Source organism: Pseudoalteromonas sp. NBT06-2, from assembly GCF_002276045.1.
Lineage (GTDB): Bacteria > Pseudomonadota > Gammaproteobacteria > Enterobacterales > Alteromonadaceae > Pseudoalteromonas.
On the sequence record NZ_NQMR01000031.1, the window covers coordinates 1 to 57,671 of the forward strand.

46 protein-coding genes, 2 pseudogenes and 1 riboswitch (1 of these 49 running past the window's edge) are annotated in these 57,671 nt (G+C 32.3%); of the genes and pseudogenes, 13 read left to right on the plus strand and 35 right to left on the minus strand.

Annotated features, from left to right (window positions below; translation table 11 throughout):
- Together CJF42_RS08615 and CJF42_RS08625 are read right to left on the minus strand one after the other, a co-directional pair.
- Window positions 1-191, minus strand: a 191-nt coding sequence (locus CJF42_RS08615; protein WP_141235515.1) for a hypothetical protein, incomplete at its 3' end; no start/stop codon positions are given.
- A 944-nt stretch (window positions 192-1,135) separates the two neighbouring features.
- On the minus strand, window positions 1,136-1,888 hold the full coding sequence (locus CJF42_RS08625; protein WP_095366294.1) for a substrate-binding periplasmic protein: 753 nt from the start codon (window positions 1,886-1,888) through the stop codon (window positions 1,136-1,138).
- A gap of 229 nt (window positions 1,889-2,117) precedes the next feature.
- On the opposite strand from CJF42_RS08625, the gene CJF42_RS08630 reads away from it, so the two are divergent.
- A complete protein-coding gene (locus CJF42_RS08630; protein ID WP_095366295.1) occupies window positions 2,118-3,644 on the plus strand; it encodes a hypothetical protein in 1,527 nt (508 codons plus the stop codon).
- Here CJF42_RS08630 and CJF42_RS29525 read toward each other — a convergent pair.
- The 13 genes and pseudogenes from CJF42_RS29525 to CJF42_RS29055 all read right to left on the minus strand — a co-directional run bounded on the left by CJF42_RS29525 (window position 3,627) and on the right by CJF42_RS29055 (window position 17,866).
- Window positions 3,627-4,676, minus strand: a pseudogene (locus CJF42_RS29525) (helix-turn-helix domain-containing protein). The gene CJF42_RS08630 and the pseudogene CJF42_RS29525 sit on opposite strands and share 18 nt — an antisense overlap.
- A gap of 325 nt (window positions 4,677-5,001) precedes the next feature.
- Window positions 5,002-5,352 (minus strand): 3-phosphoshikimate 1-carboxyvinyltransferase, encoded by a 351-nt coding sequence (locus tag CJF42_RS08640; RefSeq protein WP_252097566.1) that lies wholly within the window; start codon window positions 5,350-5,352, stop codon window positions 5,002-5,004.
- 372 nt (window positions 5,353-5,724) lie between these two features.
- Entirely contained in the window at window positions 5,725-7,926 is a 2,202-nt protein-coding gene (locus CJF42_RS08645; protein WP_095366296.1) for a GumC family protein, read from the minus strand.
- Window positions 7,926-8,444 carry a polysaccharide biosynthesis/export family protein gene (locus tag CJF42_RS08650; protein ID WP_095366297.1) on the minus strand — a complete coding sequence of 173 codons (519 nt, stop codon included), beginning with the start codon at window positions 8,442-8,444 and terminating at the stop codon, window positions 7,926-7,928. Before CJF42_RS08650 ends, CJF42_RS08645 begins: the two co-directional genes overlap by 1 nt.
- A gap of 8 nt (window positions 8,445-8,452) precedes the next feature.
- Window positions 8,453-9,637 carry an outer membrane beta-barrel protein gene (locus CJF42_RS08655; protein ID WP_095366298.1) on the minus strand — a complete coding sequence of 395 codons (1,185 nt, stop codon included), beginning with the start codon at window positions 9,635-9,637 and terminating at the stop codon, window positions 8,453-8,455.
- 15 nt (window positions 9,638-9,652) lie between these two features.
- Window positions 9,653-11,053, minus strand: a complete 1,401-nt coding sequence (locus CJF42_RS08660; protein ID WP_252097565.1) for an undecaprenyl-phosphate glucose phosphotransferase — start codon at window positions 11,051-11,053, stop codon at window positions 9,653-9,655.
- A 96-nt stretch (window positions 11,054-11,149) separates the two neighbouring features.
- Window positions 11,150-12,601, minus strand: coding sequence for a phosphohexomutase domain-containing protein (locus CJF42_RS08665; RefSeq protein ID WP_286203481.1), 1,452 nt, complete (start codon window positions 12,599-12,601; stop codon window positions 11,150-11,152).
- Between the two features lie 60 nt (window positions 12,602-12,661).
- The gene (locus CJF42_RS08670; protein WP_095366300.1) at window positions 12,662-14,122 is read right to left on the minus strand and encodes a mannose-1-phosphate guanylyltransferase/mannose-6-phosphate isomerase; all 1,461 of its coding nucleotides are present in this window, start codon (window positions 14,120-14,122) and stop codon (window positions 12,662-12,664) included.
- A gap of 2 nt (window positions 14,123-14,124) precedes the next feature.
- Window positions 14,125-14,988: a dTDP-4-dehydrorhamnose reductase gene (rfbD, locus tag CJF42_RS08675; protein WP_095366301.1), complete on the minus strand. Its 864-nt coding sequence runs from the start codon at window positions 14,986-14,988 to the stop codon at window positions 14,125-14,127.
- A gap of 64 nt (window positions 14,989-15,052) precedes the next feature.
- The gene (rfbB, locus tag CJF42_RS08680) at window positions 15,053-16,114 is read right to left on the minus strand and encodes a dTDP-glucose 4,6-dehydratase (protein ID WP_095366302.1); all 1,062 of its coding nucleotides are present in this window, start codon (window positions 16,112-16,114) and stop codon (window positions 15,053-15,055) included.
- A gap of 22 nt (window positions 16,115-16,136) precedes the next feature.
- Window positions 16,137-16,685: a dTDP-4-dehydrorhamnose 3,5-epimerase gene (rfbC, locus tag CJF42_RS08685; RefSeq protein ID WP_095366303.1), complete on the minus strand. Its 549-nt coding sequence runs from the start codon at window positions 16,683-16,685 to the stop codon at window positions 16,137-16,139.
- Entirely contained in the window at window positions 16,685-17,566 is an 882-nt protein-coding gene (gene rfbA / locus CJF42_RS08690; RefSeq protein WP_095366304.1) for a glucose-1-phosphate thymidylyltransferase RfbA, read from the minus strand. The genes rfbC and rfbA overlap by 1 nt, the downstream gene beginning before the upstream one ends.
- A gap of 168 nt (window positions 17,567-17,734) precedes the next feature.
- Window positions 17,735-17,866, minus strand: coding sequence for a hypothetical protein (locus tag CJF42_RS29055; protein WP_286203482.1), 132 nt, complete (start codon window positions 17,864-17,866; stop codon window positions 17,735-17,737).
- Window positions 17,867-18,197: 331 nt separating this feature from the next.
- Window positions 18,198-18,283, plus strand: a riboswitch (cyclic di-GMP riboswitch).
- Window positions 18,284-18,352: 69 nt separating this feature from the next.
- Here CJF42_RS29055 and CJF42_RS08695 point away from each other — a divergent pair.
- The 3 genes and pseudogenes from CJF42_RS08695 to CJF42_RS29530 form a co-directional block, all read left to right on the plus strand.
- Entirely contained in the window at window positions 18,353-20,932 is a 2,580-nt protein-coding gene (locus CJF42_RS08695) for a PKD domain-containing protein (protein ID WP_095366305.1), read from the plus strand.
- 147 nt (window positions 20,933-21,079) lie between these two features.
- Complete coding sequence (locus CJF42_RS08700; RefSeq protein WP_095366306.1) at window positions 21,080-23,095, plus strand: PKD domain-containing protein; 2,016 nt, start codon at window positions 21,080-21,082, stop codon at window positions 23,093-23,095.
- Window positions 23,096-23,201: 106 nt separating this feature from the next.
- Window positions 23,202-23,504: pseudogene (locus CJF42_RS29530) on the plus strand (transposase); the annotation flags it as partial.
- A gap of 228 nt (window positions 23,505-23,732) precedes the next feature.
- On the opposite strand, the gene CJF42_RS08710 reads toward CJF42_RS29530, so the two are convergent.
- From CJF42_RS08710 to CJF42_RS08775, 15 genes are all read right to left on the minus strand, one after another.
- Window positions 23,733-27,521: a type I polyketide synthase gene (locus tag CJF42_RS08710; RefSeq protein ID WP_095366308.1), complete on the minus strand. Its 3,789-nt coding sequence runs from the start codon at window positions 27,519-27,521 to the stop codon at window positions 23,733-23,735.
- 151 nt (window positions 27,522-27,672) lie between these two features.
- Entirely contained in the window at window positions 27,673-30,888 is a 3,216-nt protein-coding gene (locus CJF42_RS08715) for a non-ribosomal peptide synthetase (RefSeq protein ID WP_170940538.1), read from the minus strand.
- Window positions 30,872-31,927, minus strand: a complete 1,056-nt coding sequence (locus CJF42_RS08720) for a phosphoadenosine phosphosulfate reductase domain-containing protein (protein ID WP_095366310.1) — start codon at window positions 31,925-31,927, stop codon at window positions 30,872-30,874. Before CJF42_RS08720 ends, CJF42_RS08715 begins: the two co-directional genes overlap by 17 nt.
- Window positions 31,920-32,174, minus strand: a complete 255-nt coding sequence (locus tag CJF42_RS08725; RefSeq protein WP_095366311.1) for an acyl carrier protein — start codon at window positions 32,172-32,174, stop codon at window positions 31,920-31,922. The genes CJF42_RS08720 and CJF42_RS08725 overlap by 8 nt, the downstream gene beginning before the upstream one ends.
- 16 nt (window positions 32,175-32,190) lie before the next feature.
- A complete protein-coding gene (gene asnB / locus CJF42_RS08730; protein WP_095366312.1) occupies window positions 32,191-34,167 on the minus strand; it encodes an asparagine synthase (glutamine-hydrolyzing) in 1,977 nt (658 codons plus the stop codon).
- Between the two features lie 583 nt (window positions 34,168-34,750).
- Window positions 34,751-37,984, minus strand: coding sequence for a non-ribosomal peptide synthetase (locus CJF42_RS08735; protein WP_095366313.1), 3,234 nt, complete (start codon window positions 37,982-37,984; stop codon window positions 34,751-34,753).
- A 539-nt stretch (window positions 37,985-38,523) separates the two neighbouring features.
- Window positions 38,524-39,009 carry a serine O-acetyltransferase gene (locus tag CJF42_RS28080; protein WP_212668792.1) on the minus strand — a complete coding sequence of 162 codons (486 nt, stop codon included), beginning with the start codon at window positions 39,007-39,009 and terminating at the stop codon, window positions 38,524-38,526.
- Window positions 39,010-39,534, minus strand: a complete 525-nt coding sequence (locus CJF42_RS28085) for a serine acetyltransferase (protein WP_212668793.1) — start codon at window positions 39,532-39,534, stop codon at window positions 39,010-39,012. It abuts the gene before it with no gap.
- Window positions 39,535-39,559: 25 nt separating this feature from the next.
- Window positions 39,560-40,561, minus strand: coding sequence for a glycosyltransferase family 2 protein (locus tag CJF42_RS08745; protein WP_095366314.1), 1,002 nt, complete (start codon window positions 40,559-40,561; stop codon window positions 39,560-39,562).
- Window positions 40,562-40,647: 86 nt separating this feature from the next.
- The gene (locus CJF42_RS08750; RefSeq protein WP_095366315.1) at window positions 40,648-42,006 is read right to left on the minus strand and encodes an oligosaccharide flippase family protein; all 1,359 of its coding nucleotides are present in this window, start codon (window positions 42,004-42,006) and stop codon (window positions 40,648-40,650) included.
- Window positions 42,003-43,355: a hypothetical protein gene (locus tag CJF42_RS08755; RefSeq protein ID WP_095366316.1), complete on the minus strand. Its 1,353-nt coding sequence runs from the start codon at window positions 43,353-43,355 to the stop codon at window positions 42,003-42,005. Before CJF42_RS08755 ends, CJF42_RS08750 begins: the two co-directional genes overlap by 4 nt.
- Window positions 43,356-43,359: 4 nt before the next feature.
- Window positions 43,360-44,091 (minus strand): WecB/TagA/CpsF family glycosyltransferase, encoded by a 732-nt coding sequence (locus tag CJF42_RS08760; protein ID WP_095366317.1) that lies wholly within the window; start codon window positions 44,089-44,091, stop codon window positions 43,360-43,362.
- Window positions 44,084-45,304, minus strand: a complete 1,221-nt coding sequence (locus tag CJF42_RS08765; RefSeq protein WP_095366318.1) for a glycosyltransferase family 4 protein — start codon at window positions 45,302-45,304, stop codon at window positions 44,084-44,086. Before CJF42_RS08765 ends, CJF42_RS08760 begins: the two co-directional genes overlap by 8 nt.
- Entirely contained in the window at window positions 45,304-46,260 is a 957-nt protein-coding gene (locus tag CJF42_RS08770) for a glycosyltransferase family 2 protein (protein ID WP_095366319.1), read from the minus strand. Before CJF42_RS08770 ends, CJF42_RS08765 begins: the two co-directional genes overlap by 1 nt.
- Before the next feature lie 262 nt (window positions 46,261-46,522).
- Window positions 46,523-47,479: a glycosyltransferase family 2 protein gene (locus CJF42_RS08775; RefSeq protein WP_095366320.1), complete on the minus strand. Its 957-nt coding sequence runs from the start codon at window positions 47,477-47,479 to the stop codon at window positions 46,523-46,525.
- A gap of 525 nt (window positions 47,480-48,004) precedes the next feature.
- Between CJF42_RS08775 and CJF42_RS08780 the strand changes: the two genes are divergently transcribed.
- The 3 genes from CJF42_RS08780 to tnpA all read left to right on the plus strand — a co-directional run bounded on the left by CJF42_RS08780 (window position 48,005) and on the right by tnpA (window position 49,230).
- Complete coding sequence (locus tag CJF42_RS08780; RefSeq protein ID WP_170940539.1) at window positions 48,005-48,340, plus strand: IS4/Tn5 family transposase DNA-binding protein; 336 nt, start codon at window positions 48,005-48,007, stop codon at window positions 48,338-48,340.
- 433 nt (window positions 48,341-48,773) lie between these two features.
- Window positions 48,774-48,989 carry a hypothetical protein gene (locus CJF42_RS26710; protein WP_141235517.1) on the plus strand — a complete coding sequence of 72 codons (216 nt, stop codon included), beginning with the start codon at window positions 48,774-48,776 and terminating at the stop codon, window positions 48,987-48,989.
- On the plus strand, window positions 48,973-49,230 hold the full coding sequence (tnpA, locus tag CJF42_RS08785; RefSeq protein ID WP_252097567.1) for an IS200/IS605 family transposase: 258 nt from the start codon (window positions 48,973-48,975) through the stop codon (window positions 49,228-49,230). Before CJF42_RS26710 ends, tnpA begins: the two co-directional genes overlap by 17 nt.
- Window positions 49,231-49,308: 78 nt before the next feature.
- On the opposite strand, the gene CJF42_RS08790 is transcribed toward tnpA, so the two are convergent.
- Window positions 49,309-49,989: an SDR family oxidoreductase gene (locus CJF42_RS08790; RefSeq protein ID WP_095366322.1), complete on the minus strand. Its 681-nt coding sequence runs from the start codon at window positions 49,987-49,989 to the stop codon at window positions 49,309-49,311.
- 84 nt (window positions 49,990-50,073) lie between these two features.
- Window positions 50,074-50,901, minus strand: a complete 828-nt coding sequence (locus tag CJF42_RS08795) for a hypothetical protein (protein ID WP_095366323.1) — start codon at window positions 50,899-50,901, stop codon at window positions 50,074-50,076.
- 193 nt (window positions 50,902-51,094) lie between these two features.
- Here CJF42_RS08795 and CJF42_RS08800 point away from each other — a divergent pair, with 193 nt between their 5' ends.
- On the plus strand, window positions 51,095-52,003 hold the full coding sequence (locus CJF42_RS08800; protein ID WP_095366324.1) for a response regulator: 909 nt from the start codon (window positions 51,095-51,097) through the stop codon (window positions 52,001-52,003).
- A 48-nt stretch (window positions 52,004-52,051) separates the two neighbouring features.
- On the opposite strand, the gene CJF42_RS08805 is transcribed toward CJF42_RS08800, so the two are convergent.
- Window positions 52,052-52,690 (minus strand): hypothetical protein, encoded by a 639-nt coding sequence (locus tag CJF42_RS08805; protein ID WP_095366325.1) that lies wholly within the window; start codon window positions 52,688-52,690, stop codon window positions 52,052-52,054.
- A gap of 184 nt (window positions 52,691-52,874) precedes the next feature.
- Here CJF42_RS08805 and CJF42_RS08810 point away from each other — a divergent pair, with 184 nt between their 5' ends.
- The 4 genes from CJF42_RS08810 (at window position 52,875) to CJF42_RS08825 (ending at window position 54,611) form a co-directional block, all read left to right on the plus strand.
- Window positions 52,875-53,510 (plus strand): RNA polymerase sigma factor, encoded by a 636-nt coding sequence (locus CJF42_RS08810; protein ID WP_095366326.1) that lies wholly within the window; start codon window positions 52,875-52,877, stop codon window positions 53,508-53,510.
- Window positions 53,494-53,889, plus strand: coding sequence for a hypothetical protein (locus CJF42_RS08815; protein ID WP_095366327.1), 396 nt, complete (start codon window positions 53,494-53,496; stop codon window positions 53,887-53,889). The genes CJF42_RS08810 and CJF42_RS08815 overlap by 17 nt, the downstream gene beginning before the upstream one ends.
- 70 nt (window positions 53,890-53,959) lie before the next feature.
- Window positions 53,960-54,163, plus strand: a complete 204-nt coding sequence (locus tag CJF42_RS08820; RefSeq protein WP_141235518.1) for a hypothetical protein — start codon at window positions 53,960-53,962, stop codon at window positions 54,161-54,163.
- Complete coding sequence (locus tag CJF42_RS08825; RefSeq protein WP_095366329.1) at window positions 54,156-54,611, plus strand: DUF3106 domain-containing protein; 456 nt, start codon at window positions 54,156-54,158, stop codon at window positions 54,609-54,611. The genes CJF42_RS08820 and CJF42_RS08825 overlap by 8 nt, the downstream gene beginning before the upstream one ends.
- Window positions 54,612-54,912: 301 nt before the next feature.
- Here CJF42_RS08825 and CJF42_RS08835 read toward each other — a convergent pair whose 3' ends face one another.
- On the minus strand, window positions 54,913-55,857 hold the full coding sequence (locus CJF42_RS08835; RefSeq protein WP_095366330.1) for a hypothetical protein: 945 nt from the start codon (window positions 55,855-55,857) through the stop codon (window positions 54,913-54,915).
- 156 nt (window positions 55,858-56,013) lie between these two features.
- Window positions 56,014-56,643 (minus strand): EF-hand domain-containing protein, encoded by a 630-nt coding sequence (locus tag CJF42_RS08840; protein ID WP_095366331.1) that lies wholly within the window; start codon window positions 56,641-56,643, stop codon window positions 56,014-56,016.
- Window positions 56,644-57,028: 385 nt separating this feature from the next.
- Between CJF42_RS08840 and CJF42_RS08845 the strand changes: the two genes are divergently transcribed.
- Window positions 57,029-57,671 carry the 5' end (the start) of a M36 family metallopeptidase gene (locus CJF42_RS08845; RefSeq protein ID WP_170940540.1) on the plus strand. It continues 2,432 nt past the right edge of the window, so the window shows 643 of its 3,075 coding nt (coding positions 1-643); it begins with the start codon at window positions 57,029-57,031; its stop codon lies off the right edge, out of view.

A 57,671-nucleotide genomic window follows, 5' to 3' on the forward strand; every position in this document is an offset into this window, starting at 1 on the left:
TATATTGAGCGAGAATTGCTGTTTTCATTGCGTCTTAATTGTAAAAATGAAGATTCAATGTTAGCTATATTTTTAGTCTCTAAAATATCACCTTGAAAAGACGATGAAGCGATTGATGCAAGTATTAACATAGCAAGCATACTTACAACTAATATGACTGTATTTAAAATTAACTTATGCTTAATTAACATAGAATTCCTTGATTAAATGACGTACCGATTATACTCAAGCCACGAGTTTCAAGACTGCTGAGCAACTCATAAGTTAGGCACATCTTTGTATTAATGATTGCTCTCTTAAAAAAAGTGGACCGACAATATGCTCCTGCATTGCTCTAGTACTTACATCCATGTAGGCAAAAACGAGCATGATTTGATCAGAAGTCTCAGCTGGGTTGGTTTAGAAACGTTTTATGCTGCGTTATTGATCTTAAAAAGGGAATTTCTATGTAATCAATGTCTTGCCTAAAGCATTTCTAACTCCAACTGAATCCAGCATATTGAAGTTATTTTGGTATATATCTTTAAAAATAAAGGCGGAATTCTATAATATTTGTGATAATAAGTTTAATGTTTTTATAATATTTTTTTAATCTTATACCCAAGCCACTTCAAGATGTGAGGTTCAGGACTGCTGAGCAATTCATGATCTAGGCGCATCTTTGCATTAATGGTTACTAAGATGGAACAACGAGCATGATTTGCTCAGAAGTCCCTGTAAGGTTGGTTTATAAATACTTTATGTAGCGTTATTGATTTTGAAAAGGGAATAACCATGTTCTTCAATCAATGCCTTGCCTAAAGTATTTCTAATTCCAACTGAATCCTGCATCTTGAAGTGGTTTGGGTATATATGGTTAGTTAAATATTCTATTATTAGTGGCTAAGTCGATAAAGGTATTTAATGAAAACTATGATGGTTTGAATTATTTTCAAAAAGGAATCCCTATATTTTTAACACTAAAGGAGTAGTTGCTTATACCAGTTCAAATAAATATATGATCAATCTAAATGGTGTAAATATACAATAGCTGCGTTTCTTTCAATCCCAATAGCCCGTTATTGTTGAATCAAGCGCTTTACTATTGAAAATTTATCCTAATTTATATTAGATCACTTAGTTAATAGAATTGGTATTAATTATTATTTTTATTGAAAAAACCAAGTTTTTCGAGATAGTTTTGGTAAACAAGTTGGTACTTACCACTGTTTTTATATTTAATGAGTGCTTCATTAAATTCATCACATAGCTTTTGATCATTAAAACCCATTGAACTGGCAACTGATGGGAAAATATCATGGATCTCGAAATCATTAGGCTTTAAATTATCTTTTGTATAATTTTTTAGGCTATGTAAAAAAATATATTTGTCACCAATACTCACATCAACCATATCATTTGATAATAACTTTGCTTGCTCTAATGGCTGAGCGACTTCTTTGTAGTATTTACTGAGTAATACCGCTTGTTTATATTCACGGCCTAAAAGTAACATTGCTCTTTGATAAGAGACTACAGATTTCTCTTTCAAATCAGATACCGAGTTTATAGTGTAATGTTTTGATTTTAGTGAGATTGCAACATCTGAATATGTAAAAATGGGCAATGTTAAACACCCTTGTATTTCATTCTTTGAAAAAATATTTGCCGCGCCATCAATGGTCTGTGCATTGAGTTCTCGTACTAATCTGGCATTTGAAAACATGTAACGATAATTGATATTTCTATTTGGAATATATGTGTATACACCATCAATTAAATCTTTAAATAATGCGGGTTTATTTTTTTCTGAAAATAAAGGCTCAAAATTACCAAGCGCTATAGTTAAACTTTTTGCTTGAATATTAAATGTAAAGAAGAAGATTACAAGAACGATACAATATGCCAATTTAGTATTTTTTTTTATTTGATTATCCGCCCCGAATCTAATACTAAATACGTATTACATCTCTTTTTCACAATATGAAGTCATTGTTGATCATTTTATTATTAAAAGCTAAATATAAAAAGAATTAATTGCATTTCATGTTCGATAAGTTAAGGTTAAGATAATGTGATTTAATAGCGCTTACAGCTTATAAAATACGTAACTCCTAGGTAATAAACAAAATAATTAAATGAAAAATAAAAAAAGTAAATGGCAATTAGCGACATATCAAACTGAAAGGCTCTCAGCTATTCCTAGTATGGCTAGTGCTGTTTCTAAAAAAATATCGTCTTTTATGTTAGCTCATAGAAAAATGGTAGACGAGGCAAGTTTATTTTTTGAAACTTATAAGTGTGATTTGTTAAAATTAACAAAATTAAAAAAAAACCTAGTAAATTATACTGAACAGATAGATATAATTAATGACTATAAAAAAGAACATGGCAAACTACCACAAATTGTAAATCAGAGCTCTACAGATAAATACCTTACACAACTATATAAATTAGAACAACAGATTAAAAATGAATACACATCGCTTCACTCTTTATTGTTGCAACAAAAAATAAATCGTTTTGAAGCTTTAGATCATTTAACCGACAATATGCTTGATTTACTTAATAATCAACGTATTTTTAGCCAGTTTTTAGGTACAATTGTATTGTCTACTCCGTTACCTGATGAAGGAGTACGTTGCATTCGAAATGAAAAATTTAAACCAATTTATATTGCTGGCTTAGTTGTTGCTCTTTTTGAAGAAATCAGATTAACACGTGACTTTAAGAATGCATATTTAAATGAATGCATGAAAGATATGTTTGATAATAATACAGATAGTTTTATGGCATTAGAGCAAAATGCGTTGTCAAATGAAGTTATGGCACAATATAGAGAGGATGTATTAAAACCCATTGCTAAAGCCGCATTATTACAATCTATTGGCAGCTATGCCCCTGAAGCACAGGATGTTTTTTCGGGAGACCGATACCGCATGCTTACCGTAACAGAAAGAAAACAGTTACTTGAAATAGTCAGATTAAAATCTATTGATTATTTTAAATTTGGTATCGGTGTTCCAGAACGAAAAGCAAATACCCATGAAGAAAGGCTTGAACATACTCAATTTGAACAAAAGAAACAGTCTTTTATATTATCTTTTTTTGCAAAAGAAAATATTGATAATAGCGAGCTTCACAAGTTACTTCGGATCCCACTTATTTATTCTTCTTTTATGGTTTCAACTAAGCCTGAATTTAACTATAAAAAAATATATACAGCATATGATACATTAAAAGAAAGTGCGATGAATAAAGAAACAGATCCGCTTTTTACTAAGTTGTTTTTGTCTATGGTAGGATATTTTCCCCTTGGCAGTGGCATATATTTTATAAGCCAAGAAACACATGTGATTGAAAAAGGAATTGTATCCTCATTATATCCAGCTAATCCTTATGGGCCTATTTGCAAACAAATTACACGTCAGCAAATCAAATCACTGAGCCAAAAGGAAGTTATTGTATCATCTAATACTAATGTATTTTTTACAAATACACGATTGAAATCTGAATTTGAACCTGAATTTTATAATTTAAAATATAAAAATACCTATACGTGGAATGCAAATGAAGTTTGGGAAGTGCAAATTCCCGCTTTAGAATTTTGGCGAAAAGATGGTACGCGTAAGCGCAATGACTTTTTATTAACTAACCTGAAGTGATGTATTAGTGTGATTACCAAGCGACTTTGTCGTAAGTAACATAACAGCAAGTCTTAACCATACACTGTGAACTCCATTTGGGCTAATATCAATACCAAGCGCTTCTGTCAGCTTCATGGTTACTTTCTGCTCACCTTCGATTGCCATATCTACACAGTTTTCATGACGTATATTTGGTATTTCTTGCCGCTTCAATGCATCTTCACCGCCTTGTTTAAGCAGCTTCAGATGACGATAAGTAGTGTCAAGGGAGACGCCACTTTGGCGTGATGCCTCGCTTACATTACCCAGCTTTTCAACCAAGGCTAGTACCTCTAATTTCTTCTGTATTTCCAAGTCTTCTGCTACGAGCTTACTCGGCTCGTTGCCCTCTGACACCTTGAGTTTTCGTCCTGCAAAGTGAGCAGTAAAGCCCTTATTGCTGGTTTTTCTGATTTCAATTTTTTGATTGGCAATTGAATGCTTAAGCGGTGAATCGCTTAGATAAAACTTGTTACCATAACTGAATGTATGGTCGTTTCGTATTTTTCGGTGCTCTTTAATCACACAGATATCATCAAGGTTGGTGTGCTTGTTTAGTGCTGTGAACTCCGATGCTTGATGTTTTGATTTTACTTGAATCTGAGATTGCCAAAATTGCGGAATAAACACATGCTTGAGGTAAGCATTAGCGCTTGCTAAGTCTTTGATGTTATTAAGTCTTAGCTCTGGCATCAAGCGGTCTTGTAAGGTATCGAAAGCACGTTCAACGCGCGCTTTACATGATGAATATCATGGGCTCAACCACGTAGCGTCTCACGTTTTACACTAATGTTTTCATTTACTTCTAGCTGCTCAGCTAAGTGAAATAAATTCAAATCAAAATATTTCTCTTTGATTAAAGCCTGTACTTCAATTTTTAATTGAAGCAGGCGTTTTATTCGGTGGCGATTTACTGAATAGCTTAGCTGCATTACCAATTGTTATTCGGCCTTCAACCACTTTAGCAATAATATCAACGGTGAGTTGAGCTTTTGAATCCATCACTATCATCCTCAACATCCCCTTAGTATTAAAAAAAAACACTAACAGAGATGTATAAAAAGAGACCGACAGTCTCCCTTGGTAATCACACTAATACATTTTACTGCTTGTTCCATTTCTACGGTTAGTTGCAGGATCAGCTTCTAAGTGTTGATCTAATTCAGTTGTTAAAGCCGCTTCGGTAAGCTGTTTAACTAAAACGCTTATTACCAGTTAGTTTTTTTCCTGCTTGAAGTTCTTTAAGAGCTTGATCAAAATCAAATGTATTGCTCATGTGTAATTCCTTTTTAACGATTCTACTGAAATGACACAGATTTATGAACACTACCGATTTTTAATTCAATGTTGATTTAAACCAATCCCAAACTCCAAAAGAAAAGTCTGTAAATATATTTATTCCAAGTGCCGATTTAACTAAATATAGAATCAAAACTCCTAAAGCGGTACAAAAAGTTAAAAATACAGTACAAAATAATGCTTGAGCTAATAAACTTAACTGTTTTTCCCCTCTTGTTAACTCTCTTAAGTTTCGCCCTGCAACAAAAACATAATAATATCGATAACGAAAAAACTTAATCGTGCTTCGAAAGTCAATTGCATGCTTGCCCCAACTTCTCGCACTAACAGCTATTTTTAAATTTGCTAACTGCTCTTCAGTGAAACTATCTTGGACCTCTATGGGCATTTTTTCCAGTAATTTTTTTATATCACGATTACATTTTAGCTTTTCTCTAATTTCCTTATTTTTATCTTCGAAACTTTCTTTTTGCTTCTTTTGAGTCTTACGTTCACTATTTAAAATATTCATTTCTCGCCCAAGATGAAGATGATTTTTTATACTTTTGATTAAAGTTTATCTGAATACATACTATATCTACTAATCCATATTAATTTGTATATACCCAAGCCACTTCAAGATATGAGTTGCAGGATTGCTGAGCAGTTCATCATCTAGCCACATCTTTGTATTAATAGGTTACTCCCTCAAAAAAGGTAGTTCGGTAATATGATCCTGCATTGCTCTAGCATCTACATCCATGCAGGCAATAAAGAACTATCATACTTTACTAGTATTATTCGTATTGCCATATTCATAAAGAGCATATTGATCTTTACTAACTGTGTTCATATCTAATTGATTTAATACAACGCCACCTACTTTTGCATTTACTTGTAATAGCTTATCGATACCCGTTTTTACAATACCTATTTGTGTATCATCTGACTTAACAACATACAAAATAGAATCTGCGTATTTAGATATAATTAATGCATCACTCACTATCTGTAATGGTGCAGTATCTATCACAACCTTATCAAATTTAATTTTAACCATTTCTAAAATCAGACCAAACTTATCTAATGATAAAAGCTCTAGTGAGTTTGATTGCAAATGACCGCATGGCATAATTGAAACACCTGATTTTTCATCAATATATATACAATCTTCAAGCTTTTCAGTACCAGCGATTAAATTTGCTATTCCAGGATGATGTGCCGGAATACCATATTTTTTGTATAAACTTGGTTTTCGTATATCTGCATCAATCAAAATAACATTTTCAATTTGAGCTAAAGCTGTAGCTAAATTAACTGAAACTACACTTTTACCTTCATTTGGTAGTGAAGATGTCACTTCAATAACTTTATTACCGGAATCTAAATGTGTTAATAAAAAATTAGTCCTCAAAGTTCTTACCGATTCTGAAAAGTTTTTTTCTGAAGAATCAAAAAATTGATGCGTATTTAAATCTTGACCTTTTTCTAACTGCAGTAAAGGTAATGTGCCCAATAATCGTTGTGATAGAATCTCTTCCACATCAGAAGCACTTTTAAATGTATCGTTTAATAGCTCTCTAATAATTGCTAAACCAATTGCAAACGCTAAAGAAAAAATAAATGCAATTAATATCAATTTCTTTTTATTTGGTTTAATTGGATAGCGAGGTTCCATCGCTTTTTCGATAAATATGACTGGTTCCGAATTAAAATCCCCCGTTACTTGTGTTTCTTTTGAACGTCTTAAAAATTGATTAAATAAATTTGTATTCGCCTCAACATCACGTAATAACTGATGAAACTTGAGTTCTTTTTTGGTTATTTTTTGATATTTTGCTCTTGTAAAAGATAGCTCTTTTAGTAATCTTTTAAGCTTACCTTCTAAATTTAAAACAGATTGATCAACACTACCTATAAAACCTGTAATTTTATTATTTAAACGGCCTCTTAAAAGATTAACTTCTTCTAAAGCAGCTAACATTACGGGATGTTTTGGTCCATATATTCGAGACAACTCCGCACTTTTCAATTCTGAATTTAATAACTGCTCATTTGCATTTTTAATTGACTCATGATCTTTTAATTCAGAAATGAATTTTAACTTATCACTTATTTCTTGCTTGTTTATAAGTTGAGCGATTGTTTTAAATTTCATCAATTCACTTCTCGTCTCACTTAATTGTTCTGTCAATAATGTCACTTCATTATCAACCATAGTGACAGCACCTTCTATATCAACTAAATCTTCCTGTTCACGATATCTTTGTAACTTTTCTTCCGATTCGTCTAATCTAACTCTTAACTCATCTAATCGACCACCTAACCACTGAGAAGCTTTTTCAGTTATTCCTAACTTCGCTGCTATTTGTGTTTCAATATATATTTCACCAACAGCATTTGCTGCTGCAGCTGCAATTTCAGCATTTCCATGTTCAAAATATATGTCAACTAAATGACTCCAGCCTACGCGCTTTATGTTTAAACTTTTCTGAAAAATAATTATTTTTCTTTGTGTCTCATAAAGCGCGAGTTTTTCTTTAGGTAAATTGATTTTTTCTTTTTTTTGTAAAAATGGAATGCTATTTTGCAATCTTCCTAATAACCCTAATTTTTCTGAACTTTTTTGATCCGTTGATTTATACATATCAAGTTTTTCTATTACTTTTCTAGCGATGTCTCCTGACTTTAATAACTCTAATTGAGTGATTCCATACTCAAGCCTTTGTGTATTTACTGCATACACTTCTTTAACAGAAACAGCTTGAACTCTTGCTGAATTAAATAAAATTGTCGCTTTTGCTTGATATATTGACTTTTTCGTTGCCAAAATGATAGCTGCTACAAGAGTAACTAAAACTGCAAAACTAATTATTATAAATTTATATTTTAATACGGTTTTTAATAAACGCTTTACATCTAAACTTTTTGCTTTGTTAGCTGTGACGTACTCTTGAACATTTATGTTCGACTGAGTTCCCATTAGAAAAACCTTTGCTCTATTGTGATAGTATCGCCTGCATTAACTTTTGTATTAAGAGATGCTTGTATTCGTATGTTTTTATCCCCTTCTTTAAAAATAAATATTTTTTCTTTAGAAGCTCTTTCGGTCAATCCACTAGCAAGTGCAACAGCTTGATTAATAGTCATTCCTGGTTGATAAGAGTACCCTCCAGGAGTTCTCACCTCACCATGAATATAAAAAGCTCTATATTTTGTGATATGCACAAAAACACTCGGTTTAATTAAATAATCACCATTTAATCGGGCATAAATATTATTTTGTAGTTGCTTAGCGGTTAATCCTGAAATTATAATTTCCCCCAAGAATGGATAGTTGATTTTACCGCTATTTCCAATTCGGGTATTTAAAGTCAGATCATCTTGCCCATAGACTTTTATTTCAACATGATCTCCTGGACCTAAAATGTATTCGTTGTCAGCAAAAACTTTAAATTGAATCAGTAAAACTGAACACACTAAATATAAAAAAACTTTCATGATTTCCCTTATATTGAAATATTAAAATTTATGCCAATCAAATTTTTATCAAATGACATTTCTTCAGTAGTTGAGTCATTATTTTTAATCTCAATGAAAATTTCGGCTTCTAACCATCGTTGAATTAAATAAGAAAAACTAACGCTACCCATTATTATTCCATCTTCACGATAAACGCCCTTATAAACACCTTTGCTAAATGAAGCTCCAAGGTTAGACCTTAACTTTTCATTCCAACTATGATTCCAAGTTAAGCCATAAACACTTTTGTTTACGTAATCTCCCTGAGAATTAGGATCCTTCGCAGAACGAGAAGTTTCAAAAAGAATATTTGTATATGTTAATGGTTGCCATTGAACTTTCGCCTCCCAACTTTTCCCGCTAAAGCTTTGCCTAACAAAATCACCAAATACTTTATTTTGATAACCTATTTTAATGACTCCGGTTGTCATTGATGTCATTTCCCACTGTACACCGAGTAAAGCTTTATCATCTGTTGAATCACGACTTGAAGAGTTTTCTTCTATATGATCATATTTAATATCATCACGGCTAACAACAACAAATAAATCAGTCGACGAATCCATTTTATAAAATAGAGAAGTGCCTAACTTTGCTGAACGGTTATTCTTAAATTTTGTTACGTCTTTAAAATTATCATATTTTTTAGTAGTCGCTTCAATTTCAAATGCTATTCGAGATTTTGAGCTAAGTGCACCAAATTCATATATACCACCAATTACATTATTTTTGTAAACTAGTAACTCAGAGAATATCCTACTAATTCCTTCAGTTACCCCAGTACCTCTAGGCTCTGTAAGGTTATTAGCTGAAGCTAAAATATCAAATCTATGCCAAGATGAGGGGGAAAAATGGGCTAAGAAGTTCAAGCTATGATCTAAATAATTATCGTCAGAGTTTTTTAAGTATGTTCCAGAAACAAATCCCATATCTAACTTAAATTGATTCAAATCATCATTAAATAATAAATCAACCGATGGTGATACAACTAAAACAGAGTCGCCTTCTAGGTTTGAAGGTTGATGGTATATATTATCATCATATTTACTCGTTATATTTAAAAGAGGCTTGATTGAAATACCATTATCTAAATTAATTGAGGCTGCTTCAATAGCATGAGCATAATTTAAAAAACAAGCCAGTAATACAGCTGACTTTATAAAATAATTCACTTTTAAGACCTAAAGTTAGTATGCATTTTTTCCAGTAAACCCTTTAAATACAGTTATAACAATTATTTTAAGATCAAACCATAGTGACCAATGCTTAATATATTGCAAATCATGATCCACTCTATTTTCCATTTTCTCAAGGGTATCTGTTTCACCTCTCCAACCATTAATTTGTGCCCATCCAGTAATACCTGGCTTAACTTTATGTCGTAACATATAAAACTCGACTTTCTTTCTATACTCTTCATTATGTGAGACTGCGTGCGGACGCGGTCCTACTATTGACATATCTCCAGTTATTACATTAAAAAACTGTGGTAATTCATCTAAACTTGTACGACGAAGAAAGCTGCCTAAAGGTGTAATTCGGCTATCATTTTTTGTAGCTTGTTTAACTACATCACTATTTTCAGTTACAGTCATAGAGCGAAATTTCCACACTTTAATTTTTTGACCGGCTAGCCCATATCGATCTTGTTTAAATAAAATAGGTCCATTTGAAGTACACTTTATACAAAATGCGATTATTAATAAAACCGGAGATATTACAGCTAAAATAATCAGACCTAAGATGATATCTTCACTTCTTTTAACCCACTCCTTAATACCTAGATAAGGTGATTCAAAAACGCTTAATGTATCTATATCGCCAACATGATCTATTCGTGCATGAATTAAATTTGATAAAAAGAAATCTGGGATGAAATATACATCAACTGTAGTATCACCTAATCGACCTAAAATATCAGCAATACGCTTTTCAGCTTTTAATGGTAATGCTATAAATATAACATCTATTTCACCATTCCGAGCACGATTTACGGCATCATTTACTGAGCCTTCAATTATATAACTTTGATTTTTAAATACCCTTTTTGGAGAGCGATCTTCAAAAAAACCAACATTGTAATACCCTAATTCTTTATGAAACCCAATCTGCTGTGCAATTCGAACCCCTGTATCAGTGGCGCCTATAATAGCGGTTTTTTTAATATTAAAACCTAACTTTCTTCTATTTACTTTATAGCTTCGTAAAATTAATCGCCAAAGGAATAAGTTAACAAATGAAAAAGCAAACCAACACACAATAGTGACACGAGAAAGCATCTCAGAGAATTTAAAAATAAAAGCAAATATCACTAAAGCGGCAAAAGATATCGTTAAAGTAAGCCACGCATTTAAAACCATAGACCGAAGTGTTCCAGCTCTCCATGAACGATATAAATCGACACCTTCAGCCACATATAAAAAAGCAACCAATACAACAAGCAAGACAATGAGATACTCACGGCCTAAACTAACTTCATATACCTCTGCAGCTAAATATAATGATGCGATTAATATAATGAGATCAAAAAATCTACAAATTACTGAATTAGATTTTGTACCAGCTTTAAAGGTTGATGTCTTTTTCACTTTTAACTTCCTGATGATATGAGACTTCATTTGCCCCTTTGCATAAACTACATTCAGACGAAACATCTGAACTGTATAACTTAGTTTTCAAAAATATTATTCTAACAGTGCCAATATTTGTTCTGTTTTCTCTATCATTAACTTTTTATCACCTTTTGTTTCTAGATTTAACCTGAGTAAAGGTTCCGTATTTGATTTTCTTAAATTAAAGCGCCATTTACCCATATCAATACTTACTCCATCAGTAAAATCAATTTTAATCGCATCATTTTGGTATATACAAAGTACTTTTGCTATCACAGCATCGGCATCTGAGACTTTTCGATTAATTTCACCTGGAGAAGGGTATGCAGAAACTCTACTTTTGACTAAATTAGATAAATTAGTACCTTTAATACATAATAACTCAGCAACTAATAACCATGGAATCATACCAGAGTCACAATATGAGAAACTCCTAAAATAATGATGTGCACTCATTTCACCACCATAAATTGCATTTTCAGAGCGCATTCTTTCTTTGATAAAAGCATGACCCGTTTTACTTTGTATTGCCTTACCACCTGAATTATTTACAAGATCAATTGTATTCCAGCTTAAACGCGGATCATGAATAATTTTTTCACCTGGATTTTTGTGTAAAAAAAATTCAGCCAATAAACCTACAATATAATATCCTTCAATAAACAAACCTTTTTCATCAAAAAGGAAACACCTATCAAAGTCACCATCCCATGCAATACCCATATCTGCATTATGTTCAATAACTGCATCTATGGTGTCTTGACGATTTTCAGGAAGTAATGGGTTAGGAATACCGTTTGGAAAATTACCATCTGGATGATGATTTATTTTGATAAATTCAATTGGTACATTCAGTTTTACAAACTGCTCTTCTAGCGCATCAATAACATGTCCAGCAGCACCATTTCCCGAATTAACTACTAATTTAAGCGGTGTTATATTTTTAATATCAATATAGGTTAACAAATGTGAAATATATTCTTTTAAAGTTGATATGTTTTGTAATTCACCTTTTATAGGAGATTTTTCATTAAAATTTTTGGATTCTGCTAGTGCCTGAATATCAAATAAACCTGTATCTCCACTGATTGGTTTTGATAATGCTTTAACGAGTTTCATACCATTAAAATTCATTGGATTATGACTAGCAGTTACTTCTATGCCACCATCAAGGTTTAAATATGATGTAGCAAAGTAAATCTCTTCTGTTCCAGTCACACCAAGGTCAAATACATTTACACCAGCATCCATTAATCCATTAGCTAATGAAAGTTTTAAGGCATTAGAAGTTAATCTCACATCTCCACCTACAACCACTGACTTAGGCGATAAAATATCACCATATGCACGCCCAATACGATAAGCGATATCAGTATTTAATTCTTTACCTAACTCTCCTCTTATATCGTAGGCTTTAAAGCAAGTTAACTTTTCAATCTGTAAACCTGAAGCTAATTCAGTACTCTTTTCTTCTTCATTGACTACTACGTTGATAGAGTTTGTTGAATTTAATCCCTTTGACATTTTTAAACCTTTAAAAACTGAAAACCACTTTAAAATTAAATATTATTTGTTGAAGCAAAATTAACTACGACCGTATTTATCTTCAAATCTTACAATATCATCTTCACCTAAATATGAGCCTGATTGAACTTCAATTAACTCAAGCGGAATGACTCCTGGGTTTTCTAAAGCATGAACAACACCGATAGGAATATAAGTTGATTGATTTTCAGTTAATAATATCTCATTGTCATCATTGGTTATCTTCGCAGTTCCTGAAACAACAACCCAATGTTCGGCTCTATGGTGATGCATTTGCACTGATAATTTAGCACCTGGCTTAACCGTTATACGCTTTACTTGAAATCTTTCTCCACTATCTAATGAGTCATATTTGCCCCAAGGTCTATATACTTCACGATGAAATGTAGCTTCACTACGCTTTTCTTTTTTTAATTCATTTACAATTGATTTTACTTCTTGCGCTTTATCTTTATGAGCAACTAAAATAGCATCCTTTGTATTCACAATAACTAAATCATTAACACCAACCAATGCAACAAGCTTATCATCACTAATTACAAGTGAATTTTTTGTATCCGTAGCCTTAACATCACCATTAAATACATTGCCTTTGTTATCTTTTTCAGATACTTGCCATAAAGCAGAAAATCCGCCAATATCATTCCAACCTGCATTCATAGGTACAACAATCGCTTCAGCACGATCAATTTTTTGGCAAATAGGCTCCATTACTGCATAATCGATAGATTCATCTGGACAAGCTAAAAATGCTTCTTTATTGATTCGGATAAAATCATTATCAACTGTCTGTTGTTGCATTGATTTTTTACATGCTTCATATATATCTGGACGAAACTGCTTAAGTACAGCTAAATAACGACTTGCTTTAAACATAAACATTCCGCTATTCCAATAAAATTCTCCTGAATCAACATAAGATTGAGCCATTGCTAAATTTGGTTTTTCAACAAAATTACTCACTCTAAAAGATGTTAAATCATTATGGCTAAACTCTGATTTACTTTCTAAAGACTCTCCTCGCATCACATAGCCGTATCCCGTTTCAGGTTTATCGGCAAGAATGCCAAATGTAACAAGCTTTTCATCTTGAGCATGAACATAAGCGTGTTTAACAGATTTATGAAACTCATATTTATTTTCAATGACATGATCTGCAGCCAATACAAGTAAAATAGGTTCTTCTATATTTTTATTATTTTCTAACGCTTTAAATGCAGCCAGTGCAATAGCAGGAGCTGTATTTCTTCCTTCTGGTTCTAAAAGTATTCCACTATGTTCAACATCTAGCTGACGAATTTGCTCTGCAGCTATAAATCTATGTTCTTCATTGCAAATAAGCATACTTGGTTGATGATCTAATCCTTTTAAACGCGCTATAGTCTGCTGAAGCATTGTTTGCTCACCATTAAGTGATAAAAACTGTTTCGGATAATTCCCTCTTGATAACGGCCATAATCGAGTACCTGAACCACCAGTCATAATTACGGGTAAGATCATTATTAAAACTCCTTTTGATTACTAATCATTACTTTTAACTGCTCACGCCAATGATTTGCAGAATAAATTTGATGAGATTTTGTTGAATCAAGTAAACTAAATTGAGGTCGTTTAGCGGGAGTTAGGTACTCTTGGCTCGAAATTGCTTTTATTGGGATTTTTTTATTCAACACAGCACACTCGATTGCTATTTCCTGTATCGCAATAGCAAAGTCGTACCAAGAAGCAACACCTAAGTCACTCCAGTTATACAAAAAGTTTATAGTTTGTTGTGTCGTTAACTTCCATATAAAATAAGCTAACTCTTTTGCATATGTAGGACATCCTATCTGATCAGCGACTACACTCAGTGAGTCTTTCTCTTTCATTAGCTTAAGCATGGTTTTAACAAAGTTATTACCGTAACTAGAATAAAGCCAAGAAGTACGTACTATAGCCGAGTTATCAAGATGATTTTCAAGTATCGCTTTCTCACCAGCGAGCTTTGAAGCACCATAAACATTGATTGGGTTTGTTCTATCGGAGGTCTTATAAGCACTATTTTTTTCCCCATCAAAAATAAAGTCTGTTGATATATGAATAAAGCGAATATTATTTGCCTTACAAACCTTAGCTATGTTTGCCACTCCAACTGAATTAATAGCATAAGCTGCATCTATATCAGCTTCAGCTTTATCTACTGCTGTATAAGCGGATGCATTTAATATAACGGTTGGATTAAACTTTGTTACTTGCTCAAATATTGAATCAATTAAACCAATTTCGATATCTTCACGTCCCAGAGCAAGTGTTTCAATATCATTAGGTTTTGTATCAATTAGCTCTGATGCTAGCTGCCCACTCTTACCAATAATTAATACTTTCATCTGAATTCCATTAAATTTTTCTATTAATTCAAATTAACTAATAATAGTTAATATCATGCACTGTTTATTTACCTAAACGCTCTCTTTGGTAATTTCCATCTTGCACATGCTTACTCCAATTTAAATTAGCTAGGTACCATTGGACTGTTTTTTTAATACCAGATGCAAAATTTTCTTGCGGTTTCCATCCTAAATCATTATGTATTTTAGAAGCATTAATTGCATATCGTTCATCATGGCCTGGTCTATCTGCTACATAAGTAATTAGCTGATTAAAATCAGATATATTCTCAGGCTTATTTTTTACTAATTGATTTAGATGAGTGCAAATTGTTTTAACAACTTCTATATTTTGCTTTTCATTAAACCCACCTATATTGTAAGTTTCACCCAGCTTACCTTCCCTAACAACGAGATAAAGCGCACGAGCGTGATCTTCAACAAATAACCAATCTCTGATTTGTTTACCGCTACCATATATAGGTAAATCTTTCCCCTCTAAAGCATTTAATATTACTAAAGGTATTAATTTTTCAGGGAAGTGAAATGGACCATAATTATTTGAACAATTAGTAACTACAATCGGTAAATTATATGTTCGATGCCAAGCTCTCACTAAATGATCTGATGCCGCTTTTGAAGCTGAGTAGGGAGAGTTTGGTTCATACGATGTTTCTTCAGTAAATAAACCTGTCTCACCTAAATCTCCATATACCTCATCTGTAGAAATATGATGGAAACGAAAACCTGACTTTTTATTCCCGTTAAGATATGAATAGTAATTTCTAGCTGCTTCAAGCAAAGTATAAGTGCCAACAATATTGGTTTCAATAAACTCACCAGGGCCGTCAATTGAACGATCAACATGACTTTCCGCAGCTAAATGCATTATGTAATCAGGCTGATATTTTTCAAATAAATGACTAACACTTTGACGGTCACAAATATCACCTTGTACAAAATGGTAACGATTATTGTCTTCAATTGATTTTAGAGATTCAAGATTGCCTGCATAAGTCAACTTATCATAATTAATAACAACATTATTTGTTTCATTAATTAAATAACGCACTAACGCTGAACCTATAAAACCAGCCCCTCCAGTAATAAAAATCGTTTTACTCAATATTTACTCCTCTAAAATCAAGTTATGTAAAAAAAGGTGCATTTTTAAATAATAAACCGCTTTCGTCTTTGGGGGACAACGATACCATTCCATCTTTATTTATTGGCCATTTTATATCTAGAGTAAGGTCATTCCACAGAATACTTTGTTCAAATTTTGGTGCATAATAATCTGTACATTTATAAACAAACTCAGCTGACTCTGAAGTAACATAAAAGCCATGAGCGAAACCCGCTGGCACCCACAACTGTTGTTTATTATCAGACGATAGATAATGACCGTACCATTGACCAAAAGTATCACTGCTTTTTCGCAGATCAATCACAACATCAAACACTTCTCCTTGCATTACTCGTACTAGCTTACCTTGAGTTTGCTCTGTTTGATAATGCATGCCACGTAAAATTCCTTGAGAAGATTTACTATGGTTTTCTTGAACAAAGGTGACATCAGCTACATTTTCTCTAAACCAATCATCACGGAACGTTTCAAAAAAAAATCCTCTTTCATCACCAAAAACTTTAGGTTCTATAATTTTTAAATCTTGAATAAAAGTATCAATAACGCGCATTAAAATACTCTCTGAGTAAGGAGGTTTAAAAGGTATTCACCATAACCACTTTTGCGTAAAGGACCAGCTAAATCTCTCAATTGAGAATCTGAGATATATCCCATTCGATATGCTACTTCTTCAGGACAATTAACTTTAAGTCCTTGACGTTTTTCTATGGTTTCAATAAATTGAGCAGCTTGTAGTAAGCTATCGTGTGTACCAGTATCTAACCAGGCTGTACCACGACCCATTATTTCTACATTTAAAGTGCCTACTTTTAAATATTGCTCTATCACATCCGTAATTTCATATTCACCACGCGCTGAAGGTTTTACATTTTTAGCATATTCAATAACTTTATTATCAAAGAAATATAACCCTGGTACAGCATAATTAGATTTTGGAGTCATTGGCTTTTCTTCAATTGAGATTGCAACTCCACCTTTATCAAACTCTACAACACCATATGATTTGGGGTTTGCCACGTGATAACCAAACACGGTGCCACCTTCATTTTTCTTACTTGCAGCAAGTAAACTTTTGGTTAAATCATGACCGTAAAACAAATTATCACCAAGAATTAACGCGACATTTGCATTACCAATGAAATCTTCGCCAAGTAAGAATGCTTGAGCTAAACCATCTGGAGATGGCTGAATCTTATATTCAATTGAGATCCCCCAATCACTACCATTCTCCAGTAGAGCTTCAAATTTAGGCTGTTCCTCTTCGGTTGTAATAATAAGAATGTCTTTAATACCTGCATTCATCAATGTAGCAATAGGATAATAAATCATAGGTTTATCATATACAGGCATAAGTTGTTTGCTGACCACTTTTGTAAGCGGATAGAGACGAGTGCCGCTGCCACCGGAAAGGATAATTCCTTTTCTATTCATAAGCCTACTTTTTGATTATTACTAAAAAAGGTACATTCTAATGCTAAACCATTAAATATTCAATATTCAATATTCAATATTGAATAAAGTGATAAATAACAATTTTAACTCTTTCATAAGAAGGAATAAAAAATAAACCACAGTTATATTCGAAGATCAATATTAGTATTAAAGAAAATGGACAGATCTATACCCAAGCCACTTCAAGATGTGAGGTTCAGGACTGCTGAGCAATTCATGATCTAGGCGCATCTTTGCATTAATGGTTACTCCCTTAAAAAAAGATGGAACAACGAGCATGATTTGCTCAGAAGTCCCTGTAAGGTTGGTTTATAAATACTTTATGCAGCGTTATTGATTTTGAAAAGGGAATAACCATGTTCTTCAATCAATGCCTAGCCTAAAGTATTTCTACTTCCAACTGAATCCTGCATCTTGAAGTGGTTTGGGTATATATGAATATATGCATTTAAAACTTATTCGTGATGGCGAAATGAGAAGTGGTATTGAAAATAAAATTAACACTTATAAATTTGCCGTACTACTATTTAAATTCAATATCGGTACATTTTACTTAATGTTTTTAATTGTTCCACTACAGGGTAGAACACAGCCTTAATAAATATTATTCGCTTGAAAAGGGCAAACTTAAGGAAACTTAAGTACGCAAAGCCACCGGCCTAAAGGCTAACAACCTAAGGCAGCGGAGCTACCGAGGCTATGAAAATCAATACCTCCCCCTATTATTGAATCAATATTTAAATATGTGGACTTCGGAGGTTTTAAATGAATATCTTTTTTGGTCGATTCATTAAATATAAATTTAGTTTTCAACAGTTTTATCTCTCGTTTATATTAATTTTAAGTTTATGCATAAAAGTAGAAGCGCAGAACATCTCTCCCCACCCTTCAACTCTAGATATAGCTTCGCAATATAACGGTAATAAAGTTACTTTACCTTATGGAGAAACTGAGTTCTCCAATATTTTTACAATTAACAGTACAAAAATCACTCTTTCTAACATTGAATTTAATTTAAAAGAGTTTTCTAAAAATACAAAAAATACGCCACCTAGAGCGGATGCTGGTAATAAAAAGATTGGCTCTACCAAAGAGCTTATCACACTTGACGCTAGAAACTCTTTTGATGAAGAAAGTGAATTATCATACAGATGGAGACAAGTTGGAAATTCTAAAAATAAAATTAATTTAATTAATCCTACTACCTCACAGCCTCATTTTACAGTCCCTGACTTAACGTTTGCAGAAGTAATTAATTTTGAATTGACCGTGACGGACTCAGAAGGATTAAGTAACACTGATAATGTAAGTGTTATTATTTACCCACATAATGTTAGTAATATATTCTATCATCCTGCCACTGAAGATAAAGCATGGCTTTATAATGGTAATGAAACTTATATATCCACAGGAAAAAACGGAGAATCAGGCCTACGAATTTATAAGAAAGTTTATAAAGGAGATCAAATATTAGCTAAATTTAGTATCAGCTCACCTCATTCCACAGGGAGTTTATTTTCACGTATAGATAATCAAAAAGCTTACCTTTCCCATAACGAGACTGATTTTTATCATTTGTTCACGATAACTAGTGATCAAACAACTGATTTAACAATTGCAGCAGGTACATTTCCACATTCAGGGATTATTTTATCAGATATAGAGTTTATTTTAATTTCAGCGAACCCTGATCCCACTCTTAACTCAGAACCCATAGCTAATGCTGGACTAGAGCAAACAGTATCAAGTGGAGATAATGTTACGCTTGATGGTACGGGATCTGGTGACCTTGAAAGCTCGTTAACATACAAGTGGAAACAAATTGATAATTCAGGCATAACTGTGAACTTACGTAATAAAGAAACTGTAAACCCGACATTTATTGTTCCAGCATCAAGTGGAGTTAATACTATTTCTTTCGAATTAACAGTTACAGATGAAGAAGGGCTTTATGATAAAGCAACGGTTAATGTTTTGACATTACCTGGTTTGCTACAAAGATTCACTCCATCAAATGATACTAATATTATTTATGTCAGTAATAGAAAGGGTAACGATGAAGCAGCAACCCCTATTTCGGCTAGTGAAATTATCGATCCCACATCACCAGAAAAAAAAATAATACCATTTAAAACATTAAAAGCAGCAATGTCACAGTTGAGGGATGGGTATCCTGATTGGATTTTATTAAAAAGAGGAGAAACTTGGGTCAATGAAAGCTTTGGAATACTTAACAAATCAGGAAGAAATATCAAGGAACGAATATTATTCGCTTATTATGGTAATAAAGGTGATCGACCGGTCATTAAATCTGGACCCTTAAGTGGATTATTAGCAAACAATCAAATAACCTCAAACATAGCTATTGTTGGTTTAGATTTTTATGCTCATACTCGTGATCCTAAGTCTAAAGATTACGTAATTTCAGGCCAAGGAGAAACAGGTTTAGCTTTTGTTGGGGGGGGGAATAATATTCTAATAGAAGATACTCTTATTAGATATTTTAAAAATGGGGCTATTGTTCAAAGCTTTGATGGAAAAATATATAAAAACTTTACTTTCAAACAATCAATTATTTTACACAGTTATAGTATTCCTAGTTTAGGCCACAGCTCAGGGTTATATTTAGAAGGTATAGATGGGATCTTAATTGAAGATAACTTTTTTGACCATAATGGGTGGAATGAAGAGATAAAAGAAGCGACAGCCACTAAGTTCAATCACAATATATATATACAAACAAATAATATCGGTAAGAATATCATAGTAAAAAATAATATCATTTCTAGAGGTTCAAGCCATGGTATGCACGGTCGTGCAGGTGGATTATTTGAAAATAATCTATTTATTAGTAATTCGATTGGTTTACAACTAGGTTATAAAACAACCCCACTTAAGATTGGTACTCTAGCTCATGCAAAAAATAATGTCATTTTATCTGGTAAGTTAATGGCTCCAACAGGAGGCGATTCAAGTACAACTAAAGCTGTATGGGGATTATATACTGAAACCAATGCTCTTGATGAAGGTGGTGAAGTACTAGTTGAAAATAATATTGTTGCTAATGCAGTTTATCACGGTGACAGTAATTTAGATTATAAAATGGTATCTGGAGGAGTGTATGATAACAATCTCTCATATAACTGGAATTTTTATAATGATAATTTTGATCCTAGTTGGAAAAATCCAAATTCTAATATAGAAAACTACATGTCTAATATAGATAAAGAGCCTACATTAGAAGCATTTCTTAACATTCTAAGTTCAAGAAAATTAAACGACAGGAATAAATTATTCACAGCTACAGAAGTCAATAATTTCATACGTTCTTGCTTTAATAAATAACAGTGAGGTTTATTAAAAGCCTCACTGTTAAAAGTTCACTAATCTATCTCTGTACTTTATCAAAATAAAAGCTTGATTTTTTATTCAATACAATCATGATAAATCTCTATTTTTTAAGGTACAGTGTTATAAGTAAGGGTTAAAAGGATGTTTATACGTTTTTTTCTGGTTGCATCGATTATTTTTTCTATATCAATAGTGGGTTGTGGAGGAGATAGTAATACTGAACAACTCGATTTAAAGTTGTTTCCGATTTCTAACTCTGGAGCAAATCAGATTGTTACAGAATTAAATACCGTTATTTTGCATGGTTCCGGCACCGATAATGACGGTTCTATTATCAATTATCAATGGGTTCAAATTTCAGGTCCAGAAATATCATTCTCGAACTCAAATTCAGCTAATACAAGCTTTATTGCTCCAGAGGTTAGCCAAACAGAAGTCGTCAAACTTAAACTAATTGTTACAGATAACGATAATCAGAAAGGCGAAGATAATATCAGTATATCAGTATTAAATAATTTACCACCTATAGCTGATGCAGGCCCAAATCAACATAAAGTAAATAATGATGTAATAACACTTGATGCAAGTGCATCACAAGATATCGGCGACACACTTACTTACTCATGGAAACAGACGGATAGAAGCGGAATCATTGCAAATTTAGATGTTCAAACTTCGGCTACCCCTAAGTTTACAGCTCCAATATTATTAACAAAGCAAACTATCACATTTGAAGTAACTGTAACGGATACTGCTAATACGACAGATACTGCTGAAGTTAATATTACCATCAGCCCTAACTTCTCTAAAATTTATACTCCTTCAAATAATAGCAAAATTATATATGTAAGCAGTTTGAGTGGAAATGATGCTACGGCACTACCTGTAAACTCGAGTGATATAATAAGCCCAACTCATCCGAATATTACAATATATCCTTACAAAACTTTAGCTGTGGCTAAAGCACAATTAAGAGACGATTTAGGTGATTGGATATTATTAAAACGAGGTGAAGAATGGACAAATGAATCTTTTGGTATTTTGAATACCTCAGGATTAAATAAAGATTTTCCAACTATATTTAGTTTTTATGGCACATCTGGTGCTAGACCACTAATTAAAACAGGGGAACAAAGCGCTTTTCATGCAAATAATCAAGAAACATCTCACATAGCTATATTGGGACTAAATTTATACTCCCATACACGTGATCCAAATTCCCCTAGCTATATAGTAGGGGCTGATGGAAACACAGGGATTTCTTTTGTAGGCGGTGGCAGTAATATATTAATTGAAGATACCGTAGTAAGATATTTCAAAAATGGTATTACAGTAATTAGTTTTGATAATAAGCAATATCATGAATTTTCGCTTATCAACTCAATTATTGCTGATAATTATGCCATTTCAGACTTAGGGCACAGTTCAGGATTGTATATTGAAGGTGTAAATGGCATAAAAGTTAAAAATAATTTCTTTGATCACAATGGTTGGAATGAAACCATAAAAAATGCAAGTGCAACAAAATTCAATCACAATATATACTTAAAAGCTAACAATAATGGTAACAGAATAAATATTGCCGATAACATAATTTCCAGAGGATCTAGCCATGGTATTCATGGACGAGCAGGTGGAGTATTTACTAATAATTTTTTAATTGAAAACTCAATAGGCCTACAGTTAGGTTATAAAACAACTCCAATTAAAAATGGTACTAGAGCTTACGCATATAATAATGTTATCTATTCAGGCAAGTTGATGGATCCTAAGGAGAAGAATACAAATACATCTAAAGCTGTATGGGGAATTTATACGGAAAACAATGCCTTAGACAGTGGTGGTACTGTCGAACTTGTAGATAATATAGTTACGAGTGCTAAAGACTTCAATGCTAGTAATGTCGATATAAACGATGTTATAGGGGTCAGCTCAAATAGAAATGTTACTTATAATTGGAATTTTATGGGAGATAATTTAGATGATTCATGGCCTAATCCAGATGTTACTATATCACAATATATGAACAACATTGGATACCCAGCTTCAATGGATGAATTTATTAAAAACCTAAAAACAAGAAAGCTTTCATTTTCAGATCAAAACTTTACAACTCTAAATATTAATAATTATTTTAGAAACGGTTTTAATAAATAACGGTATTATACCCATGTTACATGAAAATTCGTGATTTCAGCAAGTCGAGAAGCGTGTCAAATACGAGGCATAAGATGTGTCGTTAAGTCATTCTAAAAAATATATTCATAGTGTTCGAGGTTCACAATATACAAGTGAAAAGTACCAAAGGCTGCTAACTAATAATGGTATTACACCGTCGATGAGCCACAAAAGTGCGTGTTTAGATAATGCTGTTGTTTAAAGATTTTTTGGGAGCTTAAAGCATGAATGGTTATTAAATGTTCATCATTTAACAAGGACGAGTATGAAAAAAGATGTTGGAGCTTATATCAAATATTATAATCGAGATAGACTTCATACAAGTATTGGTGATATGTCGCCAATTGAGTACGAAAGTTCCATGTTTAAACTGTGTGGTAACGGTTGACCAGAATACCATTTATTACCTTGGCCTACAGGAGTGTGGGTAGAAAACGATTACGGCATTATGATTTATCAATGGATTACAAATCATGCTTTGTAATCGTATCCTACTTAAGCTCAGAAACCTGTATTTCCAAGTAGTACGGGTATAAATATGTTTGAGGTTTAGTAAGTTACTAGATCCAACGATACTTAATTATCTGACGGCACATCACTACACATGAATAATTTATTAAAAGCGATTTTTATCGCTAGCTTTAATACTCACCGACAGTAGCCGAGCAAGATCTTTTGCATTATCTCCTTCCATCATCTCTAAATGCCCATGTTTAAGTTCTACTACATTAACTAAATTATTAGTCAATTTAGACCAGCCTCTACTTTTATCTAATTTTCGCCATAAAATTTCACTATAATTGAGACCCGGACACATAAACAACGAAACTGGACAACTTATAAGCCCACCTAAATACAACTCACTTACTTTGGTCCAATAATCAAAGAATCTTTCATAACGCAATATTTCGACTAATTGGCAGCTATTAGTACTTTCAGCGGGATTTATAGGGAGTGTTTTTTCTCGAAATTTATGTTTGAGCATTTCAAGTGTATGTTTTAGCCCGCGGTTGTAATACCATTCAAATTTAGTTGACCATTTTATTAGGAAGGGAGAAACAGTGGGTAGACTAGGCGCATTATGTGTTAAATTCGGAGCATATACATCTAACAAACCTAAAAATTCAATTTTCTCTCCCCGTTCTTCAAATTGCTTTGCTATTTCAAAAGCGGTATAAGCACCATAACTATAACCGACTAATAAATAAGGGCCTTTTGGTTGGTGATTTTTGATATAAGCGATATGATCATATGCCATTTTTTCTACGGTATCATGATAATAATGCTCCATGACCCCTCTAGTTTGCAAACCAATAACACGATAATCCTCACCAAGACTCATAGCAAAATCATAAAGGTTATTAACGTTCCCGCCCACACCACCAACAATAAATAATATTTTTTTATTGTATTCTGGCCCTGGATGCATAACAACAGTGGTATCCCAAGGTTCATCTAATTTTTGATTAGATAAGGTAACTTTATTTATATTTTTAATATTAATTTCGTCAATCACTTTTTGAGCTAATAAATTAATTGTAGGATGAGTAAATAATGTCGATATAGGTAAATTAACATTAAACTTAGCTTTAATTCTTGAAAATAAAGCAACGGAAAGTAACGAGTCTCCACCAATAGTAAAAAAATCATCATTCACACCTAAATCAGTCACTCCAAGAATATCTTTCCAGATTACGAACAAATTAAATTCAATATCAGATACAGATTCACTTTGCATCGATACTGAATTATTTGCTTCATCTTTATCACTCTGGCTTTCATGAGTATTAGCTTCTTTACTTTTAAGCCAATACTTTTGTTTAGAAAACTGATATGTAGGAAGTCCAAAAACTTTACCTTGAACACCAATTCCTATTTTTTGAAATTCGATTTCAACACCCACACACCATAATTGAGCTAGGCAGTTTAAGAAAATGGACTGTTCTTTTTCCGCATATTTAGAATCAGCCAGCGTGTTAACAGCTAATATGTTTTTGTCTTTTTCGTAAGGTTGAACAAATGAGCACAAAGCAGAACCTGGGCCGACCTCAATCATTACATCACTTTCTGCAATAGAATGTTTCACGGCATCGTGAAAACATACTTCTTTTCTTAAATGCTGAATCCAATACTCAGATGTATTTAAATCATGACAATAATGGCCTAAAGTAGAAGATATAACCTTTATATTAGGAGTATTTAATTGTATTTTGTCTAGTGATTGAGAAAAATCATCCAGTACAGGATCCATAAAATCGGAATGAAATGCATGCTGGTTCATCAATTTTTTATGATGGATACCTTTTGAGGATAATATATTTAATAATTTTTCAATATCACTTTCAGATCCAGAAACAACTATATTAGAAAGGCTATTTTCAATTGAAATAACTAGAGAATCAAAAAGTAATCTCTCTACAAGTGTTCTAGAATTAAATACTGCAACCATAGCCCCTTTGGGTGACTGAGCCATTAATCGACCTCGTTCAAATACAATCCATAAGCCATCTTCTAAACTAAATACACCAGCTATACATGCAGCAGTATATTCACCTACGCTATGCCCTATCAGTACCTTTGGCGTAACGCCTAAATCTATTAAAGTTTTAGCTAAGCAATATTCCACAACAAATAAGCTTATTTGTGCATTTTGGGTTTGAGCCATATTTTGAAAAAAATTATCATTATCCATTATAAGGTCATGATAATTTTGACCAGTGCTTGCACTTAACTGTGTAATACATTCATCAAAATAAGATCTATATATTTCATAATTATTATATAGCGCCTTTGACATTCCATTATATTGGCTACCTTGGCCTGGAAACATAAATGTAATTGAAGGGTTTGGTTTAGCGGTAAAGCATAATTCACTCTCTTTTAATTCAAATTGTGAATTATCATTACTTAATATTTGAGTATAAGTTCTTCGTGAGAATTTTTTTCTAGTTTTTAATAAAGTATAAGCTGCATCAATCGCTTTACTCGGTTTATTATTTAAAAAATCTGTAAATGATTTTTGCTGTGCAAATACAGAGTCATCTGATTTTGCGGAAAATAACAGCAATAAGTCTTTTTTTTCAGTTTCATCACTATCAAAAAATGAATTTGGCGGACTGGCTAATATAATATGTGCATTTGTACCACCAATACCAAAAGAACTAACTCCAGCATGAACCTCCCGATGGTGGCTTAAGTCTACTCTTTCTTTATTAAAATAAAACGGACTGTAATCTTGGCTAATAGCAGGAAATTCATTACTAAAGCTTAGATTTGGAGGTATTTGTTTATTTTTAACCACTAGTACCGACTTTATAAATGATGCAATGCCAGCAGCAGCATCAAGATGTCCTATATTTGCCTTTAAAGTACCTAAAGCACAAGAATGCTTATTTTCACTAAACTCTCCAAATACATCATTCAAACTTGCTAACTCAATAGAATCTCCTATTTTGGTTGCCGTACCATGTGTTTCTATAAATTGTATTTGACTGGGCTCAACTTCAGCCAGTTCTTGAGCTAATGCAATAACTTCACTTTGCCCGTCAACACTCGGCGCCGTAAATCCAACTTTATTTCTGCCATCATTATTAGTAATGGCACCTTTAATCACAGCTAAAATATTATCATTGTCTTCAACTGCATCTGCTAATCGTTTCAGTACAACGACCCCAATGCCCTCTCCAAAAATAGTACCATCGGACTGACTACTAAAGGGTTTACAATAACCATCAGGAGAAAAAATCATACCCTCAGAATGTAAGTAACCTGCTTTATGAGGAACATTAACGGCTACTCCTCCAGATAAAGCAATATCACACTGATAGGTTTGTAAAGACAGTACAGCTAATTGAATTGCCACCAATGAGGTAGAGCAAGCTGTTTGCACATTGATGCTTGGACCGCGTAAATTTAGTTTATGAGAAACACGGGTTGTTAAATAGTCTTTTTCACTGGCAAGCATCTTTTGAAAATCACTAATATCAAAAGATTGCGTGTTTATATCTATGTTATTTAATAAATAACGATTCATGCTACAGCCAGCATAAACTCCTACAGCATCTTCAATCTCATCAGGAATAAAACCCGCAGATTCTAATGCTTGCCAACTATGCTGTAAAAAGAGTCTATGCTGAGGGTCCATTAGCCTTGCTTCTGCAGGCGTGTATCCAAAAAAATCAGCATCAAAATGACTAATATTAGATAAAGACGATGTTTTTAGTACATAGTTTTGCTTTTGATATACTGTTTTGGATATACCTAAGGAAATCAAATTAGATTCACAAACATCCGTTATTGCGCACTTCCCTGAAAGTAAATTATTCCAATACTCATCAATATTTTCAGCACCAGGAAACGCACCAGACATACCAATTACGGCAATGTCATTTCTCATTTCATCCATATTAAATATTACTCTTTATACTTTTTAGTTTCTGTTGGCTTAAAAGCCACTTATAATTTGTTTTTAAAAGCAATTTAACCATCAACAAAAGTAAAATACCTGTGACATAAAAATAGCTACCTCCTTTAATATTATAATCTTACAACTATATTTAAACATCACATTCCTTGTGACGTTTTCTAGGCTTTATATTGCGCTTCATTGCGGAACGTATTTTATTTGCTCTTGTTTCTTTAACATCTGTAATCTTTCGGTTGCCATCAATATCCAGAAAACAAGCAATCGATTTTATTGTCACAAATCTAAATAAATCAACACTTTTAAGTCTATTTGGAAACACTTTATCTAATATATTTAAAACCTGCATTAATGACATCGAATCACCTCCGACCTCAAAAAAATGTGCTTCAATTGATAAATTATCGTGTTGAAGAACCGTCTTCCAAGCATCCATTACTGTTTGTTGTATTTGTGTTAATTTTATTTTGTTTTTTTTAAAGCTCTTTACTTGAGATAAAACAATTTTAGGTAATTGATTTCGATTTATTTTACCACTAGAAGTTAATGGGAATTTCGCTAATTTCATATAAAAAACGGGTAACATATATATAGGAAGATATTTTGATAAATAATTTTTTAATCGACTTTCATTAATCTCTTTCTGGTCATTTTCAACTGTATATAAAATGCCAATAAACATACTTCCATTAGGTTTTTTCTCAATCACAGCCACTGATTGTTGGATGTTGGTATATTGGTGCATAATGGTTTCAATTTCCGATAATTCGATTCTCAGACCACTTAACTTAACTTGTGAATCCTTTCGCCCTAAAAACTCAAGTTCACCATCATTAGTCCAGCGGGCTAAGTCACCTGTTTTATACAAACTATCTTGAGAAGAAGAGCGAGCAAAAAACTGCTGTTGAGTAAGTATATCGTTACCAACATAACCTTCAGCTACTTGTACTCCTTCGATAAATAACTCCCCAACAACTCCGATAGGAGATTGATTTAAATTTTTATCGAGGATGTGAATTACTGTATTAGAGATTGGTTTCCCTATAGGTACAAATTTATATTTTTCATTTTTATTACAGCGAAAACAGCTAACAGCAATTGCGGCCTCAGTTGGACCATAAATGTTTATTAATTCAGTACTTGTATAGGATTTAAAAAAAGAGTTCACCGAATGTGATAGTAACTCTTCACCGCAACAAACAACTTTACATAATGAATTTTCTTTCAAAGGTTTAGCTAATATAAATGTATTTAAGATAGATGGCACGAGATGTAAAATGGTCACTTGATATTGACTTATTTGTTTTTGTATTTGATGAACATCTTTATGGCTACCTGGTATTGCAAGTGCCACTGTTGCACCAACCAGTAAAGGCCAGTAGATTTCAAATAAAGAAATATCAAAGCTATAAGGTGTTTTTTGTAAAACGACATCCCCTTTTACAGGTTTGAAATCTGCTTTCATCCAGAGCATCACATTTGCAATACCTGAATGTAGGTTCATTACTCCTTTAGGTTTTCCCGTTGAGCCTGATGTGAATATTATATATGCTAAATCATTAGAGGATATTTCGACTTCAGGATTATTATTAGGAAACGCAGTGATTTCACACTCTAAATGATCAAGTACAAAAATATCATATGCTGATTTATTAAAGTGAAACTGAATATTACTGTGAGTTAGAATCGCTTTTACCCGAGATTGACTGAGCATATAATCTATTCGATTTTTAGGTAATTCCCCATCAATAGGCACGTATACAGCACCTAATTTTAGAATGCTATATATGGCCGTCATCATACTTATAGAACGCTCACAAACTACAGCTACAACATCACCTTTTTTCACACCTTTATTGTTTAAGTAATGAGAAAGTTTGTTTACTTCAGAATTAAACTCTCTATAAGTGTAACGCTTATCTTTATATATCAAAGCAATGTTGTTCGGTGTATTTTCTACTTGCCTTTCAAATAATAACTTTAAATTTAATCTATCTTCAAAATATACACTTGTATTATTAAATTTAGCTATGTCGGTACTATCTTTCTCTCGCACATAATCTAATGATGAAACTGCTATATCTGTATTAGATATTAAGTTAGTTAATAAAACTTTAAATGAATCTCTAAAACGCTGTGCTGATATATTATCAAATATTGAACTGTCATACTCAATATAACCATATAGCTGTTCTTCGTCTTCCCATAAACGCAAAAATAAATCTAACTGAGAATTTAAAGGTTCGTAATAAAGAACTTCTCCTTGAACTCCTTTTAAGTCCAATTTCATTGGATGCTCAAAAGTAAAGCCATGACGATATAACTTTTTATTACCCATTTTTTTTAAATTATCATTAATTATTTCTATTGAGGGGTATTCTTGATGTCTATGGGCTTCTAATAAAGCAACTCGTACTTTTTTGAGTACATCAAAAACACTATCTTTATCAACAAACTCAACGCAGATAGGCACAGTATTTACCAAGCAGCCTATTGTATTTCTAAATATTGAATTTTTTCGATTTGATAACGGTACTGCAATACAAAAATTTGATTCACCAGAGTATTTTGCAAGCAACAAATAATATGATGTTAATAGAATAACGTATGATGAAATGATGTTTTTTTGACTGATTTTTTTTAAGTCTTGCCAAATTTCTTTTGGTAAAGCTATCTCAATTGATCTGCCTTTAGAGTTATGCTCATAATTTTTAGCTCTTGGAGTATCAAGCTTTATAGTTGAGGAATTGTTTAATTTGCCTCGCCAGTAATTTGCCGATTTTATTCCTTTAGGAGATAATAACCATTTTGATTGATTATTTGAAAAAGACTGATAATTATTAAATATCTCATTATCTCTTGTGGATACAGTTAATTTACCTGAATTATTATATGCATTGCTTATCAATTTAGCTATTTTATCTTTTGAACTTAAATCAATTACAATATGATGAATAGATATTGCGATGATTAAATTTTCACTATCATTAAATTTAGCTGTAATAACTTTAACTAAAGGCTCATTAGCTAAATCAAAATCTTGATTACAACTTTGATTAACCCAGTTTATTGCTTCATAAAAATTATCGTTAAAGGTTCTTTTAATAACTGTGCATTGATTGAATTTATCGAAGCGTACAATTTCTCCATCAATCATCTCATATGAAGATCTTAATATTTCAACAGTATTAATGACAGCATTAACTGAAGCAATAAACTGAGTAAAATCCAAATTTTCAAACAAAAATATTGAATTAACATTATAGGCAGAATTTTTACCTTGTTGACCTAACAGCCAAAATTGACGCTCTATTAAACTTGCATGTGAAGTATTAACGTTTGCTATCATATACATTCTTAACCGATATAATGTCATTTTTTTCTATTGATAAAGATGCCATTATAGGTGCTATTTGTTCTACTGAACTATCGTTTATTTTATCTAAAGCCTCACTTCTAGTCATTAACCCTTCTCGAATAAGATGACTCAATTCCATTTCATATGGGTTATAACCAAAAACTTCTTCATGTACATAATTATTAAAGGTATTTAGCATGCAATTGGAAGAACAGCCGTCAACATCTTTGGGGCTAACCCAGCCTAAAGGCGCTATGGCATCTTTTATTTCAGTTTCAGTTACATCTTCAATACATAAAATATTTACATTGTGTGGATATTCTTTCACTTCATTAATAAGTTCATCTTTAATGCACAAGTAATCATCAACTACATCTCCAACCTCTTCTCTTAATTTATTCAGGGATTCTAACCTTGAATCTGCTAAAAACTTGTAATGGTTTTTATAAATTATTGCATTAATAGGAATTTGCCCAAGAGTAAATCCAGCTAGTATAAATGGAATTTTTTTTTCTAAAGCAATTTTCAAGGCTGTAATATTAACCATAGATATACAAGAATTACATATCGCTGAAATTCTTGTTAATGTATTTTTTCGATAAACATCGGTTATCGCACTCGCTCGTGCAATTGCTTTGTAATTTTCACTACTAGGTCGATAAACCCAGTGATCGACTCCAAGACTATCAACAACCTTTCTAATATTTTTCCATGCAACTTCTGCGATATACCCATTATCTAAAGTAAATGCTAGAACATTTAGCCCATACTTTTCTACTGCTAGTTTTAGAACATAAGTACTATCTTTACCACCGCTATAACAAACAACGGCATCATACTCCCCTCTTTTTATTCTGTTATCAAATAAATTTGATATTTTAATTTTTGCATTATCGATAAACGAAGCTTCTATTTTTGTGGATTTATTCTTTTTATTACAAAAATTACAAACGCCATTTTCCTCAAATTTTATTTTGGGGTAGTTTTTTGATTGAATACATTTAGAGCACCTTTCAATGTTGTTAGTCATGTGACTTTTTCCTATCAACTAATGCTATCATTTTATTTATAGAGCTAAAGTTATCTCTTGTTAAATCATCATCATTGACTTGGATTAAAAAGGCTTTTTCTAAAAAAGAGGCAAGCTCTATGAGACCAAATGAATCGATAATACCTTCATCGATTAAAGATTCATTTAAAGGGATTTCATCAATTTCAACCATATAAGTATCAACAATAAAGTTCAATATTTGTTCTAAAATCATCACGCTACTCATTTATTTATTCCTGTCACTACATATCCAATATATCAACAACACACTTGCCCATGTCTAATTCAACTTCTAGAGGATTATTAATCCAGTACTGGCAAATTTGTGATGTTAATAAAAATATAAAAATCATGTTATCCCGATAACCTGTATTTTCAGGGACTCCATTTTTAAATTTATTCAAAAATCGTTTAACTATTTTATTGTCAAAAAGGCCGTACTCTACAATATATTGCTCAGATAACATGGTACTGGCTAAATCACTCAGTTGACCGTCAGAACTAATAAATGCAATCAGATCAGGGGCCATATAAGGTTGTTTTGGCCTATTAGTGATTTCTTCAGGGATCTCATTTTTAAAAGCTTGCTTTAATATATGTTTTTGATCAAAATTCTTGAGTTTATATTCATCGGGCATTCCAAAAGCCATCTCTACAACTCTATGATCTAAAAATGGGAAACGCCCTTCAACACTATTACTCATGGCCATACGATCTCCCTGAGAAGAAAGCAGATACCCTTGCAATAATGTTTTAATTTCTAGGTATGAGTTCTTTTGTAATAGAGAAAAGGAGGCATAATTACTTGGTAATGTTTTTTTTAATTTTTCTAATAAAGTTGATTTATTAAACTTAATTCCTAAGCTTTTATTAAAATACTTTTCTATGATTTTATTATTTGAAAGTCGTATATTAAGGCCATTAAATTCGTTATCAAAGTCACTTAAAAAACCCTCATAATACATTTTTATAAAAGCGAACTGTCTTTTATCTGCATAATGACTTAAATGAGGATAGAGCTCTTTTAATGATTCGATTACAGTGCTGTCACCATTAGATAATTTCCATTCATTTAAAATTTTCAGCTCCTTAAACGTATCGTAACCAAATAGGATTTCATCAGCGCCTTCACCTGTTAATACAACTTTTGTATCTGTGTCCTTTACTTTGTGTGATAACAAGTGAAGCGGTACCGGTGCAGTTCTAAAGATAGGCCTTTCAGTATGATAAATGGATTTAAGCAAGTTATCATCAATGTCTTGATTTAATATTTTAACTTCGTGATGAATTGAACTGATCTGTTTACTGGCTAATATTTGAAAATGACTTTCATTTAATGATTTATCTTCGAACGTAACAGAAAATGTTTTAAGCTCATAATTTGTATACTCTTTAATTCTCTGAGAAATGATTGTAGAATCAATTCCTCCACTTAAATATGCACCGACAGGTACATCACTTCTAAGACGTACCTTTATAGAATCATCTAACAATTCTTGAAATGCTTTTTTGGTATTGTCAAAGCTATCTGCAGTAATATTTGAATCGAAACTTTCACCTACTTGATAATATCTTTCTTTAGTAGTACGTCCATTTACATTAAAAACCTCAAAAGTACCAGATTCTACAGTATAAATATCTTTATATATTGAATTATCAGCTAAAGTATTCCAAAGCAACCCATGTTCAAAAAGATGTTGAGGATCTATCTCTCTTTTATAATGGGCTAACGCATCAAATGCCTTCATTTCAGAACTAAAAAAATAAGCTCTATCATGTAATAAAACATACAGAGGCCTTATGCCGTATCGGTCTCTTCCAACGACTAATTGCTCTGATTTCTTATCCCAAATCAGAACAGAAAACTCACCATTTAACATTTTAAAACAATTAGTTCCTATTGACTCATATAGTTTTAAAATAACTTCAGTATCGGAATTAGTGTTAAATGAATAGCCTTGAGATTCAAGCTCTTTACGTAGTTCTATATAATTATATATTTCACCATTAAATGAGATAATGCAGTAAGATGATTGCATGGGTTGGTGACCATCTTCAATATCGATAATTGAAAGGCGAGTATGCCCTAAGCCAATGACTCGATTTACATATAACCCCCATGCATCAGGGCCCCTATGGTTCAAATGAGACAAGGCATTTACAACAATATTTTTTTTATTTTGCTTATGTACGCCTAAGACGCCAAATACACCACACATTGCTCCACCTATTTATCTATACTTTAAATATATAAAAACACCTAAAAGTTTTAATTAAGTAAACATATCGGGTACGCATATTACCAAGCTTTCTAACTTTTTTAACTATAAAGTATTAATTTTATGTCAATAAGATAAATTAATTAATGAACTAGAAAAAGGAGACATTGCAGGGTATATAAAATGTGCCATCAAAAAGTTATTAAAATATAAGTAGTAATACTCTAGTATTTGATATAATAAATAAAATGAAGCGACACAAAATAATCAGTTGCACTAACTAATAGAGCAAACGAGAACACTCCCTCGACAGCCCATTATAAAAAGGTATCTTTGAAGAGAAAGTTTATCGTGTTACTAAAAGTAACATCACTCAATTCAAGGTTATTTATTAGTTGAACTCCTCAAATAATATATACAAAAAGAAACCTGAACTTGCCAAAAATCTGTACCAATCCACCTCATTTTTGTAATTGATAAAATAGTATTTTAATATAAAGGGTCATAATACTCACTGCCATAAGTAACGAACAAAAATATCACTACAAGCCTACTTTCAATACCTGTATTATTGTAAGTAGGCTTATTCATCGGATTTAACTTCCTGTTCTTTGTGTTTTCTACGAGAAGATCTTAGCCGTAGCTTTAAGTTCATAGCACCTTTAATTTTATTTCCTCGAACTCTGCTTACTTCTTTGCCTTTTTGGTTCTGCGAGTTATCAATAAAGTTTGCAAGACAACGTATCGTAGGATAAGTAAACATGTCGACACTTGATAGGTTTTTTGGATAAATTAGACTTAAAACTGAAAAGGATTGCATCAAAGACATTGAATTACCACCGAGATCAAAAAAAGGAACGTCTATTGAAAGCTCTGATTTATTGAGTAGAGAACACCAAGTTTGATGAATTCTTTTTTCAACCCCACTTAGTTGATAGCTATTTTTAGACGACTTTTTTTCTTCTACTATTTTCAATTTAGATAAGGCTTCATGATTTATTTTACCGCTAGAAGTTAAAGGGAAGCTTTTCAACTCAATAAATGAAACAGGTAACATATATCTCGGTAAGATTGTTGCTAAATAAAACTTTAAATCATTTTGATCTAAACATTCGTTTTTATCTTTCTTACTATAAAAAGCTGAAATAAATGCATTACCACTTTTATTTTTTTTAATTATCGTAGCGGCAATTAAAATGTTTGGATAACGCTGAATTACAGAGTTAATGTCATTTAACTCAACTCTAATACCATTGAGTTTAATTTGAGAGTCCTTTCTTCCTAAAAACTCCAAACTACCATTTTCAGTCCACCGTACACAATCTCCAGTTTTATATACTTTCCCAAAATCAAATGGGTTATTAATAAAGACTTTTTTGGTTAGCTCTGCATTACCGACATACCCCTTAGCAACTTGAATACCACCTATTAATAACTCACCTTTAACTCCAATCGGGAGCTGCTGTAAATTTTCATCTACAACGTATAAGTATGTATTGTTGATAGGTTTACCTATCGGGATTTTTTTTCTATTATTTTCACAGCGCCAAATAGTGACATCAATTGCTGCCTCTGTCGGTCCATATAAATTAACTAATTCAGTAAAAGGATATTTATCATAAAAACAAGACGAGTGCTCTGATAATAAAGACTCCCCACTACAAAAAATAATCTTTAGTTGATTATGTGTTTGATGACGAACGGATAAAAAAGTCATTAGCATAGCTGGGATAAAATGAAGCATAGTGACTTTATATTTGATCACTTGCCGATGGATTCGGTATATATCTCTATGGCTATTATGTTCTGCAATAGCCAATTTTGCACCGACTTGTAAAGGCCAAAATATTTCCCAAACTGATACATCAAAGCTATAAGGTGTTTTTTGTAAAATAACATCATCACTACTCGCCTTAAATTCAGTTTGCATCCACAATAAGCGATTTGAAACGCCTAAATGGCTATTTATAACACCTTTAGGTACTCCTGTAGAGCCTGAAGTAAAAATGATATATGCTGCATCATTTGGATTAATTTCAATATTTGGATTTTGATCACCTAAAACTGAAATTTGAGCCTGTACCTGATCAACCAAAATAGTTTTATATTGGCTCTTATCGTAATCGCACTCTAAAATAGTGTTAGAGACTATAGCTTTAACATTCGATTGCATCATCATGTAATCGATCCGCTTTTTAGGAAGTTTAATATCAACTGGTACGTATATAGCGCCAACTTTGATAATGGCATAAATATAAATTATCATATCAATTGAGCGCTCACTCATAACTGCAACTACATCCCCTTTATTAATACCCTGATCTATTAAATAATGAGCAAGTCTATTTATCTGAGAATTGAACTGAATATAGGTAAGTGCTTTATTTTTAAAAATTAAAGCAGTCTGATTTGGTGATTTTATTACTTGTTGTTCAAAAAGCAATTTTAAATTTAATTCTGTATAATACTTTTTTTCTGTCCGATTAAATTTTTTTATCGTGTTTATATCTGCAAGAGTAGTACATTTTAAATTATTTATTGGTTTATCTGAATCTGATATGAGATCTTTTAATAGAACTTTAAAAGAATCGACAAATCGTCTTGCAAAAGTTGAATCAAATAGTGAACTATCGTATTCAAGGTTTCCATGTATTTGTGAACTGTCTTCCCACAAACGTAAAAATAAATCAAGCTGTGGGTTTATGGGTCTACAATTTAAAACTTGTGTTTTAACACCGATCAAATCAAGCTGCATTGGATGTTCAAAAGTAAAGCCATGGCGATATAAAGTTCGATTATCTCGCACTTGAACCCCATCTCTTATTAAATTTACTGATGGATATTCTTGGAACCTGTGTGCTTCAAGCAGCGATATTCGCACTTTCTTTAACGCGCTAGCTACAGTATCTGTTTCGTTAAGCTCTACAGTTATAGGCAAGGTATTAACGAAGCAGCCCATAGTACTTTTAAACTCTGATTTTTTTCTATTAGATAAAGGTACTGCAATACTGAAATGAGATTCACTCGAATATTTTGACAATAATAAATAATAGGTTGTTAATAAAACGATATAAGAAGAAAGTAAAGTTTGTCCATTGAATGAATGTAAAGCGGCACACTCTTGCGCTGACAAATTTAAAGGTACTGAACCATGATACTCTAATTCTGTATTATTAATTATTTCAGGTGATGTTATATCAGCGGTTTGAGCATTTTTTATTTTATTATTCCAATAACTTGCTGCTTTTATTCCTTTATCTGATTCCAGCCATTTTTTTTGTTTTTCTATAAAATCAGAATAATTATTATATATTTTTAACTCATCAGGTGATAAATTACATAGACCCTTATTATTAAAGGCATCAGAAATTAATTTTGATAATGTATCCTTTACTTTAAGATCCATTACTATATGAGGAATAGATAGCCCGACAACAATTTGGGGATTTCCTTTAAACTTAGCAACAATGATACGAATTAATGATTCTTTTCCAAATTCAAATAAGTCATAGCATCTCTGATTCACCCAATTTTTAGCATCTTCCAATGCGCTTTTTATAAACTCTTCTTCAATTACATTACATTGAAAAAATTTATGAGTTCTATAGATACTCCCCCCTTGTACTTCAAAAGATGATTGTAAATTTCTGATTTGACTTATTACAGAATTTACAGAGCTAATGAAAAGCGGTAGATCAATGTTTTCAAATAAAAACATTGAATTTACATTGTAACTAGAGCCTCTTCCTTGATTGTTTAACAACCAAAACTGATATTCAATCAGGTTTGTTAAGTCTTTTTTATTTATAATTTCCACTGACTTATTTTCACCATCTAAAAGTACAAAGTTAATTACATTTATTCTTCAGCTAAATTATTTATTAAAATAAATTGAAATTTTTCTATTTAAAATCTATTGATCTGACATTCCGAATCCCATAAAAGCAGTTTGTTTTTTATGATCCTTCAGTGCGAAATGTATATTTAATAGACAACGCTATTTGAAATCTAAATCTATTTTAATCAAAATTCACTCAGAATTTAAAATATTGACTTTGGGTGAGGAATGTCGGCTTGATATAAAACTCTATTAAAAATAACAATCCTCCATATCTCTAAACTATCTTTACATAATCTACGAATTTCAAAAAGAAAAGCGTCAACCAGTCATAGATTAAATACCGAAAAATACGTAAGAATAATTTATCCATCTCCAATAATCTAATGACTCCTAACAAGCATATCCAGTAAAAAATAAGAAACGAACCCTAGTAACAATATATAACTAGAGATAATCACTTAATCAATGGGAAGTATTTGAAACTTACATTAACACTTAGAGGTTCATTTTTAAATTTATATAACCTTTGCAGGTATTCCAACGACGGTAGTTCCTGTTTCAACATTCTTAACTACAACAGCGTTTGCACCAATTTTTGCGTGGGCTCCAATTTTTATAGAGCCTAATATTTTAGCCCCAGCACCTATATCAGTATGACCATTAATAATCGGAGGTTTACCTCCTCCACCAATAGTAACCTGTTGAAATATTAAACAATTAACGCCAATAACCGCTTTAGGATGAATAACTATTCCATTTGGATGAGGAATAAGTAAGCCACCACCTATTTGACATGAAAGATCAATTTCAGCACCCGTTACTACAGACCAAAATCTATGAATCAATACCCAGTATTTACTAAGTAACTTACCAAGAATAGTATTTTTATTAACACCTTGATACTTCCTAATTGAACGTAATAGTTTACGACTAGGGTCCCAAAATTTTTGAGGTTTTTCACGTTCCCAGTCCGCAATTTCTGAAGATATTTCTACTACCACTTAGTTTACCTCCCTTGATGGCAACATTTTTGCTGGCACACCATATGCGGTCATATTAGCTTCAATATCTTTTAAAACGACTGACATTGCTCCAATCTTTACATTTTCGCCTATTTTGATGTCGCCTAAAATTTGAGCGTATGCGCCCAACTCAACATTATTACTCAGGTTAGGAGCCAAACTATCATTGTAACGATTACCAATTGTGACTCCTTGGCGAAGAGTACAATTATCCCCAAGCTTAGCATTACGATGTATAAATATATTACCGAAATGATAAATTCTTAAGCCTCCACCAGCTTTAACTGACTTTGGAATACTAATACCTAAAATAACTTCTAAAATATGGAATATTAACCAATATACTTTTAAGTTTAATTTTTTAATCCACCCATCATTCATTAAATCAACAGATTGCCCATATCGATACCAACGGATTGCAATTATTGAAGGTTCTTTTAGCCACGGTTTTAAGGGATAACGCGCACGGTCTTTCTGCCATTTGCATTTAATTTTGTTATTCAACTTATCATCCTTTAAATTTTATATTTTAAGCTTTGTATTCTATATTTATATTTTGCTTCCCATTTAATCGGCTAAAATGATACTTAATCATCCCAATGAGCTGTGGTAATTTTGAAAATACACAAAAAGAAGAGTTAAGTAATTTATCTGAAAAACAATAAGGAATTTTAGATTTCAACGTCATTCTAAATATTTGAGTAGGGTAAATTAAACAAAATAAAATAAAATAAAATTCAATAAATGAGCCTATCAATATAGCTAAAGGTATTATTAATGCCCAGATAATAATACTTCTTTGACGTGCTTGCCAAGCGCCCCATTTTTGAGCATTAGCAAATCCGAACCCTGTTTTTATAGTACGAGTCCACCATTGACCGAATGAAGTCATCGCGCAATCATGTGTTCCCATAAATACATCTAAGCATTGCACTTTATAGCCTTTTTTTCTAACTCGACTATAAAACTCAGGTTCTTCACCTGCAATCAAAGTTTCATTAAAACCATTTAGTTTTTCAAAAATTTCAGCTTTAATTGTAGCAATACCACCGCATGAATTTACCTCTCCTGGTTTTATATACCAACTCATATCACATAACTTCGTGTATAATGACTCGTTTACATTTTTCTCTCGCAAGCGACCACAAACTGCTGACACTTCGTCATTACTATCTAACTTCCTAACAGCTTGGATGATCCAGTTTTCTGCAAGTTCGCAATCTGCATCAATAAAATGAACGAATTCAATATTTACATTCTCTGCAATTAGCTTTTTAAATCCAGCATTTCTGGCAACCGCTGCATTAAGAGGCTGATCTTTTGTCAGTTTCACTACGAGAATGTCATTTGATTGTGCAAAAAGAACACTACCATCTACTGAATCAGAATCTACATATACAATTGGGTACTGGGCTTTTAGTGCTGATTTTAAACACCTCTTCAATCGTTCACCTTCATTTCTTCCAATAACTACAATGCCTATAGATTCATCTACAATCACATTATCTTCCTTCTTATTATAATTAACCATACAGCCTCAGCCTAACTAAATATGTACATCTGATTTTAACTTCCTGCTATTAAAAATTAAAATATGCCATTGCTACTATTTTTATTTTATTCCATAAACCACCAACTAAAAAATATAATAGCTCCTGAAATAGAAAGGATTATCAGATTTAAATTATGGTTTAAATCTATATACTTTTTAGCCAAAATCGAAATTACAGGCAACCATAATAAAGGTGCTATCGATATTCCGATAATCACTCCATTCAATCCATAGAATTGAAAACCAATTAACATTGAACTAATAAATATGGTCGACCAGACAAGATAAGATAGCATATGATAAAAAGAATCCCCTTTAGAAAGAAATATAGGAGAAATAGACATACACATAATCCTTACAACCATGCCTGCTGATAATACTTGTAACATCCAACCTGCTTGATGGTATGGTTCTTGATAAAGTAATTCAATCAAAAACTCTCCAAATACAGCAATAGTAATGACCAATGGCAGTAGAGCGAGTAAGACATATGCTCTAAGAGTATTAAATTTTTTCGAGAGCTGTTTTCTTTCACTTTCAGCAATTGAAGCTATAGCAGGCATAATCGTATTACTAATTAATGCAGCTAAAAGACCAAGTGCAATTTGTGAAAATAAAGCAGATAAATTATAGAGACCAAGATCAGCTTTCGAGATCACACTACCTAAAAGTAACGTGTCCCCCTTGCCGACAATAAATGTCAAAATAGTCGCAATAAAAATCCATTTCCCAAAATGAATCAATTCACTTCCAATATCCTTATCCCATTTAAAGCCAACCACACCATTTTTTAAATATATATAACTGCCAATTAACTTTATAATACTAACTAATAATCCACTTACTACAAATGCCCAAATACTTTGAAACACAGCGGCTAATGCAACTGTAAATATTAAAGTAAACATCTGTGATATTAACTCAAGAATGATAATGGGTTTAACTTTTAGGTCCCTTTGATGTAAAGGTAAACTTGTTGAAGTAAAACCAGTTATAACAAAGCTAAAACCTACAACAGGTAATATGTACAAAAGCTCCGGTTCTTTATATAAAGAAGCTGCTGGTGAGGCCATAATTAGCACCCCCACCCAAAGAAGTAAACCTCTTAGAACTTGCAATGTCCATGCGGTTTGTAAAAAATCTTTACTTTTCCCTTTTGGGTTTTGCACGATACTAGTTGAAATACCAAGATCAGAAAATAGTGCAACGCCAATCATAATTGCCGTTACAATGGCCATAAGTCCAAATATCTCCGGCATAAAAATACGAGTTAAGATTAAGCTACTTACCATCCTTAGAAATGTACTTCCTCCGAACCCCAAAAATGTCCATAAAGCACTTTGACTCACTTTTGATTGAAAACCATTTCCACCTGTTAATGATGAGAATTTATTTGATAACTTAGTATTTAAAATCCCAATCATGAATAAGAACCTTTTAAAGGAGTATTTTGTCTATAATTAAGATTATTTGCCCTTCCCAATAGGGCACCAATTAATAACCATGACCAACTATATATTGAAGTATTCGGAATTTGATCTAACATGATAATCGATATTAGTAAGGCAAAATTTATTAATAAAGATTGCTCTGCATGATTATTTATATCTACACTCATTTTTAATCCTTTATAAATGCTAAAACCCGCTAAACCAAAAATTAAACTAAATCCTATTGCACCATAAGAACTTAAAATTGTGATCCAATAGCCATCTGTAACTGAGTCAGCTAATCGGTTTCTCCCCCATGAGCCCCAACCAAAATAAAGTTTTTGTTGTGCATGTTCTAACAACCTCATTTCATGATAAAAACGAAACTCTAATGATTGTGCCCTTTCGGCATCCCAACTGTTTACTAGTTCAAGTAAATCTAAATGCGGAAACATCCCAAACATTGATAACATAGGATAGAAAATAACTAATGAAATAATTGCTATAGCAATTTTTTTCTTAATTAGGTTGGGAATAAATGCAATAGAGAGCATTAAGCCAAAGCCTAAAATAAATGCGCCAACAGATTTTGATACGACTAAAACAAAAAAAAGATATAAAACAATTATTGAACAAGGAATATTAAATGTTTTAATATTATTTTTAAAATTAATTGTAGCTGCAGCTAAGCACACAGCTAAAAACATTGAAACTAACAAGCCATGCCCCATAAATACAACTGCACGAAAGCCACCAAACCGAGCTTGTTGACCCCAAGAGTGTGGAAAAAATCCATAAATCCAAGTATGTAGTTTGGGACTCATTCTAATTTCAAATAGTATGAGTAATGAATAACATAAGCCAGCTATTACAAGTAATTTTACAATTTGCATTAAATCTTTATGAGTTTTAATTATTTGCACTGCAATAATAAAAGGTAGAATTTTTAAGTAAGCTAATAATATTGCTGAAATTGAATCATATAGAGTTAATCCAGATTTCCAATACGCACCGTTGTAAACTGGCTCCGGATTATTCATTACTGTTATAAATGGTAATAACAAAAGTAATAAAATAAGCACCCTTTCTGGACCTGATTTAGGTATTAATGAAATGTCAATTTTCTGTATAAATCGACAACAAAATAAAGCGGCAAGGGCTGGTATTGTATTTTGATCTAAAGCTGGTAATAATGGTAAATCAATATTCACCCGAACGGGTAGTAACATATACCCACCCATAATTGTTAAAAATGAGGCTGTTACCGTATCTAACCTTTTATAAAATAATATGCTGAGTAATGGCCATGAAATAAGCATGACATAAGCAAAAAGGTTTGGCATTTAATTACAACTTAGCATATAATTTTGGCAGCTTAACCAAGTTATCAAAATAACGTTTTACTAATCTCCTTGGATCTTGCATCATTCTATATCCCCACTCTAAGTGAAGTATTTGTAATATTTTCGGAGCACGTTTTTCTTCACCCACCAAAAATAAAATAGATGCTCCAATACATAAAGCGACACCATTAATTAAATCTTTATCTTTAATTAATTTTGCTAAAATCTCTTGTCGTGGAGAGCCTACAGCTAAAAAAACGTATTGTGCATTTGATTTCTTTATTGTGCTAAGGGTTTTTTCTACTTCTTTAGGGCTATTAATGAACCCCATAGGTGGGTTGTAGTGCTGCAACTGTAACGTATTATATTTTGTTCTTAAACGCGATATGACATCGTCGTTACCACCAACAATAAGTACTCGTGAGTCTTGAGTTAATACATCATCAAATAATTTTTGAGTAAGTGTACTTCCAGGGATCACTTCTTTAACTGTATGTCCTTTTAGTTTTAAAATTTTTTCTAATATACGGCTATCGCATAAGTTTAGAGAGGCATTATCATAAATTGGTTGAAGCACTTCAGCTTCTTTTGATACAACTAACCTAGTTAGATGATCAATATTAGGGGTTACTATAAAGTCACTCCCTTCACTCAGCGCTAAGTCTTTAGTTTTATCTAGAGCATCTTTTAATGTGCAGTTATCTAAAGTAACTAGAGCTGTTTTTAATTTATTCATGAATTAACTCCGCTAAATATTGTGTATTACCATTAAGAGAGAAGTTTTGCTTTACATGCGAAATTGCTTGTTGCGAAATATTATCTCTAGCTTGTAAATTACAGCCTAACGCCTCTTCTAAGCTTAAAGCGCATGCATCTATATCACCGCTCGCAGCACTAAACCCTGTTTGATTATTGATCACTAGCTCTGGAACACCTGATATATCAGAAGAAATGACAGGAACACCTTTTAACATTGCTTCCATTAATGAAACAGGAATACCATCCATATCTCCATTGCAATCTTTTACACAAGGTAATACAAAAAAATCTAAATTTTGTAACCATTGTGATACTTTGTTATTTGCCATCACACCTTTAAAAGTAACTTTATCTTGTAATTCATGTTTTTTAACTAAGGATTCTAATTTTGCTTTTTCAGGACCATCACCAACTATTTCAATGATATATGAGTAATGCTTTTTCATTTTTGGTAATGCTTCTAATAGAATATGTATGCCTTTTTTTTCAACCAAACGCCCTAAAACGCCAATGCGTTGAATTTTGTTATTGGGTTGATTCTGTCTCGGTATAAACTTAGTTTCGTCAACACCACAGCGAACTATCTTTAATTTCTGAGTTCTATCAAATTGCGCTAAGTATTTTTTATTAAAATCGGATATAGTCGAGAAAAATTTAGCTCGGCTAATTTTCTGCTTCAACAAATATCCCCTTTCAAAGATATCGTTTGCATGCGCTTGAACACTAAAATCAATGCCAATCATCTTGGCCGAGTACATAGCAATATCCGTCGGAACATGCGCAAAATGTACATGAATATGTGTAATTTCATGCTTTTTTATATAACGAGAAAAGTTACATGCCGCCAAAAATCTAAAAACTAACCCCGCACTATTTCGAGTAACTATACCCGTTGAAAACATATCACTTATCAAAAACGCTATTGTCTGAATTATGCGTAATGGATTACTAAAAAGCATCACAAAAAAAGAGCAAATAAAACTTAAAAAACTTTGCTGATAAATAACATACACATCACCAATAGCATCCTTTACATCTTGAGTGGTTTTAACCTTTGGCAAATGTACTGAAGCAGCCATTACATGCGTATTAAAGCTTCTTAACTTTAAAAGCTCCTTATAAACAAAGGTAGCTGATAAAGCAGGGATCTCAGGTGCTAAAAATAAGACTTTAGGCTTTCTAACTGACATTAATTTGCCTTACTCGGAATTTGATAAATTTCTTTTTCAGGATCCCAGCTATTTGAGCTGTCTATATTTGCTTTTTGAACTGCCTTAGTCTTTCCACTTACCAGACAACGCCACTGAAAGCGCCTCATTAATTTAATCATATCGGGATCATCTAAACGCTCAACACCTGTTATTGCACTTTTTAAATAACCCCATAAAGTAGCAAATGATCCCATAACATAGGGTTTTTTGTTTAATCTAAATACAACCGAAGCAAACATATAAATAAAGCTTGTGCCCATGAAATATTGACCAAAACCATGCCTTACTCGGCCGGTAATAATGCTTTGTTGACTCGAACCCATAGGTCTTAAATGAGTAAATCGAATTCTAGGATCATCTTCACTTGCTGAAATCCAACCTAAAAAGCGGCACCTATGGCTATCTATTCCATCCCACATAACTTGTTTTACAAAGCCACCTATTTGCTTAAAGCAATTTACACGATAAAATTTTGTCATTCCAACTGAAGATTCATCACCACACACTTCTGCAACGAGTTCATTCGTTTTATCGTGAATAAAATAAGGCTTGCCACTATATGTACCTAACCTTGGCTCTCCTTGCATTTTTTCAATTAATATTTGAAAATATGCAAGAGGTAAATCTAAATCTAAATCTAATTTACAAATATAGTCATAATCATCAACATTTATTGTGTTATACCCTTCATAAAAAGCTTCTATAACACCGGGGCCAACACTTCTATGACCCCTATTTTTTCGTTTTACGATTTGTATGAAATCGTATTGTTCAGCATAGCCATTTAAAATTTCAGCTGTAGAATCAGTAGACCCATCATCAACAATAATCCACTTTTTAGGTTTTATTGTCTGATTGACAACACTATCTAGTGTCTGACACATGTATTGTTCTTCATTTCTACAAGGAGAGATGATTAAATAATTTTGGCTCATTAACTATTTTCCATATGTGGAGATGCATTTCATTTTTTATTTTCATGATTGTTACCGTCTGATTATTCTTGCTATATATAAATAATGACACCTAGAAATACTAAAGCGATATACCGTATGAAAATATATAAACCCGCATATTATGGCGACTAAATGCAAACGGTCAAATAAAGTAATTGTAAAATCATTAAAATATAAACAAATTAAACCATACAACGCTACTATTTATTTTATTGGCAAAAAATTAAAGTAACTACTCACTTTAATCTTGTTTGTAGACAATAGAAGAGTATTTAAAAAAATCTTTAAAATACCCTGGAGGGGTATCATCTTCAGCACCTTTTATCTTTTGCTTTAATCGATAAAGTAACAGACCTAAAAGGTGATTTAAATCGGCCATAAAGGCTATAAACTTGCCATGATTTTTAACAAAATATCGGCGTCTAGAATCAAACCAAAACTTTGGCTTTGGAAGTTTAACATCTGTGATATTAGTTGAGGCACCGACATAATGAGAAATACGACTATCTTGAACATAATTAATTGAATAACCATGTTTTTTTACTTTAAAACAAAAGTCAACTTCTTCAAAATATAAAAAGTACTTTTCATCCATAATACCAACATTTTCAAATACCTCCCTTCTTACTAATAAAGAAGCGCCAGACATCCAGTCATAAGATTTGTAATTTATAGGGTCGTGATTTGAAATTACTTTTGATTTAAATATTTTATCTAAAATACCAAGCTTTAAAGATCCTAGAAACTCACCAAAAACAGAAGGGTAATTAAAAGCGGATACTAATGTTTTACCGTTTTCATCTTGTTGATAACTTCCTGCGATACCTGCTTCTTGATTTTTTTCTAGAAATGAAACAAGTGCTAGTCCTGCTTTTTCAGCAATGAAAGTATCAGGATTTAGTAACCATATATAATCTTGATCTTGTTTTAAAAATCTTTTGATAGCCACATTATTTCCAAATGCAAAACCACCGTTTCGACCAGAAGAAATTACCTCAACCCAGCTTCCTAAATTTTTAGCATTGACAAAATTAGATAACTCAGCTAGAGAATCATCAGAAGAGTCATTATCAACAATAATTACTTTTAGGTTCGGTAAATAAACTCTTTCATTAGATAGAGATTTTAAACAATCCTTCACTAAATCAGCTGTTTTGTAATTAACAATCGCTACACCAACACTTTTAGCAAAACTCATGATTTATAAAGCTCCATCTATGATATTTAATTTATAGGAAACTGGTGATGTCGCTTTAATCACCTTGATAGGGCAAACCCTAATGTTAGAATAAAGGACTCAATACCCTTATACATTTACTTATATAAATTCCTGAAAGCGCACACTATATATACTTGGACCTTTTATATCAACAAGAAAAAAATGATTTTTCATTAGAATTTATTTCTATTAAATATACATATGAATGCTATAAAGGCCATATGACATATTATTGATTAATCATATTAAAAATCGTGATATTTTTAAAACTAGGTAGATTCAACGTAAAATGATTTTTATATAGTAAAGATATAATTCAAAGTGTTAGAAAGTTCTTCCTTTAACAGAGCGTAGCGAAAATCTCGGGGGCTTGCCCTGACTCTTAGTCACATTTTATTGCGCCTAGAGCTGTCCCCTTATTCTTAACTATTGACGATGCTAGAATATTTTGTTGCGCTTTTTTATCAGTATGATCTAATAGATTTTTTATCTTGGACTGGCAGCGTGTTTGAATCTAATACCGAAAAGTGGGCTAATAAAACATTTGGAAAAGCAGAATTAGGTGATAAAAGAAGAGCCAAACGCTTGATTAATCTAGCTTCCGATATGGCTGATGGTGTAGGCAAGTCAATCGTCAAGTCTGGAAGAGATGCTGCTAGCATAGAAGGAGCCTATCAATTCATTGAAAATGAACTCATAGATCATAACGCGATTGCGCATGCCGGATTTCAAGCTACCGCAGAAGAGGTTAAGCGTCGACGATTAGTACTTACCATAGAAGATATAACAAGCCTAATTCATTCCGTCTGTAATGAATTAGGTAACTCCATCATCTGCTAGTACAACCTGTAAAGGCCATTCTCTTTTCTTACACTCTATTTTAATGGTAGATGCGGATACTGAAATGGTCGTTGGGTTGGGGCATCAACAAAATCATATTCGAGAGGATAAGCTACAATTGACAGGGTACGAAAGTGCTCTGCGGCCTAAAGAATAAAAGGAAAGTTATCGTTGGGAGGAATCCTCGAATAAGCTGGATGAACATTTTGGCAATACAGATAATGTGCTTCATGTTTGTGATAGGGAGGCTGATTCATATGAATATATTGATCAGCATATATACCCAAACCACTTCAAGATGCAGGATTCAGTTGGAATTAGAAATGCTTTAGGCAAGGCATTGATTGAAGAACATGGTTATTCCCTTTTCAAAATCAATAACGCTGCATCAAAGTATTTATAAACCAACCTTACAGGGACATCTGAGCAAATCATGCTCGTTGTTGCCTGCATGGATGTAGGTACTAGAGCAATGCAGGAGCATATTGCCGGTCCATCTTTTTTTAAGGGAGTAACCATTAATGCAAAGATGCGCCTAGATCATGAATTGCTCAGCAGTCCTGAACCTCACATCTTGAAGTGGCTTGGGTATATTTATAGTCGAATTGGAAATACCAGAAGACCATATTCATATGGTGGTAAGAAGTGAGCCAAAGATGTCACCAAGTCAGATCATGCAGGTGATAAAAAGTATCTCAGCCAGAGAGTTTTTCAAATTATATCCAGATATCAAAAGACGTTATTTCTGGGGAGGTAAACTTTGGACTCAGAGTTATTTCGTTGAAACAATTGGAAGTGCAACGGAAGATATAATTCGAAAATATGTGCAAAACCAATTGGTTGAATTGGATAAAAAAGAAGCTCACGGAAATCAGTTGGGACTCTTTTAAACTCGGTCGCTTGCGGCCGATTCTTTTATATTGAGTGACTATTTATATAAGAATATAATTAAAGTGCAAAGCGAAACTTTACCAAGGCAACACTTCGCCATTTGAATGTCTAAAGACACCAGATGCTTTTAACGTTAATTCATCAATGAGTTGAGTAATACGTATTGCGGCAACATCAGCACTGATATCACCACTGTTATTGACCATATCTGTTTGCACATAACCTGGGTGATATATTCCGACGGAAATTTTATCTTGCTCTAAATCTTTAGCTAAAGACATACCCGCAGCATTGAGTGCAGCCTTTGACATGCGGTAGCCATACCTGCCACCTGAGCCATTATCTGCAATAGAGCCCATTCGAGAAGTAATAAGTGCTATTTTACTGCCAGAAGTGAGATTATTTAACAGTGATTGACATATATTAAGGGGTGCTACGGCATTAACTTGAAATTGCTCGTTGATTGTATCTATATTTAAATTATCTAAGCTTTCATCCCTTAAAATACCTGCATTATTAATTAATATATCAATTGTTTGAGAGCCAATAGCAGAGCAGATTTCTTTAATGCCTGCATCTGTTGCCACATCAATGTTTTCAATAATTTCAACATTCTCATTTGATAAAGCATTCAATTTAGCTGAAGATTTTCGACATAACGCAATCACTTTACTACCTTGATTAGCATAAATACTGACCATAGCTAGTCCAATACCCCGATTGGCGCCTGTGATCACAACTGTTTTTACTACTTTCATTTCACCTTCCCATGCGTTTATTTATTTTATCTTTAAGATATTGGTATTAAAAATATAAATACAATTCTTAAGTTATTATTTTATCTATTTAATATTACTTTTTTTGATTTCATCTAATTGTTTTAAAGAATCTAAAAATTTACTTTCGATAAAGTCTTTTTCTTTAATGATGTGAGTGGATCGTTCATTGACGTCTTTTAATTCCTTTTCAAGTTTTACTACTTTTTTATTTAATGTATCTGACTTTGCATCTGTGCTATTACTGAGTAGTTTTTTATTTTTTTGTTTGAATGATTCTAACTCTTTTCCTTGAACAGATAATTTCTTTTTATAATCACTCGCAGCTTCAATTAACTGTCTTTGTTGTGCCTTATATTTTTCAGCTTGAGCTGTTAATGCTTCATTATGCTCAGCGTCTAATTTTTGTTGTTGAGCATCTATTAAAAATTGCTCTTTTTCTTTTTTAAGAGTTTCAACATGATCATATTGAGCATAAAGTTTAGTCTTAGTGTGTTGTAGCCTTTTTTTACTTGAAACAAGTTCGCCTTTAAGTTTTTTTATTAATGCGCGAGATTTATCTAACTGTGCTTGTAACTGTGATATTTTTTCATCGTCTTGAGGGCTTGTTTTATTTTGATGTAGTAAGCTTAATTGATTTTCTAAAATTTCATGAACAGATGTGAGTTCGTTTAATGTGGATGTATGTTGATCCACTGATGCTAATGCTTCGTCGACAGATTTTTGATAAATTGGTAAATATTCATCTACACCTAAATTGCTTGAAAGTCTATTCACGGATTGAGAGACAGTTCTAAATTCTCGAAACATAAAAAGTAAAATCAAAAACCAACTTGTAATAACGACTAATCCTATATCAATTGCTATAATTTCCATTACTCTTTCTGGCAACATAGTTATCTCCAGTTAAAAATAACATTGGTTAAGTTATTAATTTATTGAGTTATTAATTTATTAAATTGTTAAGTATTGTACTTGAAATTCAACTCTGTTAGGTTGTTGTCTAGTATAGCTGTAATTGAGATTACTGCCTATACTCAAAGCCTGATTCTAAATCATATGTCTCTTTTTAATAAAGTAGGGTTTTATGAAAATATTAATTGTAGATGACAGTCTCGCGATGCAAGCAATTGTGAGACGTGGTTTAGAAAAATTTGGTTATAAAACTTTAGATATTCGACAATCCTCAGGTGCTATAGATGCATTAGCAATAATCGATGAGTGGAAACCTGAAATCGTTTTATCTGATTGGCATATGCCGGAAGTATCAGGGCTTGAATTATTAAAAGAAATTATAAAAAGAGAGTTACCAATTCAAACTGGCTTCGTAACAACTGTTAATGATGAAGAGTTGATAGCGCAAGCAATACAATGTGGGGCTTGCTTTGTTTTAAGTAAACCATTTGAAGACGAACAACTACATAAAGCTATTTTGCCTTTAGTACAAGGTGCATCTGAAAGTGAAAGATTACTTAATGATGAAACAGTAGAGTTTACTGCCAGTAGTGATCTTGTTTTACCTAAATTAAGTCAGTTAGAAAAAGTGATGCATCGATTTTTAAGTGAAAGTATTTCTTTAAAAGAAGCTTCTATTCAGACGTTTTCTTTAGAGAAAAAGATACCAGCAGTGTTAGCTTTATTTGAAGATGTAGAAAGCCAAAAAATACGTGCGTTAGCGATATTAGAGTTATATGCCGCATGTGTTCTAGGAGGAACTAAAAGTGAAATACCAAAAGTGAATATCTTGAAAATGATTAATGAGAAAATGCTTACAAAAAAAATGTTAGATAGTTGTGAGTTAGTGATGTCTGATTGCTCATTTGCATTTTTAGATCGTAAAACTCGTAAGAACCTACGTCTTAAAAGTGTCAGCTTTACCTCTCAAAGCTTTCCAAAATTAGAAGTTTTATTTCAAAAGCCGGCTGCTCAACGAATTGACATTAAATGTGATGTTAATGGATTTGACCCTAGTTATATAACTATATTAAGTTCATAAATAATACTTAAAATTTGCATGAAAACACTATTTTGATTTAAATTTTAACTAATAAATAGAAAAGAGTGATATTGCTGATACTTTTTGTAATTCGTAGTTTGTAAAAATTCTGTCGAAGTTATCAGATTTTACCGATGAATTACGACCAAACTTACTAATATAATCGGCATTTTTTTTGGTTAAAACAGTAATGAAACTGCTTAAAGAAAGGTCATAAACTGTATTTATTCCCCTTTTAAAATCATAACGCGTTAAAGCATCAGCTTTATTATCTAATGGCAGCTCTGGATGATGAAATTGAGCTTGTGATTGTAACCCTCTGTCTTTAAATAATCTTAAAAATGCTGCATCGGAGATAGCTTTTGTTCTTTTTTTATTGGCTAAATTTTGTAAACTAACGGCACATACAGATAATGTTATGCATTGTGATGTTTGTATTTTTTCTAATAATGGAAGCTGTCCTCCCATTAAGTCATTCAAGCTTTCTTTTGAAAGTTTTTCAATTGTAACGAGTCCTTCAGTACTTTCATATGTTAGCTTTAGAGTATCAAGCAAGTAAAAGATATCTCCGCAATCTTGCCATTGCTCACTATTTTTTTTAACTGTTAATTGCTTTACTTTATTGTTGTTTTCGTTAAAAAATTTGTTTTTGGTCTTTCTTTTAAATATGCAATCAAAATATTTCATAAGTATTTCCTTAAATAAAACAAATCATAACTGGTAATGAGAATTATTACCATCTATAGTTTGTTCTTTCATTTAATTCCTGAAATTAATTTGAAATTTGTGTCAACCAATCCTGTGCAGGAGCGTTGTAAATAATAGAAGTTAAAACCATTTAGATATAACAATCATTGTAATTGCGGTGTATATGGATCAAAATTGTAATCGAAACATTAATTTATATGGACATGATACTATTTCTGGAATGGGTGATAATTCTGAACCAGTACAAAAAGTTGCCGAAATCACTATGGAAGCTTTTTTAATGGATATTGAAAAAAGAGCATATCATATGGCGTTTTTTGCCTGCGGTTCGCATGCTGATGCATTAGATTTATTACAAGATAGTATGCTCAAATTGGTGATTAATTATAAAGAGCGTCCATCAAATGAATGGAAAGCGTTATTTTATAAGATTTTACAAAATAAAATTAGAGACTGGCACAGACATCAAAAGGTAAGAAACTTAGTCTTTTTTTGGAAAACGAATACACAGGATGATGAAACTGAGATTTTTTCATCACAAATAGACTATTCAAATCAGACTAACACACCGGATAAAAAATTTGAAAAAACAGCACAACAAACAGCTGCTTTACACTATCTAAAACAGTTATCATGTAAGCAACAGCAATGCTTTTTATTACGCAGTTGGGAGGGGCTTTCAGTGGCTCATACAGCTGATGTTATGGGATGTTCGCAAGGCAGTGTCAAAACACATTACTCACGAGCAGTGACTAAATTAAAAACATTAATGGAGGAAGAATATGACATTACCTTCTAACAAAATACAGGATGATAAAGCGATAAAAATGCTAAACGAGGCTTTAGATGATTCAGTTAATAATATACCTAAAAGTGTATTAGCTGATTTAGAAAAAGCCCGAAATATAGCTTTGATGCAAAGTCATAAAAGTTTAGACAAAACGTTTTTTTTCATCGTATTTGAAACGATTTTTAATAATGCTATGTTTAAAGTTACAGTACCGATTGCAGCCGTAATTTTAATCTCTTTATCAATTACGAGTCAAGTTGAACAATCCTTACCGCAAATGCCTTTGGCTATGGTTAATACTGAAATCCCATATGAAGATCTCGTATTATTAGATGAGTTGGAATTTATAACTTGGTTGGCTGAGAATGAACAAAACGCGCTATTATAGCATGATATGTGTGGTGGTTTTTACATCATATACTTATGGTGAGCCTAAAAACCAGAAGAAAGTGCCTGATATGGCTTTTTTTGAATATTTGGCAGATATGGTTGAAGTGGATGGTGAACTACTTGGCCCTTTAGATATAAAGCCAATTACAGTCAATACTTTACCTGATACTGCTAGCAGCAAAGTTAAGTCAAAGTCAGACCAAAGTCAAATTATTAAAACAGATATAAGAAAAACAAAACATAATACTTCGGAGGATAAAAATAATGGCTAAATTCATCTTTTTTTGTTGTTACATTTTTATTTTTACGTTCCAAGTTCAAGCGCTTGAATGGAGTGCTTTAGGTACTAAACAACAAAATGTTTTAAAGCAATTCTCATCTAAATGGGATCAGTTACCAGCCGAAAAACAAGAAAAGTTACAGTTAGGCGCGGATCGCTGGATTGCAATGAATGCTAAAAAGAGAACTGATTTATTAAATAAGTATGATAAATGGCAAAAGTTAAATCCACAAAAGCAAGCTAAATTGCAACAGCAGTTTAATAAATTTAAAAAAATACCAGCAGCGCAACAACAGCAATTAAGAAATGTACATAAACGTTTTCAACAATTACCTCAAGAAAAACAACGTCAACTAATGGATAAATTTAATAAGCGCAATATGAAAAAAATGAACAAAAAAACGCAAAATAAAATGAGACAAAAAAATAGAGGACACTAGGGGCTGTTGATCTTTCGAGATTACTTTTGCAGCGAATTGTTGGGCATTTATACAAGGCAGAGGCTTTGTCATGTGGTTGTTACATAAAAGGCGATAACGCAGTAAAAATGCCCAACAAATGCTGTACGAAGGATTCGGCTAAAAGCATTTTATTCTTTGTTGAGTCGTATTTACTTAGAATAACTAGGCGACACACGACTCGCCGCGACTAAAATGCTTTTATCTCGAACAAAATTTAACCCTGAAAGATCAACAGCCCCTAGTATAATTCATGTATTCATTTCTATCTTTTTTCAAGCTACTAAAATATATATCCTAAACTAACTGACCAAGCATAGGCGTCATAATCACTGGCGATATTAATTGATGCATCAATATCTAATGACCAAGATGGACCTAGATCGTAAGAGGCGTATAACGCGAATTGACCATAGTTATCATCACCCGATATTGCGTTTAAAGATGCTGAGTTTGAATTTGTTATTCTTGAAGTATCTCTGGAGATTGGTCTTGTATTTACATTTTTGCCATTGCGAGATATTAATACAGAATCTCCAGAAATAAGATAATTCCAAGTTAATAAACCGCCAAGCATTAGCCCTTTTTCATTCGAAAAGGGTAAGTAATATGCTGTGGATAAACTTGTACTAATTATTGATGAATTACCTGAGCTTTTTTCTGAAGTGATTTTAGATTGCTTGTGATCTTGATTGGAATCCTTAATTTGATATTTATTAAAATCCCAATCACTATATAAGCCACCTACTAAAATACCATAAAACCAATCACCTTTAATAAATCCATAACCGATAGAACCACCTAAAGAGGCTGAATCTATATTTTCATTATTAAAGTTTATTTCTCGTCTAAGGCCTGAAATTTTTGTATCAACTGTTGATTGACTGTAATTCGATGAAAATGACCAATTATCTAAATAATAACTTAAGCTAGTACCTATTGTTGTTAATTCAACTTCTGCATTAACCCTATTTTCATGATTTCTATCATCTTGCCAGTTTTGATAATTTAAATTTAAATTTAAATTTAAATTATCGGTAATATTTGTTGAAAATGAAACTGCATTGCCAACGGGAGTAAGGTTGACGGTTTCATTTTGTAAAGAGACTTGATACTCCTGTTGCCCATAACTGACACTGATGCTTGTAGCGTTTGAATTGCTTGATAAAGTTAATAAAAATAATGGAATAATATACTGATTATATTTAGGTGTTTTTTGACACTTCAAAATAAACCTTAAGTTTAAAATAAATTTATAATGATTTCAGTGTAACTAAAATTTAGGAAATAGTGGTCAAATTGATAAAAGAAATAAAGTATTTCTTATTTAACAGAAAAAAGCAGCTATTAACTGCTTTGGTGAATTACAAATAATGATAAAAGGTTAATCTTCGTCCGTTAACTCTTGAACACATTGATGAATCGCTTTTTTAGTGGCTTTTTTAGATTCAGATGCTGCTGTGAATTCATCTAAGTTTACAGAACTGCTTTCATCAGTATCCATCATATCAAAAACTGATGTCGCTTTAGTTTCCATTGCAGCTTCTAATTCAGATAAATCAATAGCGCCATTTGCATCAGCATCGATTGTATTAAACTTTTCTTCTTTAGATAAAAAGCTATCTGCAGATGGTACAATTATATTTTCATCACCGGTTTCTGATTTTAAATCACTTACACATAAAACAATTTCATCTGCAATTGCGGATAAGTCAATCGCGTTACCATGTCTACTTTGACTAAATTCTTCTAGTGATAAAACACCATCTTGATCTTTATCTTTTCTTGTTAATTTTTTTTCTGCTTTAGCAACGGTAGGCTCTGTCATTTCAGCTAAAGTGATTTCACTACTTTGATCAACATCTATACGATTGAATTTTTGTTCTGCACTATGACCTCGCTTGCCACCTTTTTGCTTCTTTTCTGCCAATACTTGCGGTGCTGAAAAGACGGCTGTTATTGAGATTAGACCAGTTAATACTGCAATATTTATCTGTTTAGTGATTTTTGTCATCTTGTACTCCAATGGGGTTATGAGTGATTTCAAATATTAAAACGCACTAAATATGTTTTGGTTGACATAAAAATAAAAAATATTAGGAAAAACTCAAAAACTGCTGTTATGCATGCATAAAAAGCGGCCTTTAATCTTATGTAGGTTCTCATTGTTTAATTAATCGCATGGTGCAGAAAAAACACCACAGACTGTTGCGTTTTATCAACATTTTGTTATTTGTTAAATATGTGTGGTTTTATGTAAACCTTATAAGTAACAATTACTTATGTTTTTTATTTTTCTTTGGCATATCACTTGCTCTAAGTAAACTTGATGACACATTAGAATCATCTAACAAGTTGAATTTTACATAACTATTTGATAAATAAATGGAATGAAATTAATGAGTATAATAAAAAAGTCTGCAATCGCATTAGCTGTTGCCAGTTGTTTTTCTGTTGTGGGTGTAGCTGCATCAGAGCAAGACTCAATTGAGTTTTCGATTGCAGACGCCCAACAGGTAGTTCAAAAAAAATCTTTAACTCAAATAGCTAAAGTACACACCAATATTGGACTTAAAAACCAAGTCGATACACAAATAGGTCAAGCAACTTTTCAATGGACAAGTGGTCCATTGGCGAAGATTAATATTAAACCAATTCGACAAGAAAGTCGTATTGCATATGCTGCACAAGTACACTTGAATCATTTAACGCTAAACCCCACAGCATTTGGCAGTAAAGTGTTTATCTCAAATTCGCACAACCAAAATGGTGGTGCTAAGTTAGCTAAATATAAACAAGAAATATCGGGTATTGAAGTATTCAACCGTGAAGTCAATATTATGATGGATCGTGATTATAACTTAGTTGCATCGTCTGGTTTTTTTGCAAATAACACTACTTTACAGGCATTAAATGTAAAAAAACAACCATTGGCTCAATTTGGTGAGCCGAGTAAAGCGATATCTCATGCTTTTAAAGATATGGGGGGAAACATAGGTTTAGTATCAATAAACGAGCAGTCGTCTGATAAAAAATACACTT

What these genes read in the sequence shown, in the direction of transcription:
- CJF42_RS08630 (WP_095366295.1), top strand. Translation starts at nt 2,118, where the DNA reads ATGAAAAATAAAAAAAGTAAATGGCAATTAGCGACATATCAAACTGAA.
- CJF42_RS08640 (WP_252097566.1), bottom strand. Translation starts at nt 5,352, where the DNA reads ATGCCCATAGAGGTCCAAGATAGTTTCACTGAAGAGCAGTTAGCAAAT.
- CJF42_RS08645 (WP_095366296.1), bottom strand. Translation starts at nt 7,926, where the DNA reads ATGGGAACTCAGTCGAACATAAATGTTCAAGAGTACGTCACAGCTAAC.
- CJF42_RS08650 (WP_095366297.1), bottom strand. Translation starts at nt 8,444, where the DNA reads ATGAAAGTTTTTTTATATTTAGTGTGTTCAGTTTTACTGATTCAATTT.
- CJF42_RS08665 (WP_286203481.1), bottom strand. Translation starts at nt 12,601, where the DNA reads ATGTCAAAGGGATTAAATTCAACAAACTCTATCAACGTAGTAGTCAAT.
- CJF42_RS08670 (WP_095366300.1), bottom strand. Translation starts at nt 14,122, where the DNA reads ATGATCTTACCCGTAATTATGACTGGTGGTTCAGGTACTCGATTATGG.
- rfbD (WP_095366301.1), bottom strand. Translation starts at nt 14,988, where the DNA reads ATGAAAGTATTAATTATTGGTAAGAGTGGGCAGCTAGCATCAGAGCTA.
- rfbC (WP_095366303.1), bottom strand. Translation starts at nt 16,685, where the DNA reads ATGCGCGTTATTGATACTTTTATTCAAGATTTAAAAATTATAGAACCT.
- rfbA (WP_095366304.1), bottom strand. Translation starts at nt 17,566, where the DNA reads ATGAATAGAAAAGGAATTATCCTTTCCGGTGGCAGCGGCACTCGTCTC.
- CJF42_RS29055 (WP_286203482.1), bottom strand. Translation starts at nt 17,866, where the DNA reads ATGCTCGTTGTTCCATCTTTTTTTAAGGGAGTAACCATTAATGCAAAG.
- CJF42_RS08695 (WP_095366305.1), top strand. Translation starts at nt 18,353, where the DNA reads ATGAATATCTTTTTTGGTCGATTCATTAAATATAAATTTAGTTTTCAA.
- CJF42_RS08700 (WP_095366306.1), top strand. Translation starts at nt 21,080, where the DNA reads ATGTTTATACGTTTTTTTCTGGTTGCATCGATTATTTTTTCTATATCA.
- CJF42_RS08710 (WP_095366308.1), bottom strand. Translation starts at nt 27,521, where the DNA reads ATGGATGAAATGAGAAATGACATTGCCGTAATTGGTATGTCTGGTGCG.
- CJF42_RS08715 (WP_170940538.1), bottom strand. Translation starts at nt 30,888, where the DNA reads ATGATAGCAAACGTTAATACTTCACATGCAAGTTTAATAGAGCGTCAA.
- CJF42_RS08720 (WP_095366310.1), bottom strand. Translation starts at nt 31,927, where the DNA reads ATGACTAACAACATTGAAAGGTGCTCTAAATGTATTCAATCAAAAAAC.
- CJF42_RS08725 (WP_095366311.1), bottom strand. Translation starts at nt 32,174, where the DNA reads ATGAGTAGCGTGATGATTTTAGAACAAATATTGAACTTTATTGTTGAT.
- asnB (WP_095366312.1), bottom strand. Translation starts at nt 34,167, where the DNA reads ATGTGTGGTGTATTTGGCGTCTTAGGCGTACATAAGCAAAATAAAAAA.
- CJF42_RS08745 (WP_095366314.1), bottom strand. Translation starts at nt 40,561, where the DNA reads ATGGTTAATTATAATAAGAAGGAAGATAATGTGATTGTAGATGAATCT.
- CJF42_RS08750 (WP_095366315.1), bottom strand. Translation starts at nt 42,006, where the DNA reads ATGATTGGGATTTTAAATACTAAGTTATCAAATAAATTCTCATCATTA.
- CJF42_RS08755 (WP_095366316.1), bottom strand. Translation starts at nt 43,355, where the DNA reads ATGCCAAACCTTTTTGCTTATGTCATGCTTATTTCATGGCCATTACTC.
- CJF42_RS08760 (WP_095366317.1), bottom strand. Translation starts at nt 44,091, where the DNA reads ATGAATAAATTAAAAACAGCTCTAGTTACTTTAGATAACTGCACATTA.
- CJF42_RS08765 (WP_095366318.1), bottom strand. Translation starts at nt 45,304, where the DNA reads ATGTCAGTTAGAAAGCCTAAAGTCTTATTTTTAGCACCTGAGATCCCT.
- CJF42_RS08770 (WP_095366319.1), bottom strand. Translation starts at nt 46,260, where the DNA reads ATGAGCCAAAATTATTTAATCATCTCTCCTTGTAGAAATGAAGAACAA.
- CJF42_RS08775 (WP_095366320.1), bottom strand. Translation starts at nt 47,479, where the DNA reads ATGAGTTTTGCTAAAAGTGTTGGTGTAGCGATTGTTAATTACAAAACA.
- CJF42_RS26710 (WP_141235517.1), top strand. Translation starts at nt 48,774, where the DNA reads ATGCTCGTTGTTGCCTGCATGGATGTAGGTACTAGAGCAATGCAGGAG.
- tnpA (WP_252097567.1), top strand. Translation starts at nt 48,973, where the DNA reads ATGGTGGTAAGAAGTGAGCCAAAGATGTCACCAAGTCAGATCATGCAG.
- CJF42_RS08790 (WP_095366322.1), bottom strand. Translation starts at nt 49,989, where the DNA reads ATGAAAGTAGTAAAAACAGTTGTGATCACAGGCGCCAATCGGGGTATT.
- CJF42_RS08795 (WP_095366323.1), bottom strand. Translation starts at nt 50,901, where the DNA reads ATGTTGCCAGAAAGAGTAATGGAAATTATAGCAATTGATATAGGATTA.
- CJF42_RS08800 (WP_095366324.1), top strand. Translation starts at nt 51,095, where the DNA reads ATGAAAATATTAATTGTAGATGACAGTCTCGCGATGCAAGCAATTGTG.
- CJF42_RS08805 (WP_095366325.1), bottom strand. Translation starts at nt 52,690, where the DNA reads ATGAAATATTTTGATTGCATATTTAAAAGAAAGACCAAAAACAAATTT.
- CJF42_RS08810 (WP_095366326.1), top strand. Translation starts at nt 52,875, where the DNA reads ATGGATCAAAATTGTAATCGAAACATTAATTTATATGGACATGATACT.
- CJF42_RS08815 (WP_095366327.1), top strand. Translation starts at nt 53,494, where the DNA reads ATGACATTACCTTCTAACAAAATACAGGATGATAAAGCGATAAAAATG.
- CJF42_RS08820 (WP_141235518.1), top strand. Translation starts at nt 53,960, where the DNA reads ATGGCTTTTTTTGAATATTTGGCAGATATGGTTGAAGTGGATGGTGAA.
- CJF42_RS08825 (WP_095366329.1), top strand. Translation starts at nt 54,156, where the DNA reads ATGGCTAAATTCATCTTTTTTTGTTGTTACATTTTTATTTTTACGTTC.
- CJF42_RS08840 (WP_095366331.1), bottom strand. Translation starts at nt 56,643, where the DNA reads ATGACAAAAATCACTAAACAGATAAATATTGCAGTATTAACTGGTCTA.